Here is a 57,239-nt window from a genome sequence, read left to right as displayed (position 1 = left end):
GCGCAAGCCGATCCAGCAAGGCGGCCTGCTGAAGTTCGTGCACGGTGGCGAGTACCACGCCTACAACCCGGACGTGGTCAACACGCTGCAGGCTGCAGTGCAGCAGGGTGACTACGCCAAGTTCAAGGAATACACCACGCTGGTCGACCAGCGCCCGGTGTCGATGATCCGCGACCTGCTGAAGGTCAAGGTGGCCGACCAGCCGTTGGCGCTGGAACAGGTCGAGCCGCTGGAGGCCATCCTCAAGCGCTTCGACTCCGCCGGGATTTCCCTTGGCGCACTGTCGCCGGAAGCGCACGAAGCCTTGGCCGAGGCGATGAACCGCCTGGGCGCGCGCTCCAACTCCGGTGAGGGTGGCGAAGACCCTTCGCGCTACGGCACCATCCGCAGCTCGAAGATCAAGCAGGTGGCCACCGGCCGTTTTGGTGTGACCCCGGAATACCTGGTGAACGCCGAAGTGCTGCAGATCAAGGTGGCCCAGGGCGCCAAGCCCGGCGAGGGCGGCCAGCTGCCAGGTGGCAAGGTCAATGGCCTGATCGCCAAGCTGCGCTATGCGGTACCGGGTGTGACCCTGATTTCGCCGCCACCGCACCACGACATTTATTCGATCGAAGACCTGGCCCAGCTTATCTACGACCTCAAGCAGGTCAACCCGCAGGCCCTGGTGTCGGTCAAGCTGGTGGCAGAGGCCGGCGTGGGCACCATTGCTGCCGGTGTGGCCAAGGCTTATGCCGACCTGATCACCATTTCCGGCTACGACGGTGGTACCGGTGCGTCGCCGCTGACCTCGATCAAGTACGCCGGCGCCCCGTGGGAACTGGGCCTGGCCGAAACCCACCAGACCCTGCGCGGCAACGACCTGCGCGGCAAGGTGCGGGTACAGACCGACGGTGGCCTGAAAACCGGCCTGGACGTGATCAAGGCTGCCATCCTCGGCGCCGAAAGCTTCGGCTTTGGCACCGCGCCCATGATCGCCCTGGGCTGCAAGTACCTGCGCATCTGCCACCTGAACAACTGCGCGACCGGCGTAGCCACGCAGAATGACAAGCTGCGCAAGGACCACTACATCGGCACCGTCGACATGGTGATCAATTTCTTCACCTTCGTCGCCGAAGAAACCCGTGAGTGGCTGGCTAAGCTGGGCGTGCGCAGCCTCGGCGAACTGATCGGCCGTACCGACCTGCTCGACGTGCTGCCAGGCGACACCGAGCGTCAGCGGTACCTGGACCTGTCGCCGCTGCTGGGCAGCTCGCACATTCCGGCAGACAAGCCACAGTTCTGCGAAGTCGACAGGAACCCGCCGTTCGACGAAGGCCACCTGGCCGAGAAGATGGTGGAAATGGCCATGCCGGCCATTCGTGACCAGGCCGGTGGCGAGTTCAGCCTCGACATCTGCAACTGCGACCGTTCCATCGGTGCGCGGGTATCGGGCGAGATTGCCCGCCTGCACGGCAACCAGGGCATGGCCGCGGCGCCGATCACGTTCCGCTTCAAAGGGACCGCAGGGCAGAGCTTCGGCGTGTGGAACGCCGGTGGCCTGAACCTGCACCTGGAAGGCGACGCCAACGACTACGTCGGCAAGGGCATGACCGGTGGCAAGCTCACCATCGTGCCGCCTGCCGGCAGCCCGTTCGCCACCCAGGACAGCGCCATCCTCGGCAACACCTGCCTGTACGGTGCCACTGGCGGCAAACTGTTTGCCGCCGGTACCGCCGGCGAGCGCTTCGCTGTCCGTAACTCCGGCGCCCACGCTGTTGTCGAGGGTACCGGCGATCACTGCTGTGAATACATGACCGGCGGCTTTGTCTGCGTGCTGGGCAACACCGGTTACAACTTCGGTTCTGGCATGACTGGCGGCTTCGCCTACGTGCTCGACATGGACAACAGCTTCGTCGACAAGCTCAACCACGAGCTGGTGGAAATCCAGCGTATCAGTGGGGAAGCCATGGAAGCTTACCGCAGCCATCTGGCGCGGGTCCTTGCCGAGTATGTGGAGGAGACCGGCAGCGAGTGGGGGCGTGAGCTCTCGGAGAACCTGGACGACTACGTGCGGCGCTTCTGGCTGGTCAAGCCCAAGGCAGCCAACCTGAAGCAACTGCTGTCCAGCACTCGCGCCAACCCGCAGTAACAACAGCTGCAAGTGGCAAGCCTCAAGCTGCACGCAGAAGCAGCACGAGGTTTGCCCGGCTTAAGTGATCGTCTTGCAGTTTGCAGCGTGTAGCTTGCAGCTGCTGTAAAGAGGTTTTGAAAAATGGCTGAACGTCTGAACAACGACTTCCAGTTCATCGAAGTGGGCCGCAAGGACCCGAAGAAAAAGCTGCTGCGCCAGCGCAAGAAAGAGTTCGTGGAAATTTACGAGCCGTTCAAGCCGCAGCAGTCCGTGGAGCAGGCGCACCGTTGCCTGGGCTGCGGTAACCCGTACTGCGAGTGGAAGTGCCCGGTGCACAACTTCATCCCCAACTGGTTGAAGCTGGTGTCCGAAGGCAACATCCTGGCGGCGGCGGAGCTGTCGCACCAGACCAACACCCTGCCCGAAGTGTGCGGCCGGGTGTGCCCGCAAGACCGCCTGTGCGAGGGTGCCTGCACCCTGAACGACGGCTTTGGTGCGGTGACCATCGGCTCGGTGGAGAAGTACATCACCGATACCGCCTTTGCCATGGGCTGGCGCCCGGACATGTCCAAGGTCAAGCCCACCGGCAAGCGCGTCGCCATCATTGGCGCCGGCCCTGCGGGCCTGGGCTGCGCCGACGTGCTGGTGCGCGCCGGGGTGACCCCGGTGGTATTCGACAAGAACCCGGAAATCGGTGGCCTGCTGACTTTCGGTATTCCCGAGTTCAAGCTGGAAAAGAGCGTGCTCAGCAACCGCCGCGAAGTGTTCACCGGCATGGGTATCGAGTTCCGCCTCAATACCGAGGTGGGCAAGGACGTGACCATGGAACAACTGCTCGCCGAGTACGACGCAGTGTTCATGGGCATGGGTACCTACACCTACATGAAGGGTGGCTTCCCGGGTGAGGACCTGCCGGGCGTGCATGACGCGCTGGACTTCCTGATTGCCAACGTCAACCGCAACCTGGGCTTCGAGAAGTCGCCTGAAGACTTCATCGACATGCAGGGCAAGAAGGTTGTGGTGCTGGGCGGTGGCGACACTGCCATGGACTGTAACCGTACCTCGATCCGCCAGGGTGCCAAGGCGGTGACCTGCGCCTATCGCCGTGACGAAGCCAACATGCCGGGTTCGCGCAAAGAGGTGAAGAACGCCAAGGAAGAAGGTGTGAAATTCCTCTACAACCGCCAACCCATCGCCATTGTCGGCGAGGACAAGGTCGAGGGTGTGAAGGTGGTCGAAACCCGCCTGGGCGAGCCGGATGCCCGTGGCCGTCGCAGCCCCGAGCCGATTCCGGGTTCGGAGGAAATCCTGCCGGCCGATGCCGTGGTAATCGCCTTCGGCTTCCGCCCAAGCCCGGCGCCGTGGTTCGAGCAGCATGACATCCAGCTGGACAGCCAGGGCCGTGTGGTGGCGCCGGAGAAGGGCAAGTTCAAGCACCAGACCAGCAACCCGAAAGTGTTTGCCGGTGGCGACATGGTGCGCGGTTCGGACCTGGTGGTGACGGCGATCTTCGAAGGGCGCACTGCTGCTGAGGGTATCCTGGACTACCTGGAAGTCTGATTCTCGATCTGGTCGCGGGCACGCCCGCTCTCACAGGGTTCGGCGCAGAACCTGTGGGAGCGGGCGTGCCCGCGAAGCTTTTGTATACAAAAACGCTTGATCTGTAGCATCCAATAGACAAAACGCATGGCCATGGCCGTGCCTTTTGCGCTGGCGTCTGAGAAAATGCCCCCACTATTTTTCCGGATGCCGACATGACTGCCCTGAAGAACGATCGTTTCCTGCGTGCACTGCTCAAGCAACCCGTAGACGTCACCCCTGTGTGGATGATGCGCCAGGCTGGGCGCTACCTGCCGGAGTACCGCGCCAGCCGTGCCAAGGCAGGCGATTTCATGAGCCTGTGCATGAACCCGCAGTTCGCCTGCGAGGTGACCTTGCAGCCGCTGGACCGCTACCCGCTGGACGCTGCGATCCTGTTCTCCGACATTCTCACCATCCCCGATGCCATGGGCCTGGGCCTGTACTTCGAAACCGGCGAAGGCCCGCGTTTCAGGAAGGTCGTCAGTACCCCGGCCGATATCGAAGCCCTGCCGGTTCCCGACCCGCAAAAAGACCTGGGCTACGTAATGGATGCGGTCAGCACCATCCGCCGCGAACTCAACGGCCGCGTTCCGCTCATCGGTTTTTCCGGTAGCCCCTGGACCCTGGCCACCTACATGGTCGAAGGCGGGTCGTCGAAGGACTTCCGCAAGACCAAGGCCATGGCCTATGACAACCCGCAAGCGCTGCACCTGCTGCTGGACAAGCTGGCCCAGTCGGTCACCAGCTACCTCAACGGGCAGATCCTTGCCGGGGCCCAGGCCGTGCAGATCTTCGACACCTGGGGCGGCAACCTGTCAGCGGCGGCCTACCAGGAGTTCTCCCTCGCCTACATGCGCAAGATCGTCAGCGGCCTGATCCGCGAGCACGAAGGGCGCAAGGTGCCGGTCATCCTGTTCACCAAGAACGGTGGCCTGTGGCTTGAAAGCATCGCCGACGCCGGTGCCGATGCCCTGGGCCTGGACTGGACCTGTGACATTGGCGACGCCCGTCGCCGTGTAGGCGACAAGGTGGCCTTGCAGGGCAACATGGACCCGACCGTGCTGTACGCCAAGCCAGAGGCCATCCGCCAGGAAGTGGCGCGCATCCTGGCCAGCTACGGCCACGGCAACGGCCACGTGTTCAACCTGGGCCACGGCATCACCCCGGAAGTCGACCCGGAGCACGCAGGCGTGTTCATCAACGCGGTGCACGAGCTGTCGGCGCAATACCACGTTTGAGTTTCCAGGCTCCCCGAACCAGGGTTTGGGGAGCCTGTGGCTGCCGCTGCCGTGCATTTGCGAAAATGTGCCGAACGTTCAGCCGTATTCCTACATATAGGCACAGATGTTTCTTCTAATGTCCGACCTCCCTTGAGCAGAGGGCACATTCGCCGCGCGTGAATGTGCCCTTTTGCATTCAACCTTCGGAGTTCGTGATGAGTACAAGAAAAACCCTGCGCAGAAGCGTTGTTGCCACCGGTGTGTGGGTGGCTATCGCAGGTGCAGGTTTGCAGGTTCAGGTTGCCCAGGCACACGGCCATCTGGCTGACCCGCCTTCACGTGCAGCGCTGTGCCATGCCAACCATAAGAACCTGAACAGTAACTGTGGCGGCGCTCAGTACGAACCGTGGTCGGTCGGTGAGGCCATTGGGCGTTTCCCGGGGGCCGGCCCAGTTGACGGGAAAATTGCCAGCGGTGGTGTTCGTGGCGATTTCGGTGCCCTCGACGAGCAGTCGGCCAACCGCTGGCATCTGACGCCCATCGTTGACCGGAACATTCAGTTCGACTGGCATTACCAGGCGCCGCACCCGGTAACCACGTGGGAATACTTCATCACCAAAGCGGATTGGAACCCCAATACGGCACTGAGCCGCGCCTCGTTCGACGAAGCGCCGTTCTGTGTAGTCGATGGCAACAACCAGGTGCCCGCCAGCGGCACTGGCACCAACCCCAAGCATAGCTGCACCTTGCCAGCCGACCGCGCGGGCCATCACGTGATCCTGGGTGTCTGGAAAGTGGGAGACACCGACAAGGCTTTCCACAGCGTGGCTGACGTCGATATTCAACTTGACGGCGGGCCAGCGCCCGAATGGCCGCGCCTGGCCGAGATCAGCGCCAGCCGAGACCTTGAAGTCGGCGACGAGGTGACTGCCCGCGCATTCGATGCCAATGGCGAGCGTCCGTCGCACCATGTGAGCGTCACCATCGACAACGCCGAAGAAGGTATCGCTGCCAACTGGGCTTACAAGCTCGCCAGGCAGATCAACGAAACCCAGACGCTGGTCCGTGCCGGGCAAATGGATGCCGACGGCAACATCGAGCCTGTCCAGGGTTCCAACAGCATCTTCGCCAAAGCCGAAAGTGGCCTGACCAACTACATCCTCGACTTCAAGGCCGCTGCCGGTGAGCCCGCCACCCTGCACCTGCATGATGTCAAACCTGAGTACACCATCGCTGATGGCCAGGGTAGCGTGGACTTTACCGTCATGACCAACAAGGCCCTGACCGTATCGGCGCGGCTGTTCGACGCCAGCAACAAGCAGGTCGGCTACGCACGGCAACTGGTCAACGGCAGCGCGCCGTTCGCCTTGAACGTCGCCAGCGTGCCGGGTGAGCACACCCTCAAGGTCGTCGGCGTAGACAAGCGCGAGCGCGAGCTGCTGCAGGATGAGCGCACGGTCCAGCTCAAGGCGACGGGTGACGGGTCGTACGACTTTGTCTTCCCGGAGTCGCTGTCGAGCTACCAGGCCGGCACCAAGGTACTGCAGCCCAAGAATGGCAAGGTCTACGAGTGCCAGCCCTTCCCGAACTCGGGTTACTGCGTGCAGTACTCCGCCAATGCCGCCCAGTTCGAGCCAGGTACCGGCTCTCACTGGAACATGGCCTGGACCGAGAAGTAATGCAGCACACCTGGCCCCTCGACGGGGGGCCAGGCCCTTCGAGTACTGTTTATGCAAGCACGAAAATATGCCTGGCAGCAGATCCTCCTGCACTGGGTCTCTGCCTTGGTCATCATTTGGGTACTGCTCAGCGGCTTCTACGTGGCGCACCTGAATGTCACCCCGACCACGTTTCACTTGGTTGCGTTCGTCAACGTGGCCATGACCACCCTGTTCATCCCGATATTCCTGGTGCGTTGGCTGCTGCGGCGGACCCTGTTCAAACCCGGCAGCCTGGAGGGTGCAGCCAGGGGCGAGCGGATCGCCCATCTTGTCCATGAAGGTTTGTACTGGACCACCGCGATCGTGCTGCTGTCCGGCGTATTGATGATGGACCGGCCCATCGACGTGTTCGGCTGGTTCACCCTCGCGCCGCTGTTGAGCGAACCGTTCTGGCACGGCCTGTGGTTCAAGGTCCACATCTGCGCGTGCCTGCTGCTGGCCCTGGGCGTGTCGGTGCACATTGGCGCCGTGGTGCTGCATGAGCTGGCCGGGCGCCGTGTACTGCGGCGCATGCTGCCCTGATTCGGATGAAGCGCCCATCACATGTGATCTGGCTGGCGCTGGTGCTGGTAACGCTTGCCGGGCTGATAGTGCGGGAACGGCTGTATCCGTTGGCTGCGCCCCCGCTGCTGCCGGCCCCGGCCCCGGCGCTGGCCACGGCAGCCGCCCCGGAGCAACCGTTCTCGACGACCGCCCTGGCCTTGGCATTCGGCTTTCAGCCTGTGCGCCAGCGGCAGTCGAGCCGGGCGGACATCACGCTCAAGGCCTGCTTCGTATCCAGCCAGGGCGGGGCGCGGGCGTTGGTGAAAAGCGCTGAGGGCGAGGCTGTCTACCGGGTGGGTGAGCGGATTGCGGGCCACGGTGTGCTGCGTCGTATCGACGTGCGTTCCATCGTGCTGTGGGTCGACGGCCGCGAGGAAGTCGTGGCGTTGGCTACCCCTGGCCCCAGCGTTTTTCTGCCCATGGGTGCGGCCCCTCGCCCGCGCCCGGTTTCTGATCCTTCATCCCGCCTGTTGCGGGAGGTGCAATGACTTTCAAGCGATATATGCAAGGCGCCTCGTTCGGCGCCTGTTTGACCCTGTGCTGTTCACTGGCGCTGGCTGAAACGCCCACCTGGCAACTGGCGATGAGCGATGCCGATGTGCGCGAGGTGGTGCGTGAGGTGGGGGAAATCCTCGACCAGACCATCATCCTCGACCCCCGCGTGCAGGGGCGCATCACGGTGCTTTCCAACGAAGCCCTGGATCGTGAAGGCATACGCCGGCTGTTCTACTCGGTGCTCAATGCCCAGGGCTTTGCCGCCGTGAACGACGGCGACCGTTTGCTGGTGCTGCCGGCCAGCGAAGCCAAGGCCTGGGCCAACCAACAGGTGGAGGCCATACCGGCCGCGTTCACCACGCGCGTCTTTACCTTGTCGGGCAGCGTCGCGGCCGACCTGGCCGGCCTGTTGCGGCCGTTGGTGTCCAGCAGCGGCTACATTGGCCCCTCCAGCTCGGCCAACGCCTTGGTGGTGACCGACTCTGCAGCCAACCTTGAACGCCTGGAGAGCCTGGTTTTGCAGCTGGACAGCGGCCAGCGGCACGACTATGAGCTGGTGACCCTGCGTAACGCCCAGACCGAGGCCGTGTTCGCCGTGGTCGAAGCGGCCGCCGGGGGACCGGACAGCGGTGTGCAGGTGGTGGCCGACGCCAACGGTAACCGCCTGCTGATCCTCGGCCCGACCAAGTCCAGGCAGCGCCTGGCACAACTGACCCGCTCGCTGGATGTGGCGGCACCCGCCACCGCGCAGAACTGGCGTGTGGTGCGCTTGCAGCACAGTAACGCCGAGCAGCTTGCCGACGTGCTGGGTGAGGTGGGCAAGCGCCTGGATGGCGCGCCGGGCACCCGTGACTTGGGCGCCAACCTCACTGGCGACGCCGTGGTCAAGGCCGATGCCGAGCAGAACGCGCTGGTGCTGCTGGGCGAGCCGCAGACACTGGGCAGCGTCGAGCAGATCATCCAGCAATTGGACCAGCCACGGGCGCAGGTACTCATCCATGCGGCAATCGTCGAAGTCAGCGGCAGCATCGATGAAGCCTTGGGTGTGCAGTGGGGCGTGGGCACCGGCGGGCTCAACGGCGGGGTCACGTTCAGCGAAAGTGGCACCGGGCTGGCCGACCTGCTGGGCAAGGAGGCCAAGCTGCCGGGTGGTGCTGCCCTGGCCATTGGCACGGACCGTTTTGCCGCGCTGATATCGGCCTTGGCCAGCAGCAGCCGCAGCAACCTGTTGTCCACGCCAAGCCTGTTGACCCTGGACAACCAGGAGGCGCATATCCTGGTGGGGCAGAACGTCGCCTTCAAGACCGGCTCCTACGTTACCCCCGGCAGTGGTTCGGAGAACCCGTTCACCACGGTCGAACGCAAGGATATCGGTATCAGCCTGAAGGTGCGCCCGCACATCAATGAGGGGCAAAGCCTGCGCTTGGAGGTCGAGCAGGAAAGCTCCGAGATCGCGCCGAGCACGGCCGAGAACGACCTGATCACCAACAAGCGTACGCTCAAGAGCACCATCCTGGCCTCCGACGGCGAGATCATCGTGATTGGCGGCCTGATCAAGGACAGCATGCGCAAGGTCGAGCGTGGGGTACCGTTGCTCAGCCGCATTCCGTGGCTTGGCGGTCTGTTCCGCTGGCGCAGCGACATTCAGGAGAAAACCAACCTGATGGTCTTCCTGCGCCCGACCATTCTGCGTAGCCAGGCGGAGCGGGTCGAGGTAGGGCGCAGGGCCTACGACGGGGTGCGCGCCGCCGATGATTCGCCTTTGCCGGCTGATGCCCAGCGGCTGTTCGAGCCGCGTCGCTTGCCAAGCGCGCAAGTGCCACAGCCATGAGCCCTGAGCTGCCATTCGGCTTCGCCCGGCGTCACGGGATCCTGCTCGACCGCCAGGCGCCCGAGCCGGTGCTGCTGATGCGAGAAGGCGCCTCCCTGGCCGCCCTGGCCGAAGCCTGCCGCTTGCTGGGCAATACCTGGCCGCTGCGCCAGGTGAGCGAAGCCGACTTCGCCGAGCGCCTGGCCAGTTGCTACGGCCTGGGTGAGGATGCCGCGCAATCGATCGTTCAGAGCCTGGACCAGGAAATCGACCTGCCACGGCTGGCCGAGGCCTTGCCGCAAACCAGCGACCTGCTCGAGCAGCAAGACGATGCGCCGATCATCCGCCTGCTCAATGCCCTGTTCAGCGAAGCGGTGCGCTCGCGGGCCTCGGATATCCACCTGGAAACCTTCGAGCATCAGCTGCGCGTGCGCATGCGCATCGACGGCGTCATGCGCGAAGTGCTGTCACCCCCGCGGGAACTGTCTGCCCTGCTGGTTTCGCGCATCAAGGTCATGGCGCGCCTGGACATCGCCGAGAAGCGCGTGCCCCAGGACGGTCGCATCAGCCTGCGCCTGGCTGGCCATGAAGTCGACGTGCGCGTATCGACTTTGCCTGCCACCCATGGCGAGCGGGTGGTGCTGCGGTTGCTGGACAAGCAAGCCGTGCGCCTGGACATCGACCACATGCAGATGCCGGCGGCTGTGCGTGCTGGCTTCATGAGCATGCTGGAAAAGCCACACGGCATTTTCCTGGTCACCGGCCCAACCGGCTCGGGCAAGACCACCACCTTGTACACCGCGCTTGCGTACCTGAACCAGGAGTCGCGCAATATCCTCACCGTGGAGGACCCGATCGAGTACCACCTGGCGGGCATCGGGCAAACCCAGGTCAACCCCAAGGTCGACATGACCTTCGCCCGTGGCCTGCGCGCCATTCTGCGTCAGGACCCGGACGTGGTCATGGTGGGCGAAATCCGCGACAAGGAAACCGCCAACATCGCGGTGCAGGCGTCGCTGACGGGCCACCTGGTACTTTCCACCCTGCACACCAACAGCGCGCTGGGGGCAATCACGCGGCTTGCCGACATGGGCATCGATACCTGCCTGCTGGCTTCGTCGCTGGCCGGGGTGATGGCCCAGCGCCTGGTACGCCGGCTCTGCCCGCACTGCAAGGTGGCCTGCGAGGTGGACCAGGCCATGGCCAGCGCCTTGGGCAACCCTGCCGGGCTGCCCGCGCAGCTTTACCAGGCGCAGGGCTGCAGTGAATGCCAGGCGGGCTACAGTGGGCGCCTGGCCTTGCACGAGATGGTGGTGGTCAAGCCCGCACTGGCTCAGGCGATCCACACCCAGGCATCCCAGGCCGCCATGCATGAACTGATTCGCCAGGACACGCCGAGCCTGTTCCAGCACGGTGTTCAGCGTGTCTGCCAAGGGCAGACCAGCGTGGCAGAACTGCTGCGCGTGACCGGGCAGGACTGACATGCCGCTGTTTCGCTATCAGGCCCAGGATGCCAAGGGCGCCCGCCAGCGCGGTACGCTGGAAGCCCCAGGGGCGCGTCAGGCTCGGCAAACCTTGCGCGAGCAAGGCTGGCAGGTGCTGAAACTGCGCCCCGTGCCGCGGTCACTGCTGGCGGGCGTGCTGAACCGCAGCGGTTTGAGCCTGGCCCGGCGTTCGCTGCTGACCCGCCAGCTGGCGACCCTGCTGCAGGCCGGGCTGCCGTTGACCGAAGCCTTGCAGGCGGTTGCCGAGCAAGGCACCCGGCGCCAGGAGCGGCAGGTGTTGCGCGGCGTGGCAGAGCGGGTTGCCGAAGGCCATGCCCTTGCCCAGGCGCTGGCCCAGTACCCGCGGGCGTTCCCGGTCATCTACCGGGCCACCGTGGCCGCTGCGGAGCGCTCTGGGCGCTTGGCGGACGTGCTCGAACGTTTGGCCGCGCATGGCGAGGACGAGCAAGCCTTGCGGCAGAAAGTGCAGCTGGCCATGGTCTACCCGGTGATTCTGCTGGCCGTCTCGTTGCTGGTGGTGGGGTTTCTGCTGGGCTATGTCGTGCCTGATGTGGTGCAGGCATTCTCCCGCGACCAGGCGCGCCTGCCGTTGGCCACGCAAGTGCTGATTGCCCTGAGCGATGCCGCCAACCAGTACGGCCTGGCAGCGCTCACGCTGCTGCTGGCCGGCATTGCTCTGGGCGCGTGGGCCCTGCAACAACCGCCATGGCGTAGCCGGTGGCATGCCTTGGCACTGCGCCTGCCAGGTTATGGCGAATTCGCGCGGGCCAGCGAGGCGGCGCGGTTCATCAGCACCCTGGCGATCCTGGGGCGCAGCGGCGTGGCCTTGGTAGAAGCGATGAACATCGCTGCGGCGGTGATCGGCAACCTCACCCTGCGCGAGCGTCTGCTGCAGGCCGCCCGCGAGCTGGCCGAGGGCAGCGCCTTGGCCAGTTGCCTGACACGCAGCGACACCCTGCCACCGCTGATGCTGCACATGATCGCCAGCGGCGAACGCGCCGGTGAACTGGACACCATGCTTGAACGTGCTGCAGACCTCCAGGCCAGGCAACTGGCAGGGCGTATCGCGCTGCTGGTGAGCCTCTGCGAACCCCTGATGCTGCTGGTGATGGGGGGCATCGTGCTGTTCATCGTGCTGGCCATCCTGCTGCCGATCCTCAACCTCAACCAACTGGTCAACTGACATGTCCCTTCGTTCTACACGCCACGCGCAACGTGGCTTCACACTCATCGAAATCATGGTGGTGGTCATCATCCTGGGCGTGCTTGGCGCACTGGTGCTGCCCAACGTGATGAGCCGTCCCGACCATGCCAAGCTGACCGCGGCCCGCACCGACCTGCAGTCGATCGCCACCGCGCTGGAAATCTATCGGTTGGACAACGGCCGTTATCCAACGTCCGCGCAAGGCCTGGACGCCTTGGTAACACGCCCCAGCGTGGCGCCATTGCCGCGCAACTGGAGTGCCCAGGGCTATCTGAAGCGTACGCCCACCGACCCTTGGGGCTCGCCTTACCAGTACGCGAACCCGGGCAGCCGATCGAACCAGGGGTATGACCTTTACTCGCTGGGTGCCGACGGGCAGCCGGGCGGCGAACAGATGGATGCCGATATCGGTAACTGGTCTGAATGAAACGGCCCCGCGCGCAAGGCTTCACACTGCTGGAACTGTTGCTGGTCCTGCTGCTGCTGAGCATCGTCATGGGCATGGCCGGGCTCGGTATCGGGCGCGACCCGCAGCGCCTGGCCAGCCAGGAGGCCAACCTGTTCCTGCAACTGGTGCAACACGCACGGCAACAAGCCGTGCTGGAGGGCGTGGCGCTGGGTATTCGAATCGACCCCCAAGGCTATCAACTGCTGAAGGCCCGCGGTGACAGCTGGGAGCCCGCGGGCCAGCAGCGCAATATTGGCCTGGACCTGCGCCTGCAGATCGATGGGCTGCCAGTGCCACCCGCCGTGCCTGGCAAGGCGCCGCAACTGGTGATGTACGGTAATGACGAGCACACGCCGTTTTCCCTGTATTTCGAGGCCGACACCGTGCGCCTGGTCTCCCTGTCGAGCGATGGCCTCAATGCCCCGCAGTTCCAGCCCTGAACGCGGCTTCACCCTGCTCGAGGTATTGGTGGCGCTGGCGATCTTCGCGGTGCTGGCCGTGGCGGTGAGCACGGCCAGCCAGCGCATACTGGTGCAGTCGCAGGGGTTGCAGGACCGTCTTTTTGCCAGCTGGGTCGCCGACAACCACCTGCTGGAAATGCGCCTGCAACCGGCCCTGGCGCCCGGCCAGCGCAGTGTGGAGGTGATGTTCGGCCAGCGTCGCTGGACGCTGCAGGAAAGCCGGCAACGGCTGGGCGCGGCTGGCCTGCTGGAGGTTCAGGTGCGCGTGGGCCTTGCGGCCGATCGCCAGGTGTTGCACCAGGCCACCGGGTGGCAGGGGGGCAGCGATGCGTCACGCTAGGCCCCGCCAGCGCGGTTTCACCTTGATCGAACTGCTGCTGGCCATGGCCCTCTTTGCCTTGTTGGCGGTGGGCAGTGCGCGTGTGCTGGATGTGGTCATGCGGGCCGAGCGTGCGCGCCAGGCCCAGGCCGAGCAGTTGCATGCGCTGGGCAGGGCCATGAGCCTGATCCAGCGCGATGCCTTGCAAGGGTATCTGCCGGCGAGCCTGGGCAAGGGCGGTTACGGCATCCTGCTGAACGGCGATCGGGCCCATTGGCTGACCCGCGAACCCGACCACCAGGCGCTCAAGCGCAGCGAACTGAGGGTGGTCGAATACTGGCTCGCCGACGGCGTGCTGTGGCGCCAGCGGCGCACCCAGGGGCAGGGCCAGCCGCGCCCGCAGCGTTTGCTCGAAGGTGTGGGCGAACTGCAGTGGCGCCTGCATGTACCCGGTAGCGGCTGGCAGGCGCATTGGCCAATGGCCCAGCGCCGGGCCCTGCCACCGCAGGCGCTGGAGGTGACCCTGTCCACCCGGCGCTTGGCGCAGATTCGGCGGGTACTGCCGCTTGGCGGGGCCAGCCAGTGAAGCGTCAACGGCAGAAGGGGCTGGCGCTGATTACCGTGCTGCTGGTGATGGCGCTGCTGACGTTATTGGTAGCCGGCATGTTGCACAGCCATCGCCTGCTGCTTGGCGGTGTTGCCCAGCAGCTCGATGCCACGCGCCTGTTGCGCCTGGCGCAAGCCGGCGAACAACAGGCGCTTGCGAGCCTGCGGGGTGAGGTAGGGGAGATCCTGCAGGTGACCCACGGGCGGCAGGGCTGGGGCCAACCCCGTGTGTTGACCTTGGGCGAAGGCCGGGTGCAACTACAACTGGAGGACCTCGCAGGGCGCTTCAACCTCGGCGCCCTGACCGCAGGTAAAACCCCCGACCCCTTGCTGCTCGAGCGTTGGCAGCGCCTGTGCCATGCACTGCAGGTGGCGCCGCCGGCCTTGGAGGCGCTGGCGGGCCAGCCGCTGCTGGACCCTACCCAGTTGCGGGCCCTGCCGGGCGTCACTGCCGAGGTGATGGCGCGTTTGCAGCCTTGGGTAGTGGTGTTGCCCAAGGAGGTGCGGCTCAACATCAATACGGCCCCGGCACGTCTGTTGGCAGCACTGGCCGAGTTGTCGCCAGCGGTGGCTGCCGACCTGGTACGGCAACGCCCCGAGGCGGGCTACCCGACAGTGGAGCGTTTTCTGGCCTCTGCGCAATTGGACGGCGTGGGCGTGAACCGGCGCGGGCTTGCCGTGACCAGCCGCTGGTTTCGCCTTGAGGTGCAGGCACAGCAGGAGGGTAGGCGCATGTACCTGTACAGCGACCTGGAGATCGATTTGAACACGCACCAGGTTCGTGTGGTGCGGCGTGTATTTACTGCATTGCGGGAGCGAAGAGCAGATGAGTGAAACCTGGCTGTACCTATTGCCCGCGGGCGTTGCGGCGGCCGATGCGCAGTGGCCGGTGTGGCTGCGAGCTGCCGATGGCAGCGTGCGCAAGACGCGTCTGGACGCGCTCGGGGCGACCCTGGCCGGCCCTGTGATCCTTGTCTTGCCGATGGAAATGCTCGGCAGTTGCGAAATCGGCCCCGTGCCAGGCAAGCGGCCGAAGCCTGAAGCATTGGCCTACGCCGCCGAAGAGCAGTTGGCAGCGGCGCTGGAATCGGTGCACCTGGTTTTTGCCGCAGCAGATAGGCAAGGGCACCGCCGTGCGCTGGTGATAGAGCGTCAGGTGCTGCGCAATGTTTTGACCCTGTTGCAAACGCTGGGTATCGACCCGGTCGCGATCCATGTCGATGCCGACCTGCTGGGTGGCGAGCAGCCCAGTGCACTGTGGCTTGATGGGCGCTGGCTGGTGGGCGGCGGAGGTGGGCCGTGGCTGGTCGCCACGCCCCAGGCAGCCGAAATCGTGGCGCGGCAATTGCCGCCGATGGCCTGGCAGGCCGCCGCTGCCGATGGCGGGCAAGCGCTGGCCAACCACAGGGTCGACAATGCCTTCCAGACCTTGCTGCAAGGGCGAGCCAAGGCGCTGGACCTGCGCCAGGGGCCATTCCGCCGACAGCGCCTGGCGTTACCCTGGTCGGCGTTGGCGGGCGCAGGGCTGCTGGCGTTCGCCATGCTGTGCGGGGCCGATCATCTGCGTGTCGAGGGGCTGTTGCAGCGCGTGGCTCAACAGCATGCCGAGAACGTTCAGGCATTCCAGCGGTGGGCGCCTGGGGAACCTGTCACCGGTGACCTGGCGATGCGCGTCAGGGCGTTGCAGGCCGGGCCGCGTGCGACCACCCGCATGGAAGGCCTGGCGGCATTCGCGCAGCAACTGGTGGAAACCGGGAACATCACCCTGGAACGGGCCGCGTTCAGCCCGGCGCAAGGGTGGCGTATGGATGTGCTGGCCCTAGGGTTCGATGACCTCGAGCGCTTGCGTTTGCTGGCCCCTGCCGTGCTGATGGACCAGGCCCGGCAGACTGCCCAAGGGGTGCGGGCAACCCTGACCTGGAGCGGGACCTGATGAAGCATAGGTTTGAGCAGGCTCTTGTTCGTCAATGGCAAACCCTACCCGCCACTCGGCGGGCACTGATCAGGGCCACGCTATGGGGGGTGGCCATGCTGGCGCTCTGGCAGCTGGCTTGGCTGCCTGGTAAGCAGCGCATGCTGCAGGCCGAGCTTGCCCATGTGCAGGCGCTGGAGCTGGCCGGGCAGTTGCAGCAGGTGGCGTCAGCGCCGGTCGGGGGGCGCGAAGCGGTGCGGGCACTGACGCCCGCCGCGCTCAATGAGCGTGCCTTGGCCGCCGGTTTGCGCGTTGTCGGGCTGCAGGCTCGGGCCACTCAGCTCGACGTCAGCCTCGAAGGCCAGCCCACGGCAGTGCTGAGCTGGCTGCACACGCTGGAACGTGACGGCGCACAGCTGCGCAGTGTGCAGCTACAGGTGACTGGCGAGCGGTTGCAGGTGCAACTGGCGCTGGAACTGGACGAAGCCTGAGGCGATTAAGATTGGATTCAGCCAGCTTCGGTAGGCTGTTCCCATCGAAACCGAAACAGGACCTGCCCCCATGAAAACCCGTTACCTCGCCCTGATCCTCGCCCCGCTGTTCAGCACTGCTGCCCTGGCTGCCGGCTATACCGGCCCGGGTGCGCAAGCAGTAACCACCGTGGCCGCCGCGAACGATGCCGCCGATGACACGCCGGTGGTGCTGCAGGGCTTCGTCACCAAGAAGATCAACAACGACGACAAATACGAATTCAAGGACAACACCGGCACCATCACCGTGGAAATCGATGATGAAGACCTGCCACCGACGCCGTTCAACGACAAGACCAAGGTCAAGCTGACCGGTGAGGTGGAGAAACACCTGATGAGCCGTGAAGTGGATGTGGATATCGTCGAAATCATCAACTGATTCCCGGGCCAGTTCGCGGGCGTGCCCGCGAATGCCTCACCCCGACTTCGGTGGCAACTTGCTCAGGTGCAGCGCCACCAGCAACGCCACTGCCAGCAAGCTGCCTATGAACAGGCCGATGCCATTCCAGCCCCATTGGTGCCAAAACACGCCGCCCGCCGTACCGGCCACGCTCGAGCCGGCATAATAGCTGAACAGGTACAGCGACGACGCCTGCCCTTTGGCCTTCAGCGCCCGCCGGCCGATCCAGCTACTGGCCACCGAGTGCGCGCCAAAGAAGCCGAAGGTGAACACCAGCATGCCCACGATCACCATGGCCAGTGGGCTGGCCAGGGTCATCAGCAAACCACACGCCATGACCACGATGCTGGCCCAGAACACCTTGCGTCGGCCCAGCTTGTCCGCCAAGGCGCCGACCTGCGCCGAGCTGTAGATGCCGGACAGGTACACCACCGACAGCAAGCCGACCAGCGCCTGGTTCATGTGGTAGGGCTCGGCCAGCAGGCGGTAGCCGATGTAGTTGAACAGGGTGACGAAGGCACCCATCAGCAGGAAGGCCTCCAGGAACAGCCAGGGCAGGCCGGCATCCTTGAAATGCATGACGAACCCGTCCAGCAGGCTGCGCGGGCTCATCGCTTGCGGGCGGAAATTGCGTGACTCCGGCAGCACCTTCCAGAACACCAAGGCGGCGCCCAGGGCCAGGCCTCCGATGGTCAGCATGGCTGTGTGCCAGCTAACGAAGTCGATCAACACGCCAGTGATCAGCCGCCCGCTCATGCCGCCAATGGCGTTGCCGCCGATGTACAAGCCCATGGCCAGGCCAATGTGCTGGGGGTGGATCTCTTCGCTCAGGTAGGTCATGGCCACTGCTGCCAGGCCGCTCAGCGACAGGCCGACCAGCGCGCGGGTGGCCAGCACCAGTTCCCAGCTCGGCATCACCGCGCTGGCCAGGGTGGAGAGCGCGGCGCACACCAGGGCGAACACCATCACCGGCTTACGGCCGATGCGGTCCGAGATCGGGCCGGTGACAAGCAGGCCGAACGCCAGCATCGCGGTCGACACCGACAGCACCAGGCTGCTCTGTGCGGCGTTGATGGCGAATTCTTTAGACAGCAACGGCATCATCGGCTGTACGCAATACAGCAGGGCGAAAGTGGCGAAGCCGCCGCTGAACAGGGCCAGCACGGTCTTCATGAAGGCGGGGGTGCCTTTTTCGATCCACATGTCGGTCAAGGTGGCAGGTTCGAGTTCGATGGGCTGCGCGGCTACAGCAGTTTTCACGGCGGGTACCTCTGGTGCAATGAAAAAAGCATATAGCTGGCTAATGATTAGATCCAATATATTGTTCGACCTATTTAAGACGTTGTGCGACTTGTTTGGAGCGAACCATGGAACTGCGCCATCTGCGTTATTTCATTGCCGTGGCAGAAGAGCTGCACTTCGGCCGAGCCGCCCAGCAACTGGGCATTTCACAACCGCCGCTGAGCCAGCAGATCCAGGCGCTGGAACAGGAGCTGGGGGCGCGCTTGTTCGAGCGTACCAACCGCCGGGTCGAACTGAGCGAGGCAGGCCGGCTGTTCCTGGATGAAGCGCGTCAGGTGCTGGCGCAGGTGGAGAAGGCCGCGGATGTGGCGCGGCGTGCACAACTGGGTGAATTGGGCGAGATGAAGATCGGCTTTACCTCCTCGGCCCCGTTCACATCGAAGATCCCCAAGGCCATTCATGCCTTTCGCCAGCGCTTCCCCGCAGTGCACCTGAACCTCAAGGAAATGAGCAGCCGCGATGTTGCCGAAGGGGTGTTCGATGAGTCCATCGAAGTCGGCCTGATGCGGCCGATGCCGCTGCCGGAAGGGTTGCTGGCCACGGAGCTGTTCCGCGAGCCACTGGTGGCGGTGATCAATGCCTCACACCCGCTGGCCGAAGCCAGCGGGCAAGGCCTGCATATGGCGGCGCTGGCCCATGAGCCGTTTGTGTTCTTCCCGCGCAGTTATGGCAGCGGCTTGCATGCGCAGTTGCTGAGCCTGGCGCGGCAGGCCGGGTTCAGCCCGCATTTTGCCCAGGAGGCAGGGGAGGCGATGACCATCATCGGCCTGGTGTCGGCGGGGTTGGGGGTGTCGGTGCTGCCGGCCTCGTTCCAGCGCATGCGTATCGAAGGGGTGGTGTACCGCACCTTGCTCGACGAGGGGGCGATGACCGCGGTGTGGCTGGTGCAGCGCGAACGCGGCGGGTCGGCCATGGCCAAGGCGTTTGCGCAGCTGCTTCAGGCGAATGGCACTGGCCATGGCGGCGACACCGCCACATACTCGGGCATTCGTTGAAACACGGAGGTCAACCATGCGGCGCGTGGTGTTCAATCAGAAAGGTGGCGTGGGCAAGTCGAGCATCGCCTGCAACCTGGCGGCGGTCAGTGCCAATGAAGGCTACCGGACCCTGCTGATCGACCTGGATGCCCAGGCCAACTCGACACAGTACCTTACCGGGCTGACGGGTGAGGATATCCCCATGGGTATCGCCGATTTCTTCAAGCAGAGCCTGTCCAGCGGACCTTTCAGCAAGAAGAACAAGGTGGATATCTATGAAACCCCGTTCGACAACCTGCATGTGGTCACTGCAACGCCTGAACTGGCCGACCTGCAGCCCAAGCTCGAGGCCAAGCACAAGATCAACAAGCTGCGTAAGCTGCTCGATGCGCTGGACGAGGATTACGAGCGGATCTATATCGATACCCCGCCGGCGCTTAATTTTTACGCGGTTTCGGCGCTGATAGCGGCTGACCGTGTGCTGATTCCCTTCGACTGCGACAGCTTCTCGCGCCAGGCCCTGTATGGCCTGTTGGCCGAAATTGAAGACCTCAAGGAAGACCATAACGAAGACCTCGTAGTCGAAGGCATCGTGGTCAACCAGTTCCAGTCGCGTGCCAGCCTGCCGCAGCAGATGCTCGACGAACTGCTGGCCGAAGGGCTGCCGGTGCTGCCGGTGTACCTTGGCAGCTCGGTGAAGATGCGTGAGTCGCACCACGCCAGCCTGCCGCTGATTCACCTGGAGCCCAGGCACAAGCTGACGCAGCAGTTTGTCGAGTTGCATGATTTGCTGGAGCGCAGCGAGTAGGTATCTAGCCCGCTTCCTTATTGGGGGTAGCAAGTACCGGCTTGTGGTTGAGATGCAATACCGCGCCGGTATCGCCTGGGTGAAGTTCGTCGGTACGCACAAGCGCTGTGACGAGGTTGACGTGGAGACAATCTGTGAATATTAAGCCGATTTGTAACGAGGACGATCTTCGAGCAGCATTCCAGCGCCTCGAAGCCATTTTTCAGTCTGAAGCGGGCACGCCTGAGGCTGATGAAATGGAAGTGCTTGTGGCACTGATCGAAGTGTACGAGAACAGGCACTATCCCATTCACCCCGCCAATCCCATCGAAGCTATCAAGTTCTGTATGGATCAGCAGGGGCTCACGCCAAGAGATCTTGAACCGTACATCGGTCCAAGCGGGCGAGTTTCTGAAGTACTGAGCGGGAAGCGCGGGCTGAGCCTTTCCATGATCAAGCGCCTGCATGATGGCCTTCGCATTCCCTATGAGTCGCTGCTGGCAAGCGCTTGAAAACTAAACCCCCTGGCTGCGCACCCACTCCAACAACGCCTGGAGTGGAAACGCGCCGGCCTGGCGGCTGACTTCGCGGCCGTTCTTGAACAGCAGCAGGCTGGGGATCGAGCGGATGCCCAGTTGCCCGGCCAGGTTGCGGTTGGCTTCGCTGTCGAGCTTGGCCAGGCGGCAGCGGCCGGCCAGTTGGCGGGCGGCTTGTTCGAAGGTGGGGGCGAACGATTTGCACGGGCCACACCAGTCGGCCCAGACATCCACCAGCAGCGGTAGGTCGCCTTTGATTTGGCTGGCGTAGCTGGCTTCGGTGAGTTCGAAAGGGGCGCTCAGCAGAACCTGCTGTTTGCAGCGGCCGCATTTCGGCGCGTCGCCCAGGCGCTCGGCAGGCAAGCGGTTGAGGCCGTTGCAGTGGGGGCAGGGGATGACCAGTGGTTCGGACATGTTGGTTCCTCGAGGTTATTGGGGCTGCTTGGCAGCCCATCGCGACACAAGGCCGCTCCCACAGGGGTTAAGTGCCATTCAGGAAGAGCAGCTGATTTCCAGGTGCTTGCCCCATTCCGGTGGGCGCTCGGCGTAGGCCTGCATCCCGGGTTGCTCCGCGAAGGGCTTGCTCAGCACCTGGTGCAGCCGCCGCACTTCACTGTAATCACCCGCTTCAGCTGCCTCGATGGCTTTCTGCGCCAGGTAGTTGCGCAGCACGTACAACGGGTTCACTGCATGCATGCGTTCGCGGCGCCCCTCGGCATTACCGGCTTCACGCTCGCACCGGGCCAGGTAATCGGCGCCCCAGGCATTGAAGCCGGCCAGGTCGATGAAGTCATTGCGTACCACCTTCAACGCTTCGGCCACCGGTTGCTCGCCCAGCCGGCGGAAGAACAGGTTGTAGTCCACACCACCGCGCTGCATGCACTGCAGCAGGCGCTCGACCAGCGCCATGTCGTCATCCTCGGCCGTGGTCAGGCCCAGGCGCCTGCGCATCAGGTCCAGGTAATGGGCCTGGTACAGTGGCAGGAACAAGCCCAACGCCTGCTTCAACGCCTCCACCTCGACCACCGTGGTCAGCGCTTGGGCCAACGCGCTGAGGTTCCAGTGGGCGATGGGCACCTGGTTGGCGTAGCTGTACCGGCCGCGGTCGTCGGAGTGGTTGCAGATGAAATTGGCGTCGAAGTCGTCGAGGAAGGCATACGGGCCGAAGTCGAAGGTAATGCCGAGGATCGACATGTTGTCGGTATTCATGACCCCGTGGCAGAAGCCATAGGCCTGCCAGCGGGCGATCAGGTCGGCATTGCGCTCGACGATGGTGCGGAACATTGCCAGGTAAGGTTGCTCGGCGGTGCCGCACTCGGCGTAGTGCTGTTGCAAGACGTGGTCGAGCAGCACCCGTTGCTGCTCAGGCTGCTTGGTGTAGTAGAAATACTCGAAATGACCGAAGCGTACGTGGCTCTGCGCCACGCGGGTAAGCATGGCCGCGCTTTCACGTATTTCGCGCCATACCGGGGTGCTCGAGCCGATGACGCACAGCGCGCGGCTAGTGGGAATGTGCAGGGCGTGCAGGGCTTCGGAGGCGAGGAACTCGCGGATCGATGAGCGCAGCACGGCGCGGCCGTCGCCCATGCGCGAGTACGGCGTCTGGCCGGCCCCCTTGAGGTGCAGGTCCCAGTGCTGGTTGGCGTCGTTCAGGACCTCGGCCAGCAACAGGCCGCGGCCATCGCCCAGGCGCGGGTTGTACGAGCCGAATTGGTGGCCGGAGTACACCATCGCCCTTGGGTCGGCCTGATCCCACAGCTTTTGGCCGCTGAACAGTTCGGCGAACAGAGGCAGTTCGGCCTGGGCCGGGTCGAGGTCCAGCAGCGCCATGGCCGACTCGCTCGCCACCACCAGGCGGGGCTCGGCGATGGGCTCGGGTAGCACCTGGATAGAGAACGCATCGCCCAGGCGGGCGAAGCGGTTGTCGAACGTGAGTTGGTCGAGGGCTTTCACGGGCTGCTCCTGGAAGTCGGTGCCATTGGGGCCGCTTTGCGGGGCCCACCTGTGGGGGCTGGCTTGCCGGCGATCGAGGGCCAAGCCCTCGCAGGCATTCTGGGCGTTCATGCCCTATGGCGTCCACTCACACAGGTTGGGTGTCATCGGGTTTGGGCTGTTCCATTGGTATCAGCTGCTGCTTGCCGCCGGCTGCGTCCATCAGGAACACCTCGACCTGGCGTACCGAGATCTTGATGTCATGCGCCTTGAACTCGCGGCTGATGAAGCGGTTGAGTTCGTCCAGCGTCGGGTTGCGGTCACCCAGGTCGCGCACGTGCATGCGCAGTTCGTGGTCCAGCGAGCTTTCGCCGAAGTTGAGGAAGTACACGATCGGTTCCGGGTCCTTGAGCACCCGTGGGTTTTCATGCGCGCCCTTGAGCAGCAGCTCGCGCACCAGGTCGAGGTCGGAGCCATAGTCGATGCCCAGCTTCAGCGTGACCCGGGTGACCGTGTCGGTCAGCGACCAGTTGATCAGTTGGCCGGTGATGAAGGTCTTGTTGGGGACGATGATGTCCTTGCGGTCGAAGTCGGTGATGGTGGTGGCGCGGATGCGGATCTTGCTCACCGTGCCCGACAGGTTGCCGATGGTGATGGTGTCGCCGATGCGTACCGGGCGCTCGAACAGGATCATGATGCCAGAAATGAAGTTGGCGAAGATTTCCTGCATGCCGAAGCCCAGGCCCACCGACAGCGCCGCCACCAGCCATTGCAGCTTGTCCCAGCTGACCCCCAGGGTCGACAGGGTGCTGACGATACCCACGCCGACGATGGTGTACGACAACAGGGTGGTGGTGGCGTAAGCGCTGCCTTGGGCAAGGTTCAGGCGTGACAGCACCAGCACCTCCAGCAGGCCTGGCAGGTTGCCGGCCAGGGCGAAGGTAATGCCGACGATCACCAGTGCCCCCAACAGGTCGCCCAGGCTGATGGGCACCATGCTGGCAGCGGCGCCGGTGCCGCTGGTGTATTCGTACAGCACGAAGTTGTTGAGGTAGGCGAACACCGAGAGCAGGTCGGCCCATACCCAGTACAGGCCAGCGATGAAACCGCCCAGCAGGGCGAGGCGGATCAGGCGCAGCGATTGCTGGTTGACCTGCTCGATGTCCAGGGTCGGCTCTTCGACGACCACTTCGCCGTCCAGCCCTTCCTTGGCCGCTGCGCGCTTGCTCAATGCCCGTTGGTAGGCCAGGCGGCGGGCCGCAACCGACAGGCCGCGCACGAAAGCGGCTTCGATCACCAGCCAGAACAGCAGCAGGTAGAGGGTGTAGATCAGCCGGTCGGTGAGTTTCAGGGCGGTGTAGTAGTAGCCGAAGCACACCGCGACGAACAGGGCGATAGGCAGCGCAGTGAACGCCACGCCGACCGCCTTGCGGAACAGCGAAGTGTCACGGTGCGCCGGGCTGCTGAGCAGCAGGCGGCTGAGCAGCCAGGCCATCAGCGCATAGCAGGCCAGCACCACGCCAATACCCAGTACATCGTCGGCCAGCGCCGACGGCTGGTGCTCGGCAACCGCCACTACCCCGACCAGGGCCAGCACCACGGTGCCCAGGCGGCGTACCCAGCCCCGCAGGAACTCGACCTGGGGTTTGTACCAACGGAAATGGACTTCCGCCACGCCGCCGGGTGCAAGGATGCGGTAGGCGGTATAGAACACCAGCCACGCCTGGGCCAGTTGCCACAGGGCCGCGCCGAGGTTGGCGTTCTGCCCGCGGGCGTCGATCTGCAGGGCATAGCTGCACAACGCCAGGACAAGGCTGACCGGCATCGCCAGCAGGATATTGATAAGAATTGCCTGTGGCGTATGCCACTGGCTGTCGCGGCGGAAATGGCCAATGTCCTGGTGCACCTTGCCCAGCCGTTGGTACAGGTACTTGCGCCGCCATAACAGAGCGCCGATCACCAGCAACAGCGGCAGGAACAGCAGCGGCCGGTGGCTGAGGCCGTCGGTCAGCTCGCTCAGGCTGGAGGCCCACGGCAGGTTGGCGACCTGGTCGGCCAGCCGTTGCGGCACGGTGCGCAACCAGTCCCAGTCCAAGGGCTTGTTGCTGGGGATCCAGAACATCTGTTCGTCGAGGGTGGTGCGCAGGCTCTGGGCAGTGCCCAGCAATTGTTTCTGGTTGAGCTGCAGGGTGATCGATTCGTTGAGCAGCGCCGAAAGCTCGCGGTTCAACCGCTCCAGCAGGTCGCTGCGGGTGATTGCCAGCTCCAGCAGGGCCTTGCGCAGCTGCGGGGTTACCTGTTCCTGCGGTTGGGCTGCCAGCAGCTTGTCGACATAGGTCACCGGGCTGCTCATCACCTCGCGCTGCTGGCTGACCTCGAACTGGTACAGGCGGGTGTCGGCGATCTGGTCGGCCAGGTCGCGGTCGAGTTTCAGGTGTGGCAGGGTCTGCTTCTGTTTGTAGAGGATCTTGGACAGCAGCAGGCTGCCCTTGAGCACGTTGATCTGCTCGTCCAGCGCCTGGTCGGCCTGGGTCAGGCTGTCCAGTTGCTGCTTGGTGCGCAGGTTCTGCTGGGTCAGCTCATTGAGGCGGTCGGTGCTTTTGAGCAGGTAGTCGGACAGCTTCAGGTTAGCTGCGCTTTCGGTGGCCAGCAGGCTGCTGCCGCCCGCCTTCTGCGCCTCGATCGATTGCTGGGTGACCGTTTCCTGGGACTGGGCCAGGCGCTTGTCGTTGATCAGCGTCTGCAGGTCCTGGATTTCCTGCTCAAGGCGCGCGGCACGCTCGATCAGCAGGTCATGGCGGGCGTTGCCAAGGTCCTGCAGCACGCTGTTGCCGGCCAGTTCCTGGCGGCGCAGCAGGGTCAGCGCGTTGAGCGAAGCCAGTTCTGCATTCAGCTGGTTGCGCTGGTCGGCGTTGATCGACTTGCCACCGTCCTTGCCGGTCTTGAGGATGCTGTTGATCTGCTGGGCGCGGGTCTGGTTGCTGCTGATCTCGGCCTGGGCACGCTCGGGGCGGGTCTGCGAGTTGATGATCAGGCTGTTGGCGTCGGACAGTGACTTCTGCAGCTCACCCTGCTGGGTGTTGCGCTCGCTGAGCATCTGTTCGAGTTGCTGCACGGTGAGGTTGGCATAGCGTTGGGCAACCGGCTGAACCTTGGTTTGCTTGAGCCGGGCCAGCTCTTTCTGGCTGTCGTCGGTTTCCTTGGGTGCGGCACTGAGTTGCTGCTTGAGGGCGGCCAGCTTCTTCTCGTTGTCTTCCTTGCTGGCCAGCAGGCTCAGGGTCTGTTCCAGTACCTGCTGCAAGGCTTTTTGGTCGGCCTCGGGCAGCTTGCGCTCGGCAATCTTGTCGAGGCTGTTCTGAATGCTGGCAGCCGTTGGCGGCTCTGCCGCGGTGGCCGCGAAGGAAAGGGACAGGCACAGCCCGAGCAGGGCTGTGCGAAGGTATGCGCGCAGGGACATAGGCAGACTACTTGTGGATCCGGCAGAAACGAAGTTTAGAGGAACAATCCTGGTCCGGGTCGCGTTCCTTCGGGGAATCTGACGCCCACTTTCTGGATCTTGTTCCCGTCCATGGTCGCCACGGTCCAGATCGTGCCGTGCCATTCCACCTGGTCACCTACTACTGGAGCGCCTCCGACCTTCTGTCGGATGAACTGCGCCAACGGCATCTTCGCGTCCAGGCCATCGAGTTTCAGGCCATACAGTGCGGCCACCGCACCCAGTTCGGCATCGCCTTCGAGAACGAAGTCGCCGAAGAAGCGCAGGTCCAGGCCACGCTGCGGCGCCTGGCTGAACAGTTTGCCCAGCGCCGGCAGGTTGTGTTCGTGGCCGATCACGCAGAGCATGTCGTCGACCTCCAGCACGGTGCTGCCAGAGGGGTGCAGCAACTGCTCGCCGCGGAACAGGGCGGCGATGCGTGTGCCTTCCGGCATCTTCAGCTCGCGCAGGGCGGCGCCGATGCACCACTTTTCCTTGCCCAGGCGGTAGACGAACATTTCCCACTCACTGGTGATGTGCACCTCCAGCGCAGAGCGGGAGATGGGCGCCGGATCTGGGGGTACCGTCACCTTGAGCAGCTTGGCCACCCACGGCAGGCTGGTGCCTTGCACCAGCAGCGACACCAGCACGATGAAGAAAGCCAGGTTGAAGAACAGCTGGGCGTCCGGCAGGCCGGCCATCAGCGGGAACACCGCGAGAATGATCGGCACCGCGCCACGCAGGCCAACCCAGGAGATGAAGCCTTTTTCGCGGCCGTGGAAGGCCTTGAACGGCAGCAATGCCGCCACCACCGACAGGGGCCGCGCCACCAGGATCATCCACAACGCCAGGCCCAGTGCCGGCAGGGCGATGGGCAGCAGGTCGTGCGGTGTCACCAGCAGCCCCAGGACCAGGAACATGCCGATCTGCGCCAGCCAGGCCATGCCGTCGAGCATGTGCAGGATGCCATGGCGGCTGCGGATCGGCTTGTTGCCCAGCACCAGGCCGCACAGGTACACAGCCAGGAAGCCGCTGCCGTGCAGAGCGTTGGTCAGCGAGAACACCACCAGGCCACCGGCCACCACCAGGATGGGGTAGAGGCCACCGGCCAGGTTGATCCGGTTGACCAGTTGCAGCATCAGCCAGCCGCCGCCCAGGCCCAGCAACCCGCCGATGCCGAACTCGCGCAGCAGGTGGGCAAGCAGGCTCCAGTGCAGGCCGGTCTGGCCGCTGGCAATCATGTCGATCAGCGTAACTGTCAGGAAGACCGCCATCGGGTCGTTGCTGCCCGACTCGATCTCCAGGGTGGCGGTGACCCGTTCGTTCAGGCCCTTGCCGCCCAGCAGCGAAAACACCGCTGCGGCGTCGGTGGAGCCGACGATGGCGCCGATCAGCAGGCCCTGGATCAGGCTCAGGTTGAACAGCCAGGCAGCGACAAGGCCGGTCAGGGCTGTGGTGATCATGACCCCGACCGTGGCCAGCGACAGAGCCGGCCATAGCGCTACGCGAAAGCTCGCCACCCGTGTGCGCAGGCCGCCGTCGAGCAGGATCACCGCCAGGGCGAGGTTGCCCACCAGGTAGGCGGTCGGGTAGTTGTTGAAGATGATGCCGCCACCATCGACACCGGCGACCATGCCCACGGCGAGAATGATGACCAGAATAGGGATGCCCAGGCGCGACGACAGCGAACTGACCAGAATACTCGCGCCCACCAGCAATGCGCCGATCAGAAACAGGCTGTTGATGGTGCTGGCATCCAAAGGCAGGTACTCCAGGACAACGCGGGAAAGGGGAATGACTGGCAAGTCGCGTGCCAATCGATTCTAACCTGATGAATTGGCAGCATGTAAAGCGTTTCTGCAGATGTGAAAAAGGCACCGCGGTGGGTGCCTTTTGTCATGTTGCCGGTGCTCAACCTGTGGGAGGCGGCTTGCCGGCGATGCGGCCGGTGCAGGCTTACGCCTGCTTCACTTCACGCATAGGCTTGCCTTTGACCGGGGCATCACCTGCCACGTAGTACTTGGCGGTGCTGCGTGGCAACGGCTTGCGACCCCGGATCTTGTCCGAGATTTTCTCGGCGATCATGATCGTGGTGGCGTTGAGGTTGCCGGTGATGATCAACGGCATGATCGAAGCATCCACTACGCGCAGGCCCTGCATACCGTGCACACGGCCTTCGCCATCGACCACCGCCATGTCGTCGGTGCCCATCTTGCACGAGCAGGACGGGTGGAAGGCGGTTTCGGCGTGCTCGCGGATGAACTTGTCCAGCTCTTCATCGGTTTGCACATGCGCGCCGGGGCTGATTTCGCGCCCACGGTACGGGTCCAGTGCCGGCTGGGCCATGATTTCGCGGGTCAGGCGGATGCCGTCACGGAATTCCTGCCAGTCCTGCTCGGAGGACATGTAGTTGAACAGGATGCTCGGGTGCTGGCGCGGGTCTTTCGACTTGGCCTGGATGCGGCCGCGGGAAGGGGAGCGCATCGAACCCATGTGCGCCTGGAAACCATGCTCCTTCACGCCATTGGAACCGTTGTAATTGATCGCCACCGGCAGGAAGTGGTACTGGATGTTCGGCCACTTGAATTCAGGGCGGCTGCGAATGAAACCGCCAGCTTCGAACTGGTTGCTGGCGCCGATGCCGGTGCCGTTGAACAGCCACTCGGCACCAATGGCCGGCTGGTTCCACCACAGCAGCGACGGGTACAGCGACACCGGCTGGGTGCAGGCGTACTGCAGGTAAAGCTCCAGGTGGTCCTGCAGGTTTTCACCCACGCCCGGCAGGTCGTGCACCACCGGAATGTCGAGGCTTTCCAGCAGGGCACGCGGGCCGACGCCGGAGCGCTGCAGCAGCTGCGGCGAAGCGATGGCGCCGGAGCTGACGATCACTTCCTTGCGGGCACGGGCTTCTACGCGCTCTTCGCTGTCGCCCACCAAGTAGGTGACGCCAACCGCGCGCTTGCCTTCGAACAGCACACGGTCGCTGAGGGCGTGGGTCACGATGGTCAGGTTCGGGCGTTTCTTGGCCTGGTCCAGGTAGCCACGGGCGGTGCTGGAGCGGCGGCCGTTCTTGGTCACCGAACGGTCCATCGGACCAAAACCTTCCTGCTGGTAGCCGTTGAGGTCTTCGGTACGCGGGTAACCGGCCTGCACACCGGCTTCGACCATTGCGTTGAACAGCGGGTTGTTGCCGGCTTTGGGGGTGGCGACACTGAGCGGGCCGTCACCGCCGTGGTAGTCGTTAGGGCCGATATCGCGGGTTTCGGCCTTGCGGAAGTACGGCAGGCAGTCGAGGTAGGTCCAGTCTTCCAGGCCTGGCAGTTCTGCCCAGCCGTCGAAGTCCATGGCGTTGCCGCGGATGTAGCACATGCCGTTGATCAGCGACGAACCACCCAGGCCCTTGCCGCGGCCGCACTCCATGCGGCGGCCGTCCATGAACGGCTCCGGGTCGGTCTCGTAGGCCCAGTTGTAGCGGCGCCCTTGCAGCGGGAAGGCCAGGGCTGCTGGCATCTGGGTGCGGAAGTCGAAGCGGTAGTCGGGGCCGCCGGCTTCCAGCAGCAGTACGGTGACGCCGGCATCTTCGGTCAGGCGGGTGGCCAGTGTGTTACCGGCGGAGCCGGCACCGACGATGATGTAATCGTATTCCATGGCATTTCTCCGAAATGCAGCGGCAAGCTTCTAGCTACAAGCTGCAAGAAAAAGCAGTTGGGCGAAGCTTGCGAATGGATGGTATCTGCAAGGGCCGGCGGTCTGACGCCGACCGGCTCTTACTTGCAGCTTGAAGCTTGCGGCTTGCAACTGTCGGTCAGAAGACCGAGTTGTAGCCGCCCAGTTCGACCTGTACCGACTTGATACGGGTGTATTGAGCCAGCGAGCTGACGCCGTTTTCACGGCCTACGCCCGACTGCTTGTAGCCACCGACCGGCATCTCGGCCGGCGATTCACCCCAGGCGTTGATCCAGCAGATACCAGCTTCGAGCTTGTGGATGATGCGGTGGGCGCGGGTGATGTCGTTGGTGCAGACACCGGCGGCCAGGCCGTAGTCGGTGTCGTTGGCGCGGCGGATCACTTCTTCTTCGGTTTCATAGGTGAGGATGCTCATCACCGGGCCGAAGATCTCTTCCTTGACGATGGTCATGTCGTCGCTGCAGTCGGTGAACACGGTCGGGGCCACGAAGGCGCCTTTGGCGAACTCACCGGTGGTCAGACGCTCGCCGCCGCACAGCAGGCGGGCACCTTCCTCTTTACCCTTGGCGATGTAGCCCAGCACGCTTTCCATGTGCTGGAAGCTGACCAGCGGGCCGAAGTTGGTGTTTTCGTCTTCCGGGTTGCCAACGCGGATGCGCGCTACGCGCTCGGCGATCTTGGCTTCGAAGGCAGCCTTCATTTCAGCGGGGATGAACACGCGGGTACCGTTGGTGCATACCTGGCCCGAGCTGTAGAAGTTGGCCATCATGGCGATGTCGGCGGCCTTGTCCAAGTCGGCATCGGCGCAGATGATCAACGGCGACTTGCCGCCCAGTTCCATGGTGACTTCCTTGAGCGACGAGCTCGAGGCGCTGGCCATGACCTTCTTGCCGGTGGTGGTGCCGCCGGTGAAGGAAACCTTTTCGATGCGTGGGTGCTCGGTCAGCCAGGTGCCGACTTCACGGCCGCTGCCGGTCAGCACGTTGAACACGCCATTGGGCAGGCCGGCTTCGGTGTAGATCTCGGCCAGTTTGAGGGTGGTCAGCGACGTGACTTCCGATGGCTTGAAGATCATCGCGTTGCCAGCGGCCAGGGCCGGTGCGGATTTCCACAGGGCGATCTGGATCGGGTAGTTCCAGGCACCGATACCTACGGTCACGCCCAGCGGCTCGCGGCGGGTGTAGACGAAGGACGATTCACGCAGCGGGATCTGCTCGCCCTCGATGGCCGGTACCAGGCCTGCGTAGTACTCCAGCACATCGGCGCCGGTGACGATGTCGACGTAGCGGGTTTCCGAGTACGACTTGCCGGTGTCCAGGGTTTCCAGCATGGCCAGCTCGTCGTTGCGCTCGCGCAGGATGTCGACGGCGCGGCGCAGGATGCGCGAGCGCTGCATCGCGGTCATCGCAGCCCAGACTTTCTGGCCACGCTCGGCGCTTTCGACGGCTTTCTCGACGTCAGCCTCGGTCGCACGCTGCACGTGGGCAAGGACTTCGCCGGTAGCCGGGTTGATGGCTTCGAAAGTGGCATCGCTGCCAGCGTCGACGTAAGCGCCATCAATGTAGAGTTTTTGCGTTCCGAAACGGGCCATAGTGTCCTCGCAAGTGCAGTGTGTGGTTTGGCTTTGCGTCACGCTCCTGCCGGGTGGGCAAGGGCCGTGCGCGCTAGTTCAGCAGCCGGGTCGTTGGTGCCCAGGGTGTGCTGCTTAGCCAGTTGTAGATCCATGTATTCGTAAGCAATCCGTACTGCCTGGCCAGTGTCGAATGCATCACCCGACAGGGCACCGCGCAGCCACAGACCGTCGATCAGGGCTGCCAGGCCACGGGCGGCCTTGCGCGCATGGTAAAGCGGCAAGGCACGGCGAAACTGGCAACACAGGTTGGAGTACAAACGGTGGTCGTTGATCCGTTGCAACCTGTGCAAATCGGGCTGGTGCATGCTGGAAGCCCAAAAGGCCAACCAGGTTTTCATCGCCGGGCCGTTCACCTGGCTGGCATCGAAGTTGCCCTCGATGATCACTTTCAGGTGAGCGCGCGGGCTGTCGTCCGTCAGGGCCTGGCGACGTGCTCGAACGCCTTCGTTGAGCATATTCATGATGTAACCCATCGTCGCTGCAATCAGGCCGTTCTTGTCCCGAAAGTAGTGACTGATGATGCCGTTCGACACCCCGGCCAAACGGGCAATCAGCGCAATGCTGGCGTCCCCCAGGCCGACCTGGTCGACAGCCTGCAACGTGGCTTCGATCAATTGCTGGCGGCGGATGGGTTGCATACCGACCTTGGGCATCTTGCTATCTCCTCAGGCCTGCGAGCAGGCGACAGGCGGCTGACTCGGCGAAGACCAGTCTATTTTGTTTTGATTGAACGTTCAATCAATAAAGAATAAGCTCTGCGACAATTTGTGCCATTGACAGTCTTTCAGGCCGTCGAGCAGGCACGAATTGACACCCCAGGAAATCGCGTAACCCCCGGAATACAAGGCGTTGACGGGCATCAGCGATGCGAAATGCAGATTCTGCCCCGTGGCCATGGCCCGCGGCGGGCCCTTGGAGCGGGCGGGGTGATCTGTGACGAATGCGCGCACCCAGCGGGTAAAGCGTGGCATTTGCAGCAGACCACCTGTCTGTTTTTTGCAACGTATCGATTCGGGATCACGGTTTCCAGGGTGCTTTTATAACACCTGATGCAGTGGGGATATTCCACCAATTGCTCGGGAAATAATGATTAGCCTCCACAGCCGCACTGCCCGGAGCATTCGTGCAATGAGTTCTGCCTCACTTACCAAGCCCCCCGCCGAGAGGGTACGGGTCAACCGCGTGGTGTTCTTCACCTCCGCGCTGATGATCCTTGTTCTGACTGCCTTGCTGATCGCTGTACCCGAAACTGCCGGCCAGGTGCTGGGCGTGGCCCAGAAGTGGCTGACGCGCACCTTCGGCTGGTACTACATGCTGGTGATCTGCGGTTACCTGCTGTTCGTCGTCTACCTGGCCTTCTCCGATTACGGCAGTCTCAAGCTCGGCGGCAAGGACGACCAGCCCGACTTCAGCTATGGCGCCTGGGCTGGCATGCTGTTCTCCTCGGGCATCGGTATTTCGCTGCTGTATTTTGGCGCCTCCGAGCCCCTGGACCACTACTTCAATCCCCCGGAGGGCACCCCGGCAAGCCTCGAAGCCGCGCGCCAGGGCCTGCAGCTGACCTTCCTGCACTGGGGCCTGCATGGCTGGGCGATCTATGCGCTGGTCGGCCTGGCCGTGGGCTACTTCGCCTACCGGCATAATCAGCCGCTGGCGCTGCGCTCGGCGTTGTACCCCCTGGTCGGCGAACGTTGGGTCAAGGGTGCCGCCGGCAATGCCGTGGACATCTTCGGCATGTTCGTCACCCTGTTGGGCCTGGTCACCAACCTGGGCATCGGTGCCATGCAGGTGTCGTCCGGGCTGGAGTACCTGTTCGGCATGGATCACAGCAAGACCAACCTGCTGGTGGTGATCCTGGTGATGGCTGGCGTTGCTACCGTGGCGGCGGTTTCGGGTGTGGAAAACGGCATTCGCCGCCTGTCCAACCTGAACATCATGCTGTTCAGCGGCTTGCTGATCTTCGTCCTGCTGGGCGGCGAGACCCTGCACTTGCTGAACGGCTTCGTGCAGAACGTAGGCGATTACCTCAACGGTATCGTGCTGAAAACCTTCGACCTGTACGTGTATGAGGGCGAGGCTGGCAAGTCCGAACGCTGGTTGGGCCTGTGGACCGTATTCTACTGGGCCTGGTGGATCTCCTGGGGCCCGTTCGTAGGCATGTTCATCGCCCGTATTTCCAAAGGCCGCACCGTGCGCCAGCTGGTCATGGGTGTGCTGCTGATCCCGCTGGGCTTCACCTTGGCCTGGCTGTCGATCTTCGGTAATACCGCGCTGGACCTGGTGATCAACCAGGGCGCGGTGGAGCTGGGCAAGACTGCGCTGGAACAACCTTCGATGTCGATCTACCAGCTGCTGGAATACTTCCCGGCAGCCAAGCTCGTGATCGGGGTGGCGGTGTTCGTCGGCTTCGTGCTGTTCCTGACGCCGGCCGATTCCGGTGCGGTGATGATGGCCAACCTGTCCTGCAAAGGCGGCAAGGTCGACGAGGATGCCCCACACTGGATGGTGGTGTTCTGGTCGGTGGTGATCACCCTGGTGACCATCGGTTTGCTGTTCGCCGGTAATTTCGAGGCCATGCAAACGATGGTGGTGCTGGCGGGCCTGCCGTTCTCGGTGGTGCTGGTGCTGTTTATGTTCGGCCTGTACAAGGCCATGAAACAGGACGTGGCGGTAGAGCAGGAGCGCGCCGAACTGGCTGCCCGTGGCCGACGTGGGTTCAGTGAGCGGCTGACCCAGCTGGAGCTGCAGCCGACCCAGGCCGTGGTGCAGCGCTTCATGGACAAGCAGGTCAGCCCGGCCCTGAAAGAGGCTGCTGCGCAGTTGCAGACCCTGGGCTTCGACGTGGAGTCCCGTGTTGGCCAGGCGCGCGACATGATGGGCCTGCGGGTGATGATGGAAGAAGGTAACCCGTTCGTCTACGAAGTGAGCCTGGACGGCTACCTGGCGGCGCCGAGCGAGGCGCCGGTGGAAGGCGAGCCCGAAGTCCGTCAACGCTTCTACCGTGCCGAGGTGTACCTGCACGACGGCAGCCAGGAGTACGACCTGATGGGCTTTGCGCCCGAGCAGATCGTGCGTGACGTGCTGGACCAGTTCGAAAGCCATCGCCAGTTGCTGGGGCGAGTGTACAGCTGACGCTGCTGCAACGAAAAAAGGCCTTGCCCGCGTGCAAGGCCTTTTTTTTGAGCAATATGTAGCGCGGGTATCGCGCCTGAATGCCGCAGCCTGCGGTTTTTCAGCGGAGGCACCCAGCATGACGAGTTACAAGATACCCCCCTTCGATTTCCGCCAGGCCGTGGCCGGGCAGTTCGACGGCCGGCCGACCCTGCGCGAGGTCGCCAGTGCCCAGCTACTGCGCGTGCTGCTGTCGAACCTGCCATGGTTGGCCAGCACCACGCCTGCCCTGACAAATGCTGACCCACTGATGCTGGACAGCCCAGACCCTTCTACTGCGTACTCGACCACCGCACCCTTTGTGGACCGGGTTCTGGAAGCTGTGCTCGACCCTCAGGCGTTGAGCCTGGCGCCACTGGCGGATGGGCGCCATTACAACCTCGGGCTGACCGGCAGCCTTCGTTTTGCCGGCTCGTCGAGCGAGTTCGACACCCGGCAGTTGCCTGACTTGTCAGCAGCCCTGAACCAGCTGGTCGAGGACTTGCCACGACACTTCTGCGAGGCTCAGCTCGAGTACTGGCGAGGCAAGGGCAGCGCCGGGGTCAGTCGCGACGAATGGCTGCAGTTGCTGCTCAGGATCGCGCTACTGCGCAGCTTGCCCTGGCAGGGACTGGACCCGCAGGAGCAGGCCTGTATCCGCGGCCTGCTGCACGGCGGTGATGAACAGCCCGCGGTGTACTTCGTGCAGACCCGGCTGACCAGTGCCTCCATGCAATACGATCAACTGCAATGCCAGATGCTGATAGCCGCCGAGTGGGATGAGCGTGAGGTCATCCTGTGGTGCGCACCTTCGGGGATAGTACGCAGTTTCCAGTCGTTGCACGCGTTCGGCCTGGCCTTGCGTGACGAACTGGCGCAACGCTACGCCTTCGAACGGATGAGTTGGCAACGCTATCCCGCCACCGGCAATGTGTTTGCCCAGCAGGTCTCGCTGCTGCTCGATACGGTGCTCGCCAGGGTCGAGCTTGCGCGTTATGCCGATATCCAGGATGTTCCGGCCCTTGAGCAGCGTTTTGACCAGCTTGGCGACCCTTCTTCCTGGTTCGTGGGGTACCCGGATGAAACCCCGGCGGTGCAACCTCCCCCTGGGTTGATGGCCCGTGCGCAGGACACTTTTGCCTGCAGCGCTGCCTTGCTGCAGCTCGCGCTTTACCAGCTCGACTCGGGTGGGGTCTCAGCACTGGATGGCGTTCAATCGCTGACCGATTACGCCCGTCAACGGCTGACCACGCAGATCCGCGAGGATCACGGTGTGGACAGCTCGCCGGACGATCTTGTATTCGACCTTTACCTGGCCCGTGGGATCCCTGGTGGGGCGGGCACAGGCACCGGCGGCGGCGAACCATTGGCTTTCGTTGGGAGCAAGACACTCACCGAATTTGCCATTGGCAACCTCGCGTCGCTCAAGGGGGCGGCGATCGAGCGCATTTATCAGCGTGGCGGAGGCGAGGCACCGGCGTGGCTCGATGCCGAGGCAGCCAGAGCGCTGGTGACCAAAGTGGACATCGGTAGCCACTATCCTGCCTATGTCGCGGCGCAACTGGACGATCCGGCCAAGCGCGCGGACCGGGTCACGCGCCTGGGGCGGGAATGGCGTGCAGCACTGCTCGCGGCTGCGCTCACTGCCAAGATGGACGGCAAGATCAAGGAGCCAGGCCTGCAATGCGTGGTCGACTATTGCGCGGGTCATGTTGACCCCGACACGCCGCGCATGATGCTGTTTCCGTTGGCGTTCAAGCGTAGCGCAGCGTCTTCGGTCACGGACGCGGTACGCTGCATGTACATCCTGTTCTGCGCGGAACCCTCGCTGGTCTTGCTGTACCGGCCTTTGTTCGCCAAAGACACGCTGCGTGAATATGCCAGCCTGTCGGCTTTGCTCGAACACGTGCGTGAATCGGAGATTTTGCAGGAGAGCATTCTTGACTGGATGCAGCCCAGCGTCAGGCCTATCTACGACCATGGCGGTTTCCGCGAACCGCACATCAGTGTCATCGGCATCGACCCCTATGCGCTGCCTGAGCGTCCGGAACCTGCCAGGCTGGCGATCGAATTCTGGCGTAGCAACATTGACGAGAAACTTTATACAGCCAATCGGGACCTGCTGCTGACGCTCGCTGATGAACAGTCTGTGTCCAACGCCGAGAGCCGCTGGCAGACATTGTGCGAGGGGGCATGGCTGTTGTTCGATGTCGTGACCTTGGGGCTTCGGGGGCCGGTGGCCGCGGTGGCCTGGTTGGTGCAATTGCTCAACGCGTTGCAGCAAGACATTGAGGCCTTGGAACGTGGCAATGAGTTCGATCGGTCGGCGGCAACGGTTGACCTGATATTGAACCTGGGCATGGTGTTGCTGCATGCCAGGCAACCCGCCAAAGCCTTTCCCGCCTATGCATTGCCCGGTGCGGCGGAGGTCGAGGGGCCTGAAGCGCAGCGCGGCGCATTTGCCGAAATTGCCATCGCGCCTATCGAGGAAACGCCTGCGCCTGGCCAAGCGCTGCCGAGCCGCTGGCTCGATTTTTCATGGCGAGGTCAGAGTGGCTTCAACTGGCTGCCGCGCGAACAGCGCGAAGCACTCAGGGCCATGCGTGCACCGGTCTCGCTTGCGGGCGTGCAGCCCTTGAACCACGGCACGGCGGCGGGCTTGTATCTGATCGACGGCGATCATTATGTAGCCCTGGCCGGTGATACCTACCGCGTGGAGCGGTTGCCAGAGGGTGTACGGGTGGTCGATGGTGGCGGAGCCGCGGGGCCCTGGCTGCGTTTCGTCGACGGCGTGTGGCGTGTGGACACGGCGCTTGGTCTGCGGGGCGGCATGGGGCGAGAGCGTACACAAAAGTCGCTGAGGGATCGGTTTCGCGACATGCGCCAAAAGATAAACCTCCTTGACAATCGCGCCCGGGAGGCCAGAGAGCAAGCCCGGCCTCTTGCAAAGGCTGCGGACGAATTGCGCAAAAACCTGCAGAAACTCAAGGGGCTCCGGGCCAGCGCATCCGAAAGGCTGGCCGCGTTGCCCGCCGAAGACGAGGCGGGGAAGTCGCAGTTGCGCACAACGCTCGGGCTTTACGATGAGCGCATGATTACGTTCGAGCAGGACCACTTCACCCAGATGAGCCTGACGCTGAAGGAGCTGGAAGCTGCGGTCAGCGCCGATATTGAAATACTGGCGCTACACGCAACCATGCAAGAAGAAAAATTTGCTAGTGAGCGGAGAGAGGGCGGCTGGGACGGGGTGCTTGCCGAGCACGATAAAGGCGTTCGCAACAGCGCTATCAACGATGCCGAGGTTATTTTCACCGAGCTCTGGAGCCTTGCCAATTACCCCGAACTTGTGGAGATGCAAAACGCACTGTATGGGCGGCCAGTCCGCGAATCCGCGGATTTGTATGAGAAGTTGCGCGTCAAACAGCAAGTCGTGATCGACGTGCAGGATCGCATGTTGGTCGGGAGTGAGCAGCTGGATAAATTGTTGACCGAAACGCCGGACGATTTCGAGGTAGAGGATTGGAGTGGCAACTCCAAACGCACCGTCGCAGAGATAATTGCCAAGCGCACCGTCAGTACAGTTCAACTGCGCTTCCACCAGGTGATGAATCTGGCCGAGCTGGCGCTGCACCCGGAAAACGACCGGCCGGACGTAATTGCAGCCTACAAAGATGCCCTGGCCAGCCCAAGGCTGCGCAACGCGGCCGAAGCCCACGGCGAGCTGGCCTTCTCCAACCTGCCCGCCCAGGACAGGATCGTCATCCTGCACGAAGCCTGGGACGAGTACAGTGCTGCGCTGGTCAACAGCGATCGCGTTCGCCGGGAGGGTGGGGCGTTGATCGAACCGGCCATGATCGACCGCTATCGGGAGCACATCCGCAAACTCAAGCTCGATGTGAACGTACGTCTGAGCACTGCGTATGATGAACAGGATCGCCCCCATTTACCGATCGCTCGTAGGCCTTATCCGGCGGCCCGCGTGCCGCAGCGGTTGGTGCGTAATGCCCAGGGCCAACTGATGATCGGCGATGTTATCGAAGGGCAATCCTTGCTCGAGGTGCGTGAGAAGATCAGCAATAAGGTATTGGCCACCTTTGAACAAGTAGATGGCCAGTGGCGCGAGCGCGAGGTCCAGCAGCCATCGTTATCCGACGAAGCCCCCTTAGCCGATCTCGCTGGTTGGGTGCAGTCTCTACTGAATGAGAGCAATGCCCAGCGAGCCTCAGCCAAGGCCTATGTCCAGATCGATATCAGCGGGCCGCTGGTTGCCAGGATATACGACCTTCAGCTGAGCAAACTGACCGAGGCAGTGAGCGTACTGCGCGCCGCCGGTGGCGACGATGCGCTGATCAGGACCTTGGAACAGGAAGTGAATGCGCTGCGTACAGAGAAGGAGGAGCAACTTACCGCCCTGTACACCCACACCAGCCGCCCCACTGCCGAAGCTCTGCGCTATCTTCACGATTTGGGGGCGATCAAGGTCGTATACCTCAAGCGGCATGTTATGAACGACACTAGCGCTTTCGATGAGTACCTGGTACAGCTCTTGTCAAACAACCATAAACTCTGGGCTGTGCATTTCCATTTGCGGTCGCAGGCTGCCTTCCCCTGGGAAGTTACTTCAGGGCACCTGAAAGTGTGGGCCCAGCGTTTCCTGAGCAGCCAGGTTGCCAAGGATACAGGGCAGCAGCTTTACCGTGGCAAGCTGACGCTACAGCAAGCCACGGGGATCGTTCCTTTCAATCCTCCAACAGCATAGTAGGCTCGGGGCGGCTTGCCTCTGGCCGAACCCAGGCTCATCGGTTGCTGTAGCGGCCCTGCCGGCCATGTGCCGGCATGGCCTGGTTGCTCCGCTCGGCGATCATCTGTGGCAGGCCCAGCAGCGTGATGCCCTGGCTTTTCAGGCGAGGCAGTTCGCGGGCCAGAACCTCGAGCGTTTGCGGGTAAGGGTGGCCGATCAGCACTGCCGAGCCTTGCTTGTGCGCCAAGGCCACGCCTTGTTGCAGCTGCCCGGTAATGGCTTCGGTGGTGCGCACGTCATCGAGAAACACATCCCGCGAGACATGCGCCAAGCCTTGTGCCTGAGCTTCTGCAGCCGCGACGGTGGCGGCACTGGTGCGGCTGTCGACGAAGAACAGGTGGCGGCGCTGCAATTCGCCCATCAGCCAGGCCATGGGTTCGCGCTGGGCCGTCATACGGCTGCCCATATGGTTGTTGATGCCGGCCGCGTAAGGCACCTTGAGCAGCGCGCTGTCCAGGCGCCGGGCCAGCTCTGCGCCGGCGATGCCGGGGTGCCAGGCATAGGGCCCGGTGGCCGGGTCCATTGGCATGTGCAGGATCACCGTTTTGCCGGCCTTGTGCGCTTGGCGGGCGAAGTCGGTTGCATGCGGGGTGTCGGGCATGATGGCCATGGTCACCGGGCCGGGTAGGGCCAAGGTGCGGCTGTCCCGTTCGGGGCTCTGGCCAAGGTCGTCGATGATGATACTCATGTAGGCCTTGCCGGCCGGTGCCGCTTGCGCGACCCCGGCCAACAGGCAGAACACCAGGCACAGCAGGTACCGCATGGGCCGGATCATTTGCCCGAGGTGATGTTGAGGCCTTTGAGCAGGCTCAGTGCCTGGCTCAGTTGGAAGTCGTCGTCCTGTGGGCGCTCCTTGCGCTTGCTGCTGCCAGTCGGGCGGTCGGCGCCGCCGTTACCGTTGCCCAGGTGGCCCTGCAGGTCGGCTTCCTTGAAGTTGTCGGTGTCGACCTCGGCAGTGAGCTTGGCCTGACGTACTTCGATGTCGGGGACGATACCCTGGGCCTGGATCGAACGGCCATTGGGGGTGAAGTACAGAGCGGTGGTCAGCTTCAGGGCGCGGTCATTGGCCAATGGCAGCACGGTTTGTACCGAGCCTTTGCCGAAGCTGTCGGTGCCCATCAGCACGGCGCGCTTCTGGTCTTGCAGTGCGCCTGCCACAATTTCCGAAGCCGAGGCGCTGCCACCGTTGATCAGCACCACCAGTGGCACCCCTTCGCTGGCGTCGGCCGGGTCGGCCGAGAAGCGCAGTTCGGAATTGGCGATGCGGCCCTTGGTGTAGACGATCAGGCCCTTGGTGAGGAAGTGGTCGGCCACTTCCACGGCCGATTGCAACACACCACCCGGGTTGTTGCGCAGGTCGAGCACCACACCGCGCAGTTTCTTGTCGTTGTCCTTGCGCAGCTTGGCCAGGGCTTTGCCCACCTCGTCGCCGGTCTTGACCTGGAACTGGGTGATGCGGATATAGCCGTAGTCGTTTTCCAGCAGCTGGCTCTTCACGCTCTTGACCTGGATCACGGCGCGGGCCAGGGTCACGTCGAAGGGGTTACCGCCGTCGCGAACCAGGGTCAGGGTGATTTTGTCGCCGACCTTGCCGCGCATCTTGTCCACCGCTTCGGTCATGGTCTGGCCGCGGGTCGGGGCGCCGTTGATCTTGACGATCAGGTCGCCGGCCTGGACGCCTGCACGCGAGGCCGGGGTATCATCGATCGGCGAGACCACCTTGATGAAGCCATCTTCCTGGCCCACTTCGATACCCAGCCCGCCGAACTCGCCGCTGGTGCTCTCCTGCAGTTCCTGGAAGTCCTCGGGGCCCAGGTAGGCCGAGTGGGGGTCCAGGTTGCTGAGCATGCCCTTGATGGCGTTCTCCAGCAGGGTCTTGTCGTCCACCGGCTCGACATAGGCGGCCTTGATGCGGTCCATCACTTCGGCGAAGGTGCGCAGCTCTTCCAGTGGCAGTGGCGCCTTGGCAGTGACCTCGGTGGCCGGCACAGCTGCCGCCTTGGCCGGCTCCGCGGCAGTGGCCAGGGGCGCGCCGACCGCCAGGGCGATGGACAGGGCCAGCTGGGTGAGACGAGGCGAGTGCAGCATGTCGAACGGACTCCTGATCCTGTAAGCGCTCCCTGCGGAGCATCGGTGCAGCCTTTGGGCCGCGCCGTAGAAAGTTGACTAACCCCGGCACCACTGCGAAGGGTCGGTAGGCCGGCCCTGCTGGCGGATGGCGAAGTACAAGCCTGCCGCGTCCTGGCCACCGCTGTCGCCGACGGTGGATATGGCTTCACCGGCCTTGACGATGTCACCGGCACTTTTCAGCAGGCTCTGGTTATGGCCGTACAGGCTCAGGTAACCGTTGCCATGATCGAGAATGACCAGAAGCCCGGCGCCGCGCAACCAGTCGGCGAACACCACGCGCCCGCCGTGCACGGCGCGCACTTGTGTGCCAGGGTTGGCGCTGATCATCACGCCGTCCCATTTGGCCCGGGCATCGTTGCCGCGTGCATCGCCGAAGCGTGCCAGCAATCGACCATTGACTGGCCAAGGAAGTTTGCCCCGTGCTGCAGAAAATGCACCGCCGTAGTTGGCACCGTCGCTGGAAACCATCGGCCCGAGGGTGGTACGGGCCTTTTTCGGCGGCTCTGCCGGCGCTTCAGGCTCGCGCGCCTGATTGCGCGCAGCGGCGGCAAGGGCCTCTTGCTGCCGGCGTTTTTCCGCTTCCTGCTGCGCCAACAAGGCTTTCTTGCGTGCCTCTTCAGCCTCGCGGGCCTGGCGTGCCAGGGTTTCCTCGATGGTCTTGAGGACTTTGGCCAGGTCGGCCTGGTCCTGTTCACGGGCCTGGAGCTTCTGGTCGCGGTCTTTCATGTCGCTGTTGAGCTTGGCCAACACCTGCTGGCGCTTGCCGCGTTCGCTCTCCAGGGCCTGGCGGCGGCTGTCGAGGTCGGCACGCTGGGCCAGCAGCTGTTGCTGTTGAGCAGACATTTGCTGCTCGACACTGGCCAGCTGGCGGAGGGTTTCGTTGAAGGTGCGCAGCTGCTCCAGGCGCGCCTTGCTCATGTAGTCGTAGTAGGTCAGGGTGCGGGCGAATTTCTCTGGGTTCTGCTGGTTGAGCAGCAGCTTGAGGTATTCCTCGCGACCGTTGTTCTGGTAGGCCGAGCGGGCTTGAATGGCGATCAGCCGTTGCTGTTCAACGCGGGCGGTCTGGAGTTTTTTTTTCTCGGTTTCAAGGCGCTCCAGCTCGCCCTCGGTCTTTTTTAGCGCTTGCTGCAGTGCCTCCACCTGCTTTTCGAGGTTGCCGATGTCGGTCTCGGTGGCTTTGAGGTCCTTTTGCACACCGGCTTTTTCTTCCTGGAGCTTGCCCAGTGTTTTCTTGAGCTCGGCAATGTCCTGGCGGGTGGCGTCCAGTTGCTGCTGGGTCTGTGCGCGCTCATCGGCAAAGGCCGGGCTGTGCAGGCATGACAAGGCTAGGAGGATCAGGGCGCGAAGCATGGGGTTTGGCGTACCAAGGATGGAGACTGGCCTAGTATGCCCGCCTGGGCGGGCAAATTGAATCAGCTGCAAGCGTGAAGCTACAAGCGGCAAGAAAAAGCGCGCAACCTCTCGCTTGCAGCTTGCAGCTTGCAGCTTGCAGCTTGCAGCTTGCAGCTTGCAGCTTGCAGCTTGCAGCTTGCAGCTTGCAGCTTGCAGCCGTCAGGCGTCGACCAGAATCGAAGTACCGGTCATTTCGGCAGGCTTTTCCAGCCCCAGCAGCTTCAACATGGTCGGCGCAACATCGGCCAACACGCCGCCATCACGCACTCTCACGTTGCGCTTGCCGACATAGATGAACGGCACCGGCTCGGTGGTGTGTGCGGTGTGGGCCTGACCGGTGGACTCGTCTTCCATCTGCTCGACGTTCCCGTGGTCGGCAGTGATCAGCGCTTCGCCACCGACCTTGTCCAGCGCCTCGACAATGCGGCCAACGCAGTTGTCCAGCGCTTCGACAGCCTTGACTGCCGCTTCGAACACGCCGGTGTGGCCGACCATGTCACCGTTGGCGTAGTTGACCACGATCACGTCGAAGCGCTGTTGCTCGATGGCTTCGACAATGCGGTCGGTCACTTGCGGTGCGCTCATTTCCGGCTGCAGGTCGTAGGTGGCGACCTTCGGCGATGGGATCAGGATGCGCTCTTCGCCTTCGAATGGCTCTTCGCGGCCACCGGAGAAGAAGAAGGTGACGTGGGCGTATTTTTCGGTTTCGGCGATACGCAGTTGGGTCTTGCCGTGCTTTGCCAGGTACTCGCCCAGTACGTTGTTCAGGCTGGACGGGGCAAAGGCAGCGGGTGCCGGGATTTTCGCCGAATACTGGGTCAGGCCGATGTAGGCCGCCATTTTTGGCAGGCGTGCACGGGCGAATTCGGTGAAATCGGGCTCGACGAAGGCGCGCGACAACTCGCGAGCGCGGTCGGCGCGGAAGTTCATGAAGATCACGGCATCGCCGTCTTCGACCTTGACTGCTGCGCCGATGCGCGTGGCCTTGACGAACTCGTCGCTCTCGTCACGGGCGTAGGCCGCTTGCAGGCCTGCCACGGCGGTGTCAGCGGTGTATTCGGCGCTGCTGTCGACGATCAGGTTATAGGCGGCGCTGACGCGGTCCCAGCGGTTGTCGCGGTCCATGGCGTAGTAGCGGCCGATCAGGCTGGCGATGCGGCCCTTGCCCAGCTTGGCGAAGGTGGCGTCGAGCAGCTCGATGGACGACTGGGCGCTACGTGGCGGGGTGTCACGGCCATCGAGGAAGGCGTGCAGATAGATTTTTTCCGCACCGCGCTGCGCGGCCAGTTCGGCCATGGCAACGATGTGGTCCTGGTGGCTGTGCACGCCGCCATCGGACAGCAGGCCAAGGATGTGCACGGCTTTGCCGGCACCGGCAGCCTTCTCCACCGCACCGGTGAGCACCGGGTTGTGGAAGAACTCACCGTCGCGGATGGCCTTGGTTACCCGGGTGAAGTCCTGGTAGACGACGCGGCCCGCGCCCAGGTTCATGTGACCGACTTCGGAGTTGCCCATCTGCCCGTCCGGCAGGCCGACATCCATGCCCGAGCCGGAAATGAGGCCATGCGGCTGGCTGGCGCGCAGGCGGTCGTAGACCGGCGTGTTAGCGGCGTAGATGGCGTTGTATTCAGGGCTTTCGCTGTGGCCGAAGCCATCCAGGATGATCAGGACCAGGGGTTTGGGCGTACTCGTCATCAATCAAACTCACGGTTGTTCAAAGATGATAAAGAAACGCATTTTAGGGCAAATACGCCACGTGCGGCGAATAATCGTCCCATCCCCCGACCGGCGCGCGTGCGCTGGCAACATGAAGCTGGTCTGGTGGCCGGCCCGTCGGGCTTTGGTGGTACCAAGGGGCTGTGTATACTGGCCGGCATTTTCAATCGCCTGGAACACCGCTGATGGTTGCTCACCTGATTCAATTCGCGACAGATCACTACATCCTGGTTGCGATCTTCTTCATTCTGCTGGTCCTGCTGCTCATCAATGAAATCCGCCGTGGCGGGCAGAGCCTGAGCAACGGCCAGCTGACTGCCCTGGTCAATGCCGAGAAGGCGCTGGTGATCGATATCCGCCCGGCCAAGGAGTACTCCGCCGGTCACATCGTGGGTGCGGTGAACATTCCGCAGGACAAGCTGGCCAACCGCATGGCCGAGCTGGACAAGCACAAAGAGAAGACCCTGATCGTCGTCGACGCGATGGGCCAGCAGTCCGGCAGCATCTGCCGCGACCTGCTCAAGGCCGGTTACAACGCCGCCAAGCTGAGCGGTGGCGTTTCCAGCTGGAAAGCCGATAACCTGCCCCTGGTGAAGTGATATGAAGCCCGTCATCGTTTATTCCAGCGACTACTGCCCCTACTGCATGCGTGCCAAGTACCTGCTCGAGAGCAAGGGCGTGGCATTCGAGGAAATCAAGGTCGACGGCAAACCGCAACTGCGCGCCGAGATGGCCCAGAAAGCCGGCCGCACGTCGGTGCCGCAGATCTGGATCGGCAGTACCCATGTCGGTGGATGCGATGACCTCTATGCCCTGGAACGCGCCGGCAAGCTCGACGCGTTGCTGGCGGCCTGATTTGCACTGCATTCGAAAACATTAGGATAAGGATCTGCCATGACTGACCAACAGACCAACGGCGCTGCTGCAGAAGACAACAGCCCTCAGTTCTCCCTGCAGCGCATCTATGTGCGCGACCTGTCGTTCGAGGCCCCGAAAAGCCCGCAGATCTTCCGTCAGACCTGGGAGCCGAGCGTTGCCTTGGACCTGAACACCAAGCAAAAGGCCCTGGAAGGCGACTTCCATGAGGTGGTGCTGACCCTGTCGGTCACCGTGAAGAACGGCGACGAAGTCGCGTTCATCGCTGAAGTGCAGCAGGCGGGTATCTTCCTCATCGCCAACCTCGATGCTGCTTCGATGAGCCACACGCTGGGTGCGTTCTGCCCGAACATCCTGTTCCCGTATGCCCGCGAGACCCTGGACAGCTTGGTGACCCGTGGTTCGTTCCCTGCGCTGATGCTGTCGCCGGTCAACTTCGACGCCCTGTACGCGCAAGAAATGCAGCGCATGCAGGAAGCCGGCGAAGCGCCAACCGTTCAGTAACTGCTGCCGGTATCGGAAAAGCGCCTCTCGGGGCGCTTTTTTGTTGCCTGTGTGGGAAGCCGCACGTGGTCCCTGTGGGAGCCGGCTTGCCGGCGATAGGGCCAGTGCAGGCTTACACATCAGCTCCCGGCAAACCCGTTCTGCCGCCACGCCTCATAGACCGTCACCGCCACCGTATTGGACAGGTTCAGGCTGCGGCAGCCTGGGCGCATGGGCAGGCGCAGGCGTTGCTCGGCGGGCAGGCTGTCCAAGACTTCTGCCGGCAGCCCGCGGCTCTCCGGCCCGAACAGGAACGCGTCACCTGGCTGGTAAGCGACCTCGTGGAACGGGTGCGAGCCTTTGGTGGTAAAGGCGAACAGCCGTGGGTTGCCCAGGCTTTTCAGGCATTCGGCCAGGCTCTGGTGGCGCTTGAGCGTGGCATACTCGTGGTAATCCAGCCCCGCGCGGCGCAGGCGCTTGTCATCCAGTTCGAAGCTGATGGGTTCGATCAGGTGCAGGTGGCAGCCACTGTTGGCGCACAGGCGAATGATATTGCCGGTATTCGGCGGAATTTCTGGTTGAAAAAGGATGACGTGAAACATGCACGGCTCCAAGCAAGAGGATGACGGGCATTCTACCCCCGAACCGGATGTGCGTTCGAAGGCGTTGCCGCGCATGCTGCTGTCGCTGGCGATCGTCGGGGTAATGGTGGGGCTGATGATCGGCCGCCTGACCGCCCCTGTGGAACGCCAGTTGCAGCAGGTAGAGGTGCTGCCGGATGGTCTGGCGCTGTGGTTCAACGAAGAACCCAAGCTGCACGCGGAGAACGTCCAGGGCACGGTGGCTGTGCTGTTCCAGGCCCAGGGCACGGCCCGGCAGGGCCAATTGAGCCTGAATGGCAAACCGGTAAGCTGGCGGCTGCAGAACAGCCAGGAGGGGTTGTTGCTGACGGTGGTGGCCGCGCGCCCCCTGCACGGCCAATGGGCCGGTGCAGAAGACGCTGGGCGCTGGCGGCTGCAGGTGAGCCTGCAGGAATAAAAGAGGGGATATCCCGGCCTGCCTGTACCAGGGTCCCCAAAAGGGCTACGGCGTACTGCGTGTAAAGGGGGGATGGCCCGGCCTGCCTGTACCGAGGTCCCCAAAAACGGCGGTGCTGCTAATAAAAGAGGGGTTCACCCGGCCTGCCTGTACCAGGGCCCCGAAACTGGGTATGTATTAGCTATTGCAGGGGGCGTGCCAATTTTACAAAACCCGGAAATACTGGGTTTTGAGGGGGATTCGGCCGGTTTTTGAGGGGGTTTGTGCCTTGGCGAGGTGCAGCGGGCACAGGAACGGTGCATCGGGAGGCTGAAACAGCTGGGGCCGCTTTGCGGCCCTGTCGCGGCACAAGGCCGGTTAGAATGGGCGGGGGTGGCCGGCAGTCCTGCGGAGTCGGGCCGGCATCATCTATCGATGTAGGAGCGAGTTCACCCGCGAATACGGTGGTACCGGCAATGCACAATGCCTGGCAGAAACTGGCCCGCAGGCCTGGCCCTTTCGCGGGTGAACCCGCTCCTATGTATGGACTCGCCCACACTGTCTAGCTGCTTTTGAACATAGGAACCCGGTTGCATCTATGTATCAGGCCTATTCGAGGAAGCTTTTTGCTTCTGGCCACCATCGTGGTGAGCTCGCAGAGTGCCGTTTACATTGAGGCCACTAACAGGCCTGTAGGAGCGGAGGCATCAATCTGCGACGGTCTTACCAAGGGTCGATGTTCACTAGCAGGGGTTGGAGCGCTTAGCGCCCCGGTGGCATTACTCGGTTGGTCAGAGGCTCATAGCCGCCTCCGGCTTGCTGTTCGGTTTGCGTTGATAAACCTGATCGCTCTGCAATAGCGCCCAGATGATGCGCAGATTCCGATTAGCCAGTCTGATCGCCGCCTCCTTGCGTCCAAGGCGAGACAGCCAGCGTAAGAGGCGGCGATCGTCTGGCTGATCGGAATCAGGCTTTAGCTGACTCAAGACAGCATGCGCGCCCTGAATCATCAGGCTGCGTATGTAGCCATCACCTCGTTTGCTCATCCTGCCCAATCTGACCTTGTTTCCGCTGCTGTGCTGGTCGGGCACGATGCCGAAGAAGGCTGAATACATTCGGCCACTGGCGAAACGGCTGGGCTCTGTCTGCTTCGCGACAATCGCGGTGGCGGTGATGGCGCCGACGCCACGAATGGTGATCAGTCTCTGCGCAACCTTGTCCTCGCGAGCTGTCGCTTCCAGCCGCTTACTCAACCGGGCGATGCGCTCACCCAGGGACAGCCAGTCAGCCAACAGCTCATCGAGCAGCTCGCGCAACAAGTCTGGCAAAGGCAAAGAAGCATCCTCCAGGCACCGCGGCACATGCTTGATGATCGCTGCATCGCCCTGCGGCATGGATACGCCGTGCTCAAGCAGCAAGCCACGCATCTGATTACCCAAGGCTGTATGCCGCTTGATGCTGCCGCGCCGAACACGGTGCAGGGCCTGGATGGCCAATGCTGCGGTGCTCTTGATGGGTATCGCCGCGATGCTGCTATCTCGGCCGGCACGCAAAATGGCATGGGTGTCGTTGCGGTCGTTCTTTGCACCGCTGCGGTGTTCGGCAACGCGCTGCGCAGGAAGAATACGCACTGGGTTACCTTGGGTCTGCAACAGCCTTGCCCAGGCTTGTGCACCAGGGCCGCACTCCATCAAGACGGCCATTGTGGAGGGCAATCTGATCAGGAAATCGTGGAAAGCTTGCCGCGATTTAATGCGATCTTCGTAGATAACCCTGCCAGTAGCATCCTCACCTGCCAATTGAAAGACCTGTTTGGCCAGGTCGATCGCAATGGTGGTGCAAGATTCCACATCAGTGGAAGACAGAGAAGCTTGCTTGGAACTATGCTTTTTCATGGTCTCGCCCTCGCTGCCGTTGGCTTCTTCGAACGCCACCGTGGCACTGTGATGCCTCGGCGGGGGCGAGTCCATCGATTACAGGTAACGCATCAGCCCGGAGGCAGAGATGAATCGTGTAGGAGCGGCCTTGTGTCGCGACAGGGCTGCGCAGCAGCCCCAAAGATCTCGAGGGTTAACCTGATGCTCAGTGCTCGTCACCTTCCTCGTCATCGCCACCCGCCACATTCATCCCCAGTTCCTTGATCTTGCGGGTCAGGGTGTTGCGCCCCCAGCCCAGCAACAGCGCCGCATCGCGGCGCCGGCCGGCGGTGTGCTTGAGGGCGGTCTCGATCATGATCCGCTCAAAGCTTGGCACCGCGCTGTCCAGCAGGTTGGATTGCCCACGCGCCAGTGCCTGGTCAGCCCACTGGCGCAGCGCCTGCTCCCAGTTGGTTACGGGTGCCGCGTCTTGGGGCAGGTTCAGCAACTCTGGCGGCAAGTCACCAATCAATACCTCGCGGCTGGAGGCCATAACGGTGATCCAGCGGCAAGTGTTCTCCATCTGCCGCACGTTGCCCGGCCATGGCAGGTTGCGGATGAACTCCTCGGTTTCCGGCTTGAGAACCTTCGGCTCGACCGCCAGCTCTTGAGCGGCACGGGCAAGGAAGTGGCGGGCGAGTGCGGGGATGTCTTCGCGCCGGTCAGCCAACCTCGGGATATGGATGCGAATCACGTTCAGGCGGTGGAACAAGTCTTCGCGGAACTTGCCAGCCTGCACCAGTGACTCGAGGTTCTGGTGAGTAGCGGCGATGATACGCACGTCTACCTTGACCGGCACGTGGCCGCCGACCCGGTAGAACTCGCCGTCTGCCAGCACCCGCAGCAGGCGGGTCTGGGTATCGGCGGGCATGTCGCCGATCTCGTCGAGGAACAGGGTGCCGCCATCGGCCTGCTCGAAGCGGCCCCGGCGCAGGTTGGCGGCGCCAGTGAAAGCGCCTTTTTCGTGGCCGAACAGCTCGGACTCCATCAGGTCCTTGGGGATGGCGGCCATGTTCAGGGCAATGAACGGTGCCGTCGCGCGCGGGCTGTGGCGGTGCAGGGCGTGGGCTACCAGTTCTTTGCCGGTACCGGACTCGCCATTGATCAGCACGGTGATATTGGAGTGGCTGAGGCGGCCAATGGCGCGGAACACTTCCTGCATCGCCGGGGCTTCACCGATGATCTCCGGCGTGCGTGCCAGGCTCTGTGGCACGTCCAGCCCTTGCTGCTCCTGGGCGTGCTGGTTGGCCCGCTTGACCAGCGAAACCGCTTCGTCCACATCGAACGGCTTGGGCAGGTACTCGAAAGCACCGCCTTGGTACGATGCCACCGCGCTGTCCAGGTCGGAGTGGGCGGTCATGATGATGACCGGCAGGCGTGGGTGCTGCTCGCGAATCTGTGCCAGCAGGTCGAGGCCGCTGGCCCCCGGCATGCGGATGTCGGAAATGATCACGTCCGGCTGCTGGCGGGCCAGGCGCCCCATGACACCGTCTGCGCTATCGAAGCTCTGGGTGGTCATGCCTTCCTGTTGCAGGGCTTTTTCCAGGACCCAGCGGATGGAGCGATCATCGTCGACGATCCATACGGTTTCACTTCGGCTCATGAGGCGGTGGCTCCTTGTTCCAGAGGCAGGTAGATCGAGAAGGCGGTATGGCCTGCGTGGCTTTCACACTCGATCAGGCCCTGGTGCTGGCTGATGATGTTCTGGGTAATGGCCAGGCCGAGCCCGGTACCGTCCGGGCGACCGCTGACCATGGGATAGAAGAGGGTGTCTTGCAGTTCCAGCGGGATGCCGGGGCCGTTGTCGATGATCTCCACCCGGGCCACCAGGCGATGGCGCACGTGGCCGATGGTGAATTGGCGCAAGGCGCGGCTGCGCAAGGTGATGCGGCCCAGGCGCAGTTCGTTCTGCGAGCTGATGGCCTGCATGGCATTGCGCACGATATTGAGCACGGCCTGGATCATCTGTTCGCGGTCGATCAGGACATCCGGCAGGCTTGGATCGTAGTCGCGCACCAATGTGATGCAACCCTGGCTTTCGGCCTCGACCAGGCTGCAGACCCGCTCTAATACTTCATGGATGTTGGTCATGGCCAGCGAGGGCAGCTTGTTCGAGCCCAGCATGCGGTCGACCAGGTTGCGCAGGCGGTCGGCCTCTTCGATGATCACATTGGTGTAGTCGCGCAGACCGTCCTCGGGCAGCTCGCGGGCCAGCAACTGGGCAGCTCCGCGGATGCCCCCAAGGGGGTTCTTGATTTCGTGAGCCAGGCCCCGCACCAGCATCTTGGTGGTTTCCTGTTTGCTCAGTTGGGCCTCTTCCTTGGTGATGCGCAGCAGCCGGTCGCGCGGGTGCACCTCCAGCAGCAGCAAGGTCTGGCCCTGGTGCAGGATTGGCGTTACTGCGTAGTCAACCGTGATCGTCTGCCCGGTCAGGGAAGTCAGCTGTGCTTCGCGCTTGGTAAACGGGTGCGCCTGCTCGACCGCCTGGCGCAACGAGCTGAGCGCTTCGGTCGATTCAGTGAACAGTTCGCTGATGAACTGCCCGTGACTGCGCTGGCCACTGACCGCCAGCAACATTTCTGCAGCGGGGTTCATGTATTCCAGGCGCAGCTCACCGTTGAGCAATAGCGTGGCAGTGGTCAGGTTGTCCAGAAGCAGACGGTGCTGTGCATCGCTGATGGTCATAAGGCGTCGTTGACCTCTTTTGGCGCTTGTCTGGCAGGGTGCAGCCAGAACCCGGGGCGCAGTGAATCCGCTGATTCCAGTTTCAGTGCATAAAATGCAAGAAACAAACCAAAGCTCCGAAAAGAAGCGGAATTGTCCGATAAGCACCCGAAACTGCGCAGATTCGCACCAGAATGTTCTGGTTTAACGTTTCTTGTGACCTTTTTTGGGGTGCATTCAAGGGCGTCGGTCGCAAGAATGCACCAATAAGGAGCATAGAGCTTTCAGGATTTATCGCACAGTTGACCCGTGGCACGAACCAAGGCCTGGTGCAGTGGCTGGGGCGCGGACCGGCCGGCCAGTTCCTTGGCCAGCCGTGTGCTGCAGCCTGCCGCGGGCTCACGGTCGAAGGCTGCCAGCCGTTGCAGGAGTGTGCCTTGCAGGTCATCCAGTTGCGGGCGGATGTCTGTCTGCAAGTCGCGGCGTTGCGTGTGCGGCGCCGTGCCCTCGCGGTGCCAGTCCGACAGCAGGGTGTATTGCAGCAACTTGTTGGCTTCCATCTGGTCGGCGAAAAACGCTTCGGCGCGTTGTGGCGCCAGGCCGTGGCCAGGTGCGGCAGCACGGACATTGGCCAGCACCTGCTGCTCGCGCAGTGTTGCCTGCACGGGCTGGCCTGTGTCCCACTTGTGCAGCGCCACGGCTTCAGCCAGGGCCAGGCGCCGTTCGATATTGTCGAGCAACGCGGACAACGCCGTATCCGGCGGGGCTTCTGCAGTGCAACCGGTCAGGGCCAATACAGCCACTGCGGCGAAGGGGAAATGACGCATGACAAACCTCCAGAGCATAGGGTGAAGGCCCGAGTTTGGCGGTGTTGGCAGATCATCGGGGGTAGGACGCTTCCGAAAATGGTGACAGCAGAAACGAAAACGGCCTCCCGAGGGAGGCCGTTTGATCAGCTCACCGGCGCCGGGCGCCGATCAGATCAGCAGCTGTAGTACAGCTCGTATTCCAGCGGGTGCACGAAGGTGCGGACCTTGATTTCTTCTTCGCTCTTGAGCTCGATGAAGGCGTCGATGAAGTCGTCGGAGAACACGCCGCCCTTGGTCAGGAACGCACGGCCTTTATCCAGCTCTTCCAGAGCTTCTTTCAGGCTGCCGCACACTTGCGGGATGTTCTTGGCTTCTTCTGGCGGCAGGTCGTACAGGTTCTTGTCGGCCGCGTCGCCTGGGTGGATTTTGTTCTGGATACCGTCCAGGCCAGCCATCAGCAGCGCTGCGAAGGCCAGGTACGGGTTGGCCGATGGGTCCGGGAAGCGGGCTTCGATACGGCGGGCTTTCGGGCTGCCGACGTAAGGAATGCGGATCGAAGCGGAACGGTTGCGCGCCGAGTAGGCCAGCATCACCGGGGCTTCGAAACCTGGAACCAGACGCTTGTACGAGTTGGTCGACGGGTTGGTGAAGCCGTTCAGGGCCTTACCGTGCTTGATGATACCGCCGATGAAGTACAGGGCGGTGTCGGACAGGCCGGCATAGCCTTCGCCGGAGAAGGTGTTCTTGCCGTCTTTCCAGATCGACATGTGAACGTGCATGCCCGAACCGTTATCGCCGTACAGTGGCTTCGGCATGAAGGTAGCGGTACGGCCGTAGGCGTCGGCAACGTTGTGCACAACGTACTTCAGCGCCTGTACTTCGTCAGCCTTCTTCACCAGGGTGTTGAACTTGACGCCGATTTCGTTCTGGCCGGCAGTTGCCACTTCGTGGTGGTGAACTTCGACGGTCTGACCCATTTCTTCCAGTGCGTTGCACATGGCAGTACGGATTTCGTGGTCGTGGTCGAACGGCGGAACCGGGAAGTAGCCGCCTTTCACGCCTGGGCGGTGGCCTTTGTTGCCGCCTTCCACGTCAGCGCCGGTCATCCACGAGCCTTGCTCGGAGAAGATCTTGAACATCGAGCCGGAGATGTCCGACTGGAACTTGACTTCGTCGAAGATGAAGAACTCAGGCTCCGGGCCTGCGAAGACGGTGTCACCGATGCCGGTGCTCTTCAGGTACTCTTCGGCACGCTTGGCGATGGCGCGTGGGTCGCGGTCGTAGCCCTGCATGCTCGACGGGTCGACGATGTCGCAGGTGATGATCAGGGTTGGTTCTTCGGTGAACGGGTCCAGAACGGCGGTCTCGTCAACCGGCATCAGGATCATGTCGGAAGCTTCGATGCCTTTCCAGCCAGCGATGGAGGAGCCGTCGAACATCTTGCCGACTTCGAAGAAGTCTTCGTCCAGCGCATCGCGCGCCGGCATGGTCACGTGGTGCTGAGTACCTTTGGTGTCCGTGAAACGCAGATCAATCCACTTGACGTCATGATCTTTGATGAGTTGAACCGACTTCGACATGTTGTCCTCCGGATGGTCTAGAGCGCGGTGGGCCGCTGCCCTGGAAAAAGGGTGTTGCTGGGCGCGGATAGTCGGCCAAGCTTACCTGCCTCACAAGGGAGCAAATTGCATGCCAGTGCCCGAAAATGGCGAGCGCGGGATAAAAGGGGGCGTTTACGGGCATTTTGCCCGGGGCTGGGATTGAAGTGTGCACTCTTTAGATGCGGATTTTGGCATTTACGCACCGATATGGTGCGAATCTTGGAAGGTGTGCCTTCTTTGAGGGCCTTATCACCGGCAAGCGGGGCCCACCGGTAAGGCGCAACACTTGAGGCCTGCGAATGACCTGTGGGCGCCGGTTTGCCGGCTATGAGGGCGACACAGGCAATAAAATCCGACCTTCTGTACAAAAGTTGCTCAAATCCTGAGCAATTTCCGATATAATTCGCGCCCCTCATTTTCGGCAGGCCCTGCGCGCGCTGTTAACCAATGAAACTCATCGTCAAAGTCTTCCCAGAAATCACCATCAAGAGCCGGCCGGTGCGCAAGCGCTTCATCCGCCAGCTCGGCAAGAATATCCGCAACGTGCTCAAGGACCTCGACCCTGAGCTTGCGGTGGATGGTGTGTGGGACAACCTCGAAGTGGTTACCCGCGTCGAAGACGAGAAGGTCCAGCGCGAGATGATCGAGCGCCTCACCTGCACCCCGGGTATCACCCATTTCCTGCAGGTAGAGGAATACCCGCTGGGTGACTTCGACGATATCGTCGCCAAGTGCAAGCACCATTTTGGCCACCTGTTGGCCGGCAAGCACTTCGCCGTGCGCTGCAAACGCGGGGGTCACCATGACTTCACCTCGATGGACGTCGACCGATACGTCGGCAGCCAGCTGCGCCAGCAGTGCGGCGCTGCCGGTATCTCGCTGAAGAACCCCGAGGTGATGGTACGCATCGAGATCCGCAACCAGCGCCTGTATGTGATCCACAACCAGCACAATGGCATTGGCGGTTACCCGCTCGGTGCGCTGGAGCAGACCCTGGTGCTGATGTCCGGTGGCTTCGACTCTACCGTGGCGGCCTACCAGATGATGCGCCGTGGCCTGATGACCCACTTCTGCTTCTTCAACCTCGGCGGCCGTGCCCACGAGCTGGGCGTGATGGAAGTGGCCCATTACCTGTGGAAGAAGTACGGCAGCAGTCAGCGCGTGCTGTTCATCAGCGTGCCGTTCGAGGAAGTGGTTGGCGAAATCCTCAACAAGGTCGACAACAGCTACATGGGCGTGACCCTCAAGCGCATGATGCTGCGCGGTGCCGCGCATATGGCCGACCGCCTGCAGATCGACGCATTGGTGACCGGCGAGGCGATTTCCCAGGTATCGAGCCAGACCTTGCCGAACCTGTCGATCATCGACTCGGCCACCGACAAGTTGGTGCTGCGCCCGCTGCTGGCCACGCATAAGCAGGACATCATCGACCAGGCCACCGAAATCGGCACCGCCGACTTCGCCAAGCACATGCCGGAATACTGTGGCGTGATCTCGGTGAACCCGACCACCCATGCCAAGCGTCACCGCATGGAGCACGAAGAAAAGCAGTTCGACATGGCCGTGCTGGAGCGCGCCCTGGAGCGCGCCAAGTTCATTTCCATCGACCACGTAATCGATGAATTGGGCAAGGACATCGAAATCGAGGAAGTGGCCGAGGCGCTGCCAGGCCAGGTCGTCATCGACATTCGTCACCCCGACGCCCAGGAAGATCAGCCTCTGGTACTGGAAGGTATCGAGGTTCAGGCCATGCCGTTCTATGCCATCAACAGCAAGTTCAAGCACCTGGACCCCACGCGCCAGTACTTGCTGTATTGCGACAAGGGTGTGATGAGCCGTTTGCACGCACACCACCTGCTCAGTGAGGGACATGCCAATGTGCGTGTTTATCGTCCGACATAAGACGCCGGGGCTGTATGGCGGCAGTATCCGCCATCGCCCTCCCGACCGCCGGGCCCGCTGAGCCTCAAACAGTACATATTCGCCGCCTACACTGGGCGGCAACCGAATCCTCTGATCGAGATACACTTGTGATCGAAAATCTGCGTAACATCGCCATCATCGCCCACGTTGACCATGGTAAAACCACCCTGGTCGACAAACTCCTGCGTCAGTCCGGCACCCTGGAGCGTAACGAGCTCAACGACGAGCGCGTCATGGACTCCAACGACCAGGAAAAAGAGCGCGGTATTACCATTCTGGCGAAGAACACCGCTATCAACTGGAACGGCTACCACATCAACATCGTCGACACCCCCGGCCACGCCGACTTCGGTGGCGAGGTCGAGCGTGTAATGTCGATGGTCGACTCGGTGCTGCTGCTGGTCGACGCCCAGGACGGCCCGATGCCGCAAACCCGCTTCGTGACCAAGAAGGCCTTCGAAGCCGGCCTCAAGCCCATCGTCGTGATCAACAAGGTTGACCGCCCGGGCGCGCGTCCGGACTGGGTTCTGGACCAGATCTTCGACCTGTTCGACAACCTCGGTGCCACCGATGAACAGCTGGACTTCAAAGTCGTCTACGCCTCGGCCCTGAACGGCATTGCCGGTCTGGACCACACCGCCATGGGCGAAGACATGACCGCGCTGTACCAGTCGATCGTCGACAACGTACCTGCACCGTCTGTTGACCGTGACGGCCCGTTCCAGATGCAGATCTCCGCACTGGACTACAACAGCTTCCTCGGTGTTATCGGCGTTGGCCGTATCGCCCGTGGTCGCGTCAAGCCGAACACCCCGGTGGTCGCCATCGACACCAACGGCAAGAAACGTAACGGCCGTATCCTGAAACTGATGGGCCACCACGGCCTGCACCGCGTCGACGTCGAAGAAGCCCAGGCTGGCGACATCGTCTGCATCAGCGGTTTCGATGAGCTGTTCATCTCCGACACCCTGTGCGCCCCGGACGCGGTAGAGGCGATGAAGCCGCTGACCGTTGACGAGCCAACTGTTTCGATGACCTTCCAGGTCAACGACTCGCCGTTCTGCGGTAAAGAAGGCAAGTTCGTCACCAGCCGCAACATCAAGGACCGTCTGGACAAGGAGCTGCTGTACAACGTAGCCCTGCGCGTTCAGGAAACCGATTCCCCTGACAAGTTCAAGGTATCGGGCCGTGGCGAGCTGCACCTGTCGGTACTGATCGAAACCATGCGTCGTGAAGGCTTCGAGATGGCTGTTGGCCGCCCTGAAGTGATCATCCGCGAAGTCGACGGCGTGAAGCAGGAACCGTTCGAGAACGTCACCATCGACATCCCTGAAGAATCCCAGGGCAAGGTCATGGAAGAGATGGGCCTGCGTAAGGGTGACCTGACCAACATGGTGCCGGATGGCAAGGGCCGTGTTCGCCTGGAATACAACATTCCAGCCCGTGGTCTGATCGGCTTCCGTAACCAGTTCCTGACCCTGACCAACGGTGCAGGCATCCTGACCTCGATCTTCGACCGCTACGACACCATGAAGTCGGGCCAGATGTCTGGCCGCCTGAACGGTGT

At 62.9% G+C, this 57,239-nt stretch carries 48 protein-coding genes and 1 pseudogene (2 of these 49 only partly in view); 30 read left to right on the top strand and 19 right to left on the bottom strand.

The features are described from left to right. The 17 genes from gltB to GEV39_RS23455 all read left to right on the top strand — a co-directional run. On the top strand, nucleotides 1-2,128 hold the 3' end of the coding sequence (gene gltB, locus GEV39_RS23535) for a glutamate synthase large subunit (RefSeq protein WP_173891407.1). Its footprint begins 2,318 nt before the window's first position; the window shows 2,128 of its 4,446 coding nt (coding positions 2,319-4,446); its start codon lies off the left edge, out of view; it ends in the stop codon at nucleotides 2,126-2,128. 123 nt (nucleotides 2,129-2,251) lie between these two features. After that, nucleotides 2,252-3,670, top strand: coding sequence for a glutamate synthase small subunit GltD family protein (locus GEV39_RS23530; RefSeq protein ID WP_009684959.1), 1,419 nt, complete (start codon nucleotides 2,252-2,254; stop codon nucleotides 3,668-3,670). A gap of 194 nt (nucleotides 3,671-3,864) precedes the next feature. Further along, nucleotides 3,865-4,929 (top strand): uroporphyrinogen decarboxylase, encoded by a 1,065-nt coding sequence (hemE, locus tag GEV39_RS23525; protein WP_173891406.1) that lies wholly within the window; start codon nucleotides 3,865-3,867, stop codon nucleotides 4,927-4,929. Nucleotides 4,930-5,126: 197 nt separating this feature from the next. After that, nucleotides 5,127-6,590, top strand: a complete 1,464-nt coding sequence (gene gbpA, locus GEV39_RS23520) for an N-acetylglucosamine-binding protein GbpA (RefSeq protein WP_249414303.1) — start codon at nucleotides 5,127-5,129, stop codon at nucleotides 6,588-6,590. A gap of 51 nt (nucleotides 6,591-6,641) precedes the next feature. Beyond that, entirely contained in the window at nucleotides 6,642-7,154 is a 513-nt protein-coding gene (locus GEV39_RS23515) for a cytochrome b (RefSeq protein ID WP_173891405.1), read from the top strand. Nucleotides 7,155-7,159: 5 nt separating this feature from the next. Continuing rightward, nucleotides 7,160-7,663: a type II secretion system protein N gene (locus GEV39_RS23510; RefSeq protein WP_173891404.1), complete on the top strand. Its 504-nt coding sequence runs from the start codon at nucleotides 7,160-7,162 to the stop codon at nucleotides 7,661-7,663. After that, nucleotides 7,660-9,501 (top strand): type II secretion system secretin GspD, encoded by a 1,842-nt coding sequence (gene gspD, locus GEV39_RS23505; RefSeq protein ID WP_173891403.1) that lies wholly within the window; start codon nucleotides 7,660-7,662, stop codon nucleotides 9,499-9,501. Before GEV39_RS23510 ends, gspD begins: the two co-directional genes overlap by 4 nt. Continuing rightward, nucleotides 9,498-10,961, top strand: coding sequence for a type II secretion system ATPase GspE (gspE, locus tag GEV39_RS23500; protein WP_054912254.1), 1,464 nt, complete (start codon nucleotides 9,498-9,500; stop codon nucleotides 10,959-10,961). Before gspD ends, gspE begins: the two co-directional genes overlap by 4 nt. A 1-nt stretch (nucleotide 10,962) precedes the next feature. Beyond that, entirely contained in the window at nucleotides 10,963-12,168 is a 1,206-nt protein-coding gene (gene gspF, locus GEV39_RS23495) for a type II secretion system inner membrane protein GspF (protein ID WP_173891402.1), read from the top strand. 1 nt (nucleotide 12,169) lies between these two features. Next, the gene (gspG, locus tag GEV39_RS23490) at nucleotides 12,170-12,616 is read left to right on the top strand and encodes a type II secretion system major pseudopilin GspG (protein WP_173891401.1); all 447 of its coding nucleotides are present in this window, start codon (nucleotides 12,170-12,172) and stop codon (nucleotides 12,614-12,616) included. Then, nucleotides 12,613-13,077, top strand: coding sequence for a type II secretion system minor pseudopilin GspH (gspH, locus tag GEV39_RS23485; protein WP_173891400.1), 465 nt, complete (start codon nucleotides 12,613-12,615; stop codon nucleotides 13,075-13,077). Before gspG ends, gspH begins: the two co-directional genes overlap by 4 nt. Beyond that, nucleotides 13,055-13,438 carry a type II secretion system minor pseudopilin GspI gene (gene gspI / locus GEV39_RS23480; protein WP_173891399.1) on the top strand — a complete coding sequence of 128 codons (384 nt, stop codon included), beginning with the start codon at nucleotides 13,055-13,057 and terminating at the stop codon, nucleotides 13,436-13,438. The genes gspH and gspI overlap by 23 nt, the downstream gene beginning before the upstream one ends. Continuing rightward, entirely contained in the window at nucleotides 13,425-14,003 is a 579-nt protein-coding gene (gene gspJ / locus GEV39_RS23475) for a type II secretion system minor pseudopilin GspJ (RefSeq protein ID WP_054912250.1), read from the top strand. The genes gspI and gspJ overlap by 14 nt, the downstream gene beginning before the upstream one ends. After that, on the top strand, nucleotides 14,000-14,857 hold the full coding sequence (locus GEV39_RS23470) for a type II secretion system minor pseudopilin (RefSeq protein WP_173891398.1): 858 nt from the start codon (nucleotides 14,000-14,002) through the stop codon (nucleotides 14,855-14,857). The genes gspJ and GEV39_RS23470 overlap by 4 nt, the downstream gene beginning before the upstream one ends. After that, entirely contained in the window at nucleotides 14,850-15,956 is a 1,107-nt protein-coding gene (gene gspL / locus GEV39_RS23465; RefSeq protein WP_173891397.1) for a type II secretion system protein GspL, read from the top strand. Before GEV39_RS23470 ends, gspL begins: the two co-directional genes overlap by 8 nt. Continuing rightward, nucleotides 15,956-16,426: a type II secretion system protein M gene (locus tag GEV39_RS23460; protein ID WP_173891396.1), complete on the top strand. Its 471-nt coding sequence runs from the start codon at nucleotides 15,956-15,958 to the stop codon at nucleotides 16,424-16,426. Before gspL ends, GEV39_RS23460 begins: the two co-directional genes overlap by 1 nt. A gap of 70 nt (nucleotides 16,427-16,496) precedes the next feature. Then, nucleotides 16,497-16,844, top strand: coding sequence for a YgiW/YdeI family stress tolerance OB fold protein (locus GEV39_RS23455; protein ID WP_047149598.1), 348 nt, complete (start codon nucleotides 16,497-16,499; stop codon nucleotides 16,842-16,844). A gap of 36 nt (nucleotides 16,845-16,880) precedes the next feature. Here the strand turns inward: GEV39_RS23455 and GEV39_RS23450 are convergent, their stop codons facing one another. Next, a complete protein-coding gene (locus GEV39_RS23450) occupies nucleotides 16,881-18,125 on the bottom strand; it encodes an MFS transporter (protein ID WP_173891395.1) in 1,245 nt (414 codons plus the stop codon). A gap of 107 nt (nucleotides 18,126-18,232) precedes the next feature. Here GEV39_RS23450 and GEV39_RS23445 point away from each other — a divergent pair, with 107 nt between their 5' ends. From GEV39_RS23445 to GEV39_RS23430, 4 genes are read left to right on the top strand one after another with little or no spacing between them, the layout of a single operon-like run. Continuing rightward, entirely contained in the window at nucleotides 18,233-19,162 is a 930-nt protein-coding gene (locus GEV39_RS23445) for a LysR family transcriptional regulator (protein WP_173891394.1), read from the top strand. Nucleotides 19,163-19,178: 16 nt separating this feature from the next. After that, complete coding sequence (locus GEV39_RS23440; protein ID WP_173891393.1) at nucleotides 19,179-19,952, top strand: ParA family protein; 774 nt, start codon at nucleotides 19,179-19,181, stop codon at nucleotides 19,950-19,952. Further along, nucleotides 19,927-20,097, top strand: a complete 171-nt coding sequence (locus GEV39_RS26400; protein WP_173891392.1) for a type II toxin-antitoxin system HigB family toxin — start codon at nucleotides 19,927-19,929, stop codon at nucleotides 20,095-20,097. The genes GEV39_RS23440 and GEV39_RS26400 overlap by 26 nt, the downstream gene beginning before the upstream one ends. Continuing rightward, the gene (locus GEV39_RS23430; protein WP_173891391.1) at nucleotides 20,087-20,443 is read left to right on the top strand and encodes a helix-turn-helix domain-containing protein; all 357 of its coding nucleotides are present in this window, start codon (nucleotides 20,087-20,089) and stop codon (nucleotides 20,441-20,443) included. The genes GEV39_RS26400 and GEV39_RS23430 overlap by 11 nt, the downstream gene beginning before the upstream one ends. A gap of 3 nt (nucleotides 20,444-20,446) precedes the next feature. Here the strand turns inward: GEV39_RS23430 and trxC are convergent, their stop codons facing one another. The 8 genes from trxC to GEV39_RS23390 form a co-directional block, all read right to left on the bottom strand. After that, on the bottom strand, nucleotides 20,447-20,881 hold the full coding sequence (trxC, locus tag GEV39_RS23425) for a thioredoxin TrxC (RefSeq protein WP_054904607.1): 435 nt from the start codon (nucleotides 20,879-20,881) through the stop codon (nucleotides 20,447-20,449). A 78-nt stretch (nucleotides 20,882-20,959) separates the two neighbouring features. Beyond that, nucleotides 20,960-22,420, bottom strand: coding sequence for a protein adenylyltransferase SelO (gene selO, locus GEV39_RS23420; RefSeq protein WP_173891390.1), 1,461 nt, complete (start codon nucleotides 22,418-22,420; stop codon nucleotides 20,960-20,962). A gap of 127 nt (nucleotides 22,421-22,547) precedes the next feature. After that, nucleotides 22,548-25,856 carry a mechanosensitive channel MscK gene (gene mscK / locus GEV39_RS23415; protein WP_173891389.1) on the bottom strand — a complete coding sequence of 1,103 codons (3,309 nt, stop codon included), beginning with the start codon at nucleotides 25,854-25,856 and terminating at the stop codon, nucleotides 22,548-22,550. A 35-nt stretch (nucleotides 25,857-25,891) separates the two neighbouring features. Beyond that, a complete protein-coding gene (locus tag GEV39_RS23410; protein WP_173891756.1) occupies nucleotides 25,892-27,634 on the bottom strand; it encodes a potassium/proton antiporter in 1,743 nt (580 codons plus the stop codon). A gap of 196 nt (nucleotides 27,635-27,830) precedes the next feature. Next, nucleotides 27,831-29,522 (bottom strand): choline dehydrogenase, encoded by a 1,692-nt coding sequence (gene betA / locus GEV39_RS23405; RefSeq protein WP_009684987.1) that lies wholly within the window; start codon nucleotides 29,520-29,522, stop codon nucleotides 27,831-27,833. A 157-nt stretch (nucleotides 29,523-29,679) separates the two neighbouring features. Continuing rightward, nucleotides 29,680-31,152, bottom strand: a complete 1,473-nt coding sequence (gene betB, locus GEV39_RS23400) for a betaine-aldehyde dehydrogenase (RefSeq protein ID WP_009684988.1) — start codon at nucleotides 31,150-31,152, stop codon at nucleotides 29,680-29,682. Nucleotides 31,153-31,190: 38 nt separating this feature from the next. Continuing rightward, the gene (betI, locus tag GEV39_RS23395; protein ID WP_173891388.1) at nucleotides 31,191-31,847 is read right to left on the bottom strand and encodes a transcriptional regulator BetI; all 657 of its coding nucleotides are present in this window, start codon (nucleotides 31,845-31,847) and stop codon (nucleotides 31,191-31,193) included. An 81-nt stretch (nucleotides 31,848-31,928) separates the two neighbouring features. Then, nucleotides 31,929-32,165: a hypothetical protein gene (locus tag GEV39_RS23390; protein ID WP_173891387.1), complete on the bottom strand. Its 237-nt coding sequence runs from the start codon at nucleotides 32,163-32,165 to the stop codon at nucleotides 31,929-31,931. Nucleotides 32,166-32,379: 214 nt separating this feature from the next. Between GEV39_RS23390 and GEV39_RS23385 the strand changes: the two are divergent. From GEV39_RS23385 to GEV39_RS23380, 3 genes and pseudogenes are all read left to right on the top strand, one after another. Further along, nucleotides 32,380-33,917 (top strand): annotated as a pseudogene (locus GEV39_RS23385) (BCCT family transporter). 52 nt (nucleotides 33,918-33,969) lie between these two features. Continuing rightward, nucleotides 33,970-34,326 carry a hypothetical protein gene (locus tag GEV39_RS26675; RefSeq protein WP_370593771.1) on the top strand — a complete coding sequence of 119 codons (357 nt, stop codon included), beginning with the start codon at nucleotides 33,970-33,972 and terminating at the stop codon, nucleotides 34,324-34,326. 118 nt (nucleotides 34,327-34,444) lie between these two features. Beyond that, nucleotides 34,445-39,103: a dermonecrotic toxin domain-containing protein gene (locus GEV39_RS23380; RefSeq protein WP_173891386.1), complete on the top strand. Its 4,659-nt coding sequence runs from the start codon at nucleotides 34,445-34,447 to the stop codon at nucleotides 39,101-39,103. 37 nt (nucleotides 39,104-39,140) lie between these two features. Here GEV39_RS23380 and GEV39_RS23375 read toward each other — a convergent pair whose 3' ends face one another. The 4 genes from GEV39_RS23375 to gpmI all read right to left on the bottom strand — a co-directional run bounded on the left by GEV39_RS23375 (nucleotide 39,141) and on the right by gpmI (nucleotide 44,362). Next, nucleotides 39,141-39,908 (bottom strand): divergent polysaccharide deacetylase family protein, encoded by a 768-nt coding sequence (locus GEV39_RS23375; RefSeq protein ID WP_173891385.1) that lies wholly within the window; start codon nucleotides 39,906-39,908, stop codon nucleotides 39,141-39,143. An 8-nt stretch (nucleotides 39,909-39,916) separates the two neighbouring features. After that, nucleotides 39,917-41,233 (bottom strand): S41 family peptidase, encoded by a 1,317-nt coding sequence (locus GEV39_RS23370; RefSeq protein ID WP_173891384.1) that lies wholly within the window; start codon nucleotides 41,231-41,233, stop codon nucleotides 39,917-39,919. Between the two features lie 78 nt (nucleotides 41,234-41,311). Beyond that, nucleotides 41,312-42,625 carry a murein hydrolase activator EnvC family protein gene (locus tag GEV39_RS23365; RefSeq protein ID WP_173891383.1) on the bottom strand — a complete coding sequence of 438 codons (1,314 nt, stop codon included), beginning with the start codon at nucleotides 42,623-42,625 and terminating at the stop codon, nucleotides 41,312-41,314. Between the two features lie 201 nt (nucleotides 42,626-42,826). Continuing rightward, nucleotides 42,827-44,362: a 2,3-bisphosphoglycerate-independent phosphoglycerate mutase gene (gene gpmI, locus GEV39_RS23360; protein ID WP_173891382.1), complete on the bottom strand. Its 1,536-nt coding sequence runs from the start codon at nucleotides 44,360-44,362 to the stop codon at nucleotides 42,827-42,829. 206 nt (nucleotides 44,363-44,568) lie between these two features. Here gpmI and GEV39_RS23355 point away from each other — a divergent pair, with 206 nt between their 5' ends. From GEV39_RS23355 to secB, 3 genes are read left to right on the top strand one after another with little or no spacing between them, the layout of a single operon-like run. Continuing rightward, entirely contained in the window at nucleotides 44,569-44,982 is a 414-nt protein-coding gene (locus GEV39_RS23355; protein WP_173891381.1) for a rhodanese-like domain-containing protein, read from the top strand. 1 nt (nucleotide 44,983) lies between these two features. After that, nucleotides 44,984-45,238 carry a glutaredoxin 3 gene (gene grxC, locus GEV39_RS23350; protein WP_029886544.1) on the top strand — a complete coding sequence of 85 codons (255 nt, stop codon included), beginning with the start codon at nucleotides 44,984-44,986 and terminating at the stop codon, nucleotides 45,236-45,238. Between the two features lie 39 nt (nucleotides 45,239-45,277). Continuing rightward, the gene (gene secB / locus GEV39_RS23345; RefSeq protein WP_009685000.1) at nucleotides 45,278-45,763 is read left to right on the top strand and encodes a protein-export chaperone SecB; all 486 of its coding nucleotides are present in this window, start codon (nucleotides 45,278-45,280) and stop codon (nucleotides 45,761-45,763) included. 119 nt (nucleotides 45,764-45,882) lie between these two features. Here secB and trmL read toward each other — a convergent pair whose 3' ends face one another. Then, nucleotides 45,883-46,344, bottom strand: a complete 462-nt coding sequence (gene trmL / locus GEV39_RS23340) for a tRNA (uridine(34)/cytosine(34)/5-carboxymethylaminomethyluridine(34)-2'-O)-methyltransferase TrmL (RefSeq protein ID WP_173891380.1) — start codon at nucleotides 46,342-46,344, stop codon at nucleotides 45,883-45,885. Here trmL and GEV39_RS23335 point away from each other — a divergent pair. After that, entirely contained in the window at nucleotides 46,343-46,780 is a 438-nt protein-coding gene (locus GEV39_RS23335) for a hypothetical protein (protein WP_054905874.1), read from the top strand. The two genes, trmL and GEV39_RS23335, sit on opposite strands and share 2 nt — an antisense overlap. A gap of 770 nt (nucleotides 46,781-47,550) precedes the next feature. Here the strand turns inward: GEV39_RS23335 and GEV39_RS23330 are convergent. The 5 genes from GEV39_RS23330 to glnA form a co-directional block, all read right to left on the bottom strand. Continuing rightward, nucleotides 47,551-48,609, bottom strand: coding sequence for an IS110 family RNA-guided transposase (locus tag GEV39_RS23330; RefSeq protein ID WP_173891654.1), 1,059 nt, complete (start codon nucleotides 48,607-48,609; stop codon nucleotides 47,551-47,553). 232 nt (nucleotides 48,610-48,841) lie between these two features. Next, nucleotides 48,842-50,278, bottom strand: a complete 1,437-nt coding sequence (gene ntrC / locus GEV39_RS23325) for a nitrogen regulation protein NR(I) (protein WP_173891379.1) — start codon at nucleotides 50,276-50,278, stop codon at nucleotides 48,842-48,844. Next, the gene (glnL, locus tag GEV39_RS23320; protein WP_009685004.1) at nucleotides 50,275-51,360 is read right to left on the bottom strand and encodes a nitrogen regulation protein NR(II); all 1,086 of its coding nucleotides are present in this window, start codon (nucleotides 51,358-51,360) and stop codon (nucleotides 50,275-50,277) included. Before glnL ends, ntrC begins: the two co-directional genes overlap by 4 nt. Nucleotides 51,361-51,623: 263 nt before the next feature. Next, nucleotides 51,624-52,166 carry a chorismate mutase gene (locus tag GEV39_RS23315; RefSeq protein ID WP_173891378.1) on the bottom strand — a complete coding sequence of 181 codons (543 nt, stop codon included), beginning with the start codon at nucleotides 52,164-52,166 and terminating at the stop codon, nucleotides 51,624-51,626. A 155-nt stretch (nucleotides 52,167-52,321) separates the two neighbouring features. Next, nucleotides 52,322-53,728, bottom strand: coding sequence for a type I glutamate--ammonia ligase (gene glnA, locus GEV39_RS23310; protein WP_009685006.1), 1,407 nt, complete (start codon nucleotides 53,726-53,728; stop codon nucleotides 52,322-52,324). Nucleotides 53,729-54,196: 468 nt separating this feature from the next. On the opposite strand from glnA, the gene thiI reads away from it, so the two are divergent. After that, nucleotides 54,197-55,651, top strand: a complete 1,455-nt coding sequence (gene thiI / locus GEV39_RS23305) for a tRNA uracil 4-sulfurtransferase ThiI (protein ID WP_173891377.1) — start codon at nucleotides 54,197-54,199, stop codon at nucleotides 55,649-55,651. Between the two features lie 128 nt (nucleotides 55,652-55,779). Next, on the top strand, nucleotides 55,780-57,239 hold the 5' portion of the coding sequence (gene typA, locus GEV39_RS23300; protein WP_009681218.1) for a translational GTPase TypA. It continues 361 nt past the right edge of the window; the window shows 1,460 of its 1,821 coding nt (coding positions 1-1,460); its start codon is at nucleotides 55,780-55,782; the stop codon falls past the right edge of the window.

Origin of the sequence: Pseudomonas sp. NY5710, assembly GCF_013305665.1 — a bacterium.
Lineage (GTDB): Bacteria > Pseudomonadota > Gammaproteobacteria > Pseudomonadales > Pseudomonadaceae > Aquipseudomonas > Aquipseudomonas juntendi.
Note: the sequence above shows the minus strand (reverse complement) of the source record. Positions and strands in the feature narration are given on the sequence as shown.

What these genes read in the sequence shown, in the direction of transcription:
- GEV39_RS23530 (WP_009684959.1), top strand. Translation starts at nt 2,252, where the DNA reads ATGGCTGAACGTCTGAACAACGACTTCCAGTTCATCGAAGTGGGCCGC.
- hemE (WP_173891406.1), top strand. Translation starts at nt 3,865, where the DNA reads ATGACTGCCCTGAAGAACGATCGTTTCCTGCGTGCACTGCTCAAGCAA.
- gbpA (WP_249414303.1), top strand. Translation starts at nt 5,127, where the DNA reads ATGAGTACAAGAAAAACCCTGCGCAGAAGCGTTGTTGCCACCGGTGTG.
- GEV39_RS23515 (WP_173891405.1), top strand. Translation starts at nt 6,642, where the DNA reads ATGCAAGCACGAAAATATGCCTGGCAGCAGATCCTCCTGCACTGGGTC.
- GEV39_RS23510 (WP_173891404.1), top strand. Translation starts at nt 7,160, where the DNA reads ATGAAGCGCCCATCACATGTGATCTGGCTGGCGCTGGTGCTGGTAACG.
- gspD (WP_173891403.1), top strand. Translation starts at nt 7,660, where the DNA reads ATGACTTTCAAGCGATATATGCAAGGCGCCTCGTTCGGCGCCTGTTTG.
- gspE (WP_054912254.1), top strand. Translation starts at nt 9,498, where the DNA reads ATGAGCCCTGAGCTGCCATTCGGCTTCGCCCGGCGTCACGGGATCCTG.
- gspF (WP_173891402.1), top strand. Translation starts at nt 10,963, where the DNA reads ATGCCGCTGTTTCGCTATCAGGCCCAGGATGCCAAGGGCGCCCGCCAG.
- gspG (WP_173891401.1), top strand. Translation starts at nt 12,170, where the DNA reads ATGTCCCTTCGTTCTACACGCCACGCGCAACGTGGCTTCACACTCATC.
- gspH (WP_173891400.1), top strand. Translation starts at nt 12,613, where the DNA reads ATGAAACGGCCCCGCGCGCAAGGCTTCACACTGCTGGAACTGTTGCTG.
- gspI (WP_173891399.1), top strand. Translation starts at nt 13,055, where the DNA reads ATGCCCCGCAGTTCCAGCCCTGAACGCGGCTTCACCCTGCTCGAGGTA.
- gspJ (WP_054912250.1), top strand. Translation starts at nt 13,425, where the DNA reads ATGCGTCACGCTAGGCCCCGCCAGCGCGGTTTCACCTTGATCGAACTG.
- gspL (WP_173891397.1), top strand. Translation starts at nt 14,850, where the DNA reads ATGAGTGAAACCTGGCTGTACCTATTGCCCGCGGGCGTTGCGGCGGCC.
- GEV39_RS23460 (WP_173891396.1), top strand. Translation starts at nt 15,956, where the DNA reads ATGAAGCATAGGTTTGAGCAGGCTCTTGTTCGTCAATGGCAAACCCTA.
- GEV39_RS23455 (WP_047149598.1), top strand. Translation starts at nt 16,497, where the DNA reads ATGAAAACCCGTTACCTCGCCCTGATCCTCGCCCCGCTGTTCAGCACT.
- GEV39_RS23445 (WP_173891394.1), top strand. Translation starts at nt 18,233, where the DNA reads ATGGAACTGCGCCATCTGCGTTATTTCATTGCCGTGGCAGAAGAGCTG.
- GEV39_RS23440 (WP_173891393.1), top strand. Translation starts at nt 19,179, where the DNA reads ATGCGGCGCGTGGTGTTCAATCAGAAAGGTGGCGTGGGCAAGTCGAGC.
- GEV39_RS26400 (WP_173891392.1), top strand. Translation starts at nt 19,927, where the DNA reads ATGATTTGCTGGAGCGCAGCGAGTAGGTATCTAGCCCGCTTCCTTATT.
- trxC (WP_054904607.1), bottom strand. Translation starts at nt 20,881, where the DNA reads ATGTCCGAACCACTGGTCATCCCCTGCCCCCACTGCAACGGCCTCAAC.
- mscK (WP_173891389.1), bottom strand. Translation starts at nt 25,856, where the DNA reads ATGTCCCTGCGCGCATACCTTCGCACAGCCCTGCTCGGGCTGTGCCTG.
- betA (WP_009684987.1), bottom strand. Translation starts at nt 29,522, where the DNA reads ATGGAATACGATTACATCATCGTCGGTGCCGGCTCCGCCGGTAACACA.
- betB (WP_009684988.1), bottom strand. Translation starts at nt 31,152, where the DNA reads ATGGCCCGTTTCGGAACGCAAAAACTCTACATTGATGGCGCTTACGTC.
- betI (WP_173891388.1), bottom strand. Translation starts at nt 31,847, where the DNA reads ATGCCCAAGGTCGGTATGCAACCCATCCGCCGCCAGCAATTGATCGAA.
- GEV39_RS23390 (WP_173891387.1), bottom strand. Translation starts at nt 32,165, where the DNA reads ATGCCACGCTTTACCCGCTGGGTGCGCGCATTCGTCACAGATCACCCC.
- GEV39_RS26675 (WP_370593771.1), top strand. Translation starts at nt 33,970, where the DNA reads ATGGACAAGCAGGTCAGCCCGGCCCTGAAAGAGGCTGCTGCGCAGTTG.
- GEV39_RS23380 (WP_173891386.1), top strand. Translation starts at nt 34,445, where the DNA reads ATGACGAGTTACAAGATACCCCCCTTCGATTTCCGCCAGGCCGTGGCC.
- GEV39_RS23375 (WP_173891385.1), bottom strand. Translation starts at nt 39,908, where the DNA reads ATGCGGTACCTGCTGTGCCTGGTGTTCTGCCTGTTGGCCGGGGTCGCG.
- GEV39_RS23370 (WP_173891384.1), bottom strand. Translation starts at nt 41,233, where the DNA reads ATGCTGCACTCGCCTCGTCTCACCCAGCTGGCCCTGTCCATCGCCCTG.
- GEV39_RS23365 (WP_173891383.1), bottom strand. Translation starts at nt 42,625, where the DNA reads ATGCTTCGCGCCCTGATCCTCCTAGCCTTGTCATGCCTGCACAGCCCG.
- gpmI (WP_173891382.1), bottom strand. Translation starts at nt 44,362, where the DNA reads ATGACGAGTACGCCCAAACCCCTGGTCCTGATCATCCTGGATGGCTTC.
- GEV39_RS23355 (WP_173891381.1), top strand. Translation starts at nt 44,569, where the DNA reads ATGGTTGCTCACCTGATTCAATTCGCGACAGATCACTACATCCTGGTT.
- grxC (WP_029886544.1), top strand. Translation starts at nt 44,984, where the DNA reads ATGAAGCCCGTCATCGTTTATTCCAGCGACTACTGCCCCTACTGCATG.
- secB (WP_009685000.1), top strand. Translation starts at nt 45,278, where the DNA reads ATGACTGACCAACAGACCAACGGCGCTGCTGCAGAAGACAACAGCCCT.
- GEV39_RS23335 (WP_054905874.1), top strand. Translation starts at nt 46,343, where the DNA reads ATGCACGGCTCCAAGCAAGAGGATGACGGGCATTCTACCCCCGAACCG.
- trmL (WP_173891380.1), bottom strand. Translation starts at nt 46,344, where the DNA reads ATGTTTCACGTCATCCTTTTTCAACCAGAAATTCCGCCGAATACCGGC.
- ntrC (WP_173891379.1), bottom strand. Translation starts at nt 50,278, where the DNA reads ATGAGCCGAAGTGAAACCGTATGGATCGTCGACGATGATCGCTCCATC.
- glnL (WP_009685004.1), bottom strand. Translation starts at nt 51,360, where the DNA reads ATGACCATCAGCGATGCACAGCACCGTCTGCTTCTGGACAACCTGACC.
- GEV39_RS23315 (WP_173891378.1), bottom strand. Translation starts at nt 52,166, where the DNA reads ATGCGTCATTTCCCCTTCGCCGCAGTGGCTGTATTGGCCCTGACCGGT.
- glnA (WP_009685006.1), bottom strand. Translation starts at nt 53,728, where the DNA reads ATGTCGAAGTCGGTTCAACTCATCAAAGATCATGACGTCAAGTGGATT.
- thiI (WP_173891377.1), top strand. Translation starts at nt 54,197, where the DNA reads ATGAAACTCATCGTCAAAGTCTTCCCAGAAATCACCATCAAGAGCCGG.